We start from the raw sequence: 57,671 nt of genomic DNA, 5'->3' as shown, positions 1-57,671 counted from the left end.
GGCCAGCAGCCGCCACTTGCAACATTCCATCGTTCTGCGCACAGAACGATCTACATCGGAACGCACTGTCATCGGCTAGATCCGGTAGCCGTCCTTCACTGGCTTCGCTACTCAACGTAGCTGCGACACGGCTCGATAGCAGACCAACGCGCAACCCGCCGCTGTGATCGCATCCGGCGCTGCAGGCCCTCGACCCCGATCTGCTCGCCGCGGCGATCGGGGCCTGGCTCGCCACAAGGATTCCCGCACCGGCGGCCGGCACCAGACAAGCAATCGCCGTGGACGGCAAGACCCTGCGCGGCTCACGAACCCGTGGCCATACAGCCAGGCACGTCCTGGCCGCCGTCGACCAGCACACCGGCATCGCCTTGGCCAGCACCGACGTCGACACCAAGACCAGCGAGATCACCCGCTTTCACCGCCCTCCTCGATCACCTCGACGACCTGCGCGGAGTCGTGGTGACCGCCGACGCGCTGCACTGCCAACGCGACCACGCCGCCTACCTCGCCAGGCGCGGCGCACACTGATCTTGACCGTCAAAGGCAACCAGCCCAGCCTGCATCAGCAACTGGCCGGCCTGCCATGGCGGCTCGTTCCCGTCGCCGACCGCGCCACCGATCGCGGACACGGCCGCCGAGAGATCCGCACGCTGAAGATCCTGTCCGTCTCCACCGGCATCGACTTTCCCAACGCCGCCCAGGCGATCCAGATCCGACGCCGCCGACGCCGACTCGACGAACCCAGACGCTTCACCACCGAAACCGTTCACGCGATCACGGATCTCCTTGCCCACCAAGCGAAACCGTTCCACCTGGCCGACTGGATCCGCGGGCACTGGTCCATCGAGAACAAGGTCCATTGGGTCCGCGACGTCACCTACGACGAAGACCGGTCTCAGATCCGCACCGGCACCGGCCCGCAAGTCATGGCCGCCATCCGCAACGCCGCCATCGGCGCCTTCCGCCTCGCCGGCGCCACCGACATCGCCTCCGCCACCCGCCACCACGCCCGCGACGCCAACCGCCCACTGGCCCTACTCTGCATCACCTGAACGACTTGCCGGGGCCCTGCCCCCAGGCCCCCGGCAAGTCGTGACAGGCGCCCAGATTGATAATGATGCTCGAACCTGGCGAATTCTTCCGTCAGCTCCTGCCCCGACAATGAGGCTCCGGCCCTGATGGGAAAAGGTGCGATGAAACTCTGGTACGGGCCTCCGGCCCTTCGCCCCCTCGTCGGCATCTGTTTCCTGGTGTTGGGCGCGATGGGCATGCTCGTCCTGATGGCGTCGTTCGTCCTGGCACGGCAGACGCCGTATGACGGTGGCCGGACCGGGACCTTCACGCTCACCGAGTTCACGGGGTGTGACCGGTTCAAGCCACCGGAGCAGCGGTGCGGTTGGTACGGCGATTTCGTCAGCGATGACGGCGCCGTCGTCCGCAGGCGCCAGGAGCTGGTCGGAGGGCTGCCGAAGGGTGCGCAGGCCGGGGAGACCCTGCGCACCCGGGACATCGAACTTTCCGGGCTGATCTACCCGCTCGACCACGAGCCCGAGGGCTTCAGCCAGGCGATCAATTTCGGCACCGTCGTTACGGCGACGTTCGTCATCGGCTTGGCCCTGAGCCGGCCATGGCGGTTCAGAGCATGGCTTCGGTCGAGGTCCAGTCGACCTGCATGATCGTGACGAACTGGGTGACCACCACCACGCCTACAACGCCAACCGACTACTGACCTGCTCGGCATCACCGAACGACTTTGCCGGGGCCCTGGGTGCTGGAGTGGCCGGGTTCCGGTGGAAGTACTCACCACTGCCGCAGCGCGCATGGCCCAAACGGTGCTCGACCGGTATGGCGAAGCCGGCTACAAACAGGCGTGGAGGAACATGCCGTTCCCGAGCGCCGAACTGGCCATACTGCAAGGCGAACGCGCATAGCCGCCCCATCCTCATACTTGGGCGGCGCCAACTTCACCATGTTCGCGACAGAGCCGAGTTCGGGACCCACCCATGTGGATAGATTGCGGGCGAGCTCCGGTTGCGGCGGATCCGGACGCCAAATTCAGGTGGTCTTCGGTGCGGTACGCGACGATGATCGTCAGGTGGACGGGTCTAGTGAGCTGCCGCCGGTGTGGTTCAGCGCAACAGTACGGTTCGCCTCCTACACTGAGGACGCCGGCTACTTCATGCCCAGCGTGTCGGTCTACACGTTCCAGGCGATCGATCACGAGGCCGCGTTTGTCCGGGTGCTGGAGATCGGGCGGGCCGAGGAACGCACGTACGTCAACGCCGAGGACGTCCGCGTCCGCATCGCCATGACAGAGGTCGAGACGCTCAACATGCTCGGCGACGACCTGGACTGCACCGAGGTCTTCTGGTGGCCGGGCGAAGAGCAGGCCACGTCTCCCTACACCTGGGATCGCACCTTCACGCCGGAAACGTCGACGCTGTCCACCGCCTTGTAACAGCCGGTCCCGACATCCGCGCATCGGCAGATGCGTGCACCCGCAACGCTTCACCTATTGCACTAGCCCGGTCGCCGACCTCGTTGGCAGCCTCATGCTGAATCTCGGCGTCTTCCCCCGCTGACGCCGGCGTCCGCAACGGGGCCACGCCGGGGTCGGCAATTCGTGCCGCGCTGATCGCGTCGACGTGCGTGACCGCCTGTTCGAGCAGCATGGCCACTACCGTGTCGAACGGCGCGCCAGGCGGCTCTCAGCGTCCGGGGGTTACGCCCAGCCGATCCAGCCCGGCGCTCGGCAACGGTAGCCGCTACTACCCGCCTACTCGGTCGTTGGCCGTCATGGTCGGGTGTCGCCCTTCCGAAGTGCTGACACAACAGTGCTGGCTCTACGTACCTGGGGTTCCTATCCGGTATTCGATTGCGCGGATTGCTGCAACCGCTGCCGCGCCAATGTCCGGGTCAGTGATGTGCGGCTTGAGCAGCTCGGCGGTGCTCCGCGTGCCGATGTGGGCGAGGGCGCCAACGAGGTGCCGTCGGGCGTCGTGGGCAGGACCGTTGTCGAAGGTTGCGGTGATCCGGTCCGGGCTTTCGATGCACCACTCAAGCAGCTTCCGGCATTGGTCCGGCCAAGTAGTGAGCAGCCGCTCGTAGGACGAGGGCTGCATCAGCTCTCTTCTCCAAGTGCTGACGGACTGCAGGTGTGCGAGTACGTCAACGGCGGCCGCTGCGAGAGGGCCGCGCAGTTCTGTCCACAGCGCCGTCAACTCGACGGTGTAGTTGTTGCTGCCGACGATCGCGGCGAACAGCAGTTCGTCGACGATGCGCCACGCCCGCTTGGGGGACTGGTCATCGGTCGGGGGTGCCGCAGGAAGGCGATTGGCAAGTCTCGCCCACCCGTGCAGGGCAATGAGGTGTGCGCACACGACCTCCTGCCGGAAGGGATGGCTCCAGTCGAGGTAGAGGACCGCGTCGCGGAGCACCTCACGGGTGTCGTCGTCGGCATGGTCGAGGCGCTCGACGATCTCTGCCATGATCCAGTCGCGGTTACAAGGGAACGTGCTGCTGCGCGCGGCCAGAACATGCAGCCGCAGCGACTCCGTGTCCTCAAGGGCCGAGATGACCTCGCTGTATGGTCCGTGCAGCCGCTGGTCTTCGAAGTGCATACCGATCATGCCCTGGGCGGCCTGCCACGCCTGAGAGTCGGCCGGCGCGGCGAGGATCCCGGCGATCTGCGCCCGGATGGACTCCTCGGTATTCAACGGCTCGAGTGCGTCGTAGGCCGCCAGCGTCTCGAACAGCAGGCTGTTCAGCATGATGCTGTCTCGGCCGCACTCATCCAGTGCGGTTCGCATGCGCTGACGGGTGACCTCGTCCGCGCGGTACGCCGATTCTTCTGCGGCCGTCAACGCGGTAAGGCGCATGTGGTAACCGCCGACCTTCCACGCAGCGGAGAATACGTCAGGCAGCAACATCAGGTCGGCGGGATCTTCGGAATCGATCAGCAGCAGGGCTGCTGTGAGCCGACCCCACCGACGCTGGCCAGGCAACGTCCATAAGATACGTGTCGGCGACTGTCCGGCCAGCCGTCGTCGCCTGTTCCAGCCGCGCTCGCAGCCGTTGACAACCACTGACACGGCCAACCGGCGCCGTTCGCGGTCGTTGCCGTACTGAAGTCTGCCGTACGTCGCTTGGACGACGACGCTGACCGCCGACCTGTGTCCTTCAGCTCGCAGCCGACGCATCTCCTCGGCGCAGCGGCTATCGCTGCGATCGAGGAGAGTCCCGACTTCGCTGAGAAAGTAGCCGTCCGCAAGGCAGGCCCCCGCCGCCCCAAGCAGCGCCTGCTGCCGGATGCTTCGTGATACGTCGGCGGTCCAGTAGCTCGACCAGTCGACATCCGGCATACCGTCGTCCCGCACCAGCCGGGCTTCGTCGACGGCCGCGCAAGCATCTGTGAGAACTGCCGAGACTTCCGTGCTGATGGCCTGCGCGGTCGCGGTTCCGTACTCCCCGCGGACGGCGGCGCACAGCAGATCGACGTCAGCCATCTCAAGGAGAAGGTCACGTTTGCGGTGCGGATCGGGTTCGAGCGCGACGACGTGATCGTGCAGATCGAGGTTACGGGGATCGCGGAGCGCCTCGGCGAGGGCATGACTGTCGGCGGCGTCGAGCAGGAGGTGCTCCGCGGCGAGGAACCGGGCCAAGGTCTCATGACGGAACGCGACGTGGCCTTGCGTCGGGTTAAGCAACGGCGAACCCAGTACCGCGTCGATGACTGTTTCTTGGCCGCTTGCACCGGCGCCCCGGTGCAGCGTCACCCTGGCTTCCAGCAGGCTCAACGATCCCCGCATCTTCTGGCCCATCTCACAGGCGAGCCGACGCAACCCGGCACGAGTCTGCTCTGCCGGACACAGCCGGGAGATGTACGCATCGAACAGCTCAGCGGGGGTAGTGCCCGAGGACAGTGACTCCCCGCATTCGACTGCCATCGCCAGTTCCATAGGGGTCCGGAACGCTTCGGCGCCAACCAGTCCGCCCGGTCGGCCGTAGGCGGAGAGCAGCGCGCTTCGTGCGTTGTCGTCGGGCAGGAGAGCATTGAGGACGGCGATCTCCGCGTCGGGGCTTTCGACTGGTTCCGTCGAGGTGATGATGGTCGCCATTGGCCAGCGCAGCCGCAGTGCATTGAGACCCTCGATGAGCTCGCTTCGGTCAGCGGGTGCGCATTCGTTGAGGCCGTCGAGGATGACGACGGCCGCGCTGCCCGTATCGGCGACACGACGAAGCAGCGGTAGACACGCCTCCGTCGTGAACGGGGCGACTGCACGAGACAGCGCATGGCTGAATCGGCCGCGCTGGTACTCGCCGCACCGCACCCAGAGCGGAACACCGCCGGCCGCAGCAACCGCGACAGCGGCATGCCGAGCGGCATGTGACTTGCCGGCGCCGCTCGGCCCGACGAACACGACGGTTCGCTGAGCGGCCACCGCTCCCATCAGGAACTCGAGTGGGTTGGCAATGGCCACCTGCCCGCTGAGCGCTGGCAGCGGCACCAGCGGCGGCATGTTCTGACTGTGTGCTGCCACGAAGCGACGACAGTAGTCCTGCAACGCGGTGATGCTGGCCCGGCGCTCCACCTCCTCAGCGCTGTCGGAGGGTTCACCGACGAGCTGTAGGTATCGGGCGAATGCGGACCAGTGCTCATCGGACCATGCTGGGCGTGGTCCGTCATTGCACAGCAGTTCGAGGAGTTGTCCGTAACCGGCGATGGAGACGTATCGGTGCCTGCCTAGCTGGGAGCCGTCGGGGATGTCCGGGTACGTACAGATGACTGTGTGGATGCTGGAGTAGAACGTGCCGGCTGGACGCGGGACTTCGCCACGGCCGACAAGATCGTGCATGTCGTCGCTGATGCACTGTGTCGTTTGTTGCGCCTGCCGGTAGAAGTTCCGTTCGAGAGGCCGCTGCCGCCCATCGGGCAGTTGCTGCTCCCACAGACCGTTCACATCCGAGACAAGCGGCAACCGCGGATCGACCGTCTTCAGCTCGACGTGGACGAGTCGGTGCGCGGTGCTGACGAGAAAGTCCACCTGGCGCTGGTAGCTGCGTGTGATGAAGTTGGCGTAGATACGCGCCGGGCAACCGCGCCGTTCAAGGTCAACTCGCAGCCGCCGGAGGAACCGACGCTCGTTGTGATCATCGATACGATCCCCGAGGAAGACCTCGCACAGCTGCGCATTCATCTGCTGTCGACGCAACTTCTGGCGACAGCAGGCGCGCAACAGACAATGCCGAGATCTTTCATAGTGCGACGGTAGCGAGCCATGGCCACCGGCGGTAGCTCGCCCTCCCTCCGGATGCCACAGCCGTTCCGACGGCAGCTCTACTGTCTCTTCGTCGCCTGACCGCGCTACTTCGACAGTTCCGCGCCTGGCCGCTGGGCAAGGGCGGCTTGGATGGCGGCGTGCTTCGGAGGTGTTCAAGTCTGCACGTAGCACCCCTGCGTGAACAGGGATGCCTGCGCAGCAGGTCCGGCAGCCCGGTCACAGCTCCCAGGTGCTCATATTGAGGATCGGGCGTACCTCGACCCGCGTGTATGCGGCGTCCGGCGCCTTCGCAGCCCAGGCGACCGCCTCGTCGAGATCCGCGACGTCGATCAGGTAGAAGCCAGCCAGATGTTCTTGGACGTCGGTGTGCGGACCGTCGGAGGTGATCGTCCTGCCGTCGCGCACCGAGACCTGGGTGGCCAGGATAGGGTCGCCCAGTCCTTCGCTGGCCACCAGCACGCCGGCCTCGCGCATTTCCTCGGTCAGCCGCAGGTGACCGAAGCTGAGGTCGGCCCGCTGCTGATCGGTCAGCGTCTCCCAGACGGCGAGGGACTGCGGGTTCGACTGGATCAGGATCACGTACTTCATAGTCTTTCTCCTTCGCTCTTGTCCGGGATGTCGAAACTGGCAGAGCCGGCTTCGACATCCTCGGCTCAACCGGGCACCTCGTCTGTAGTTGCGAGTGAGACCGAGGCTGTGCCGCGTCGACCGACCCTGGCTGGTGACGAACGAGCAAGAGTCGGTGCCGGTTCGGGATAGGCGCCTCGTGCTGAGCCTCGACCGGCATACCCCCACGGACTGAGGTGATCAGGAGCGCTGGGTCCGCGGCCGCTGTTCGGAGGCGGGCCGCAGCCGAAGGAAGGCGACAGGCTGCGATGGGCTTAGCCGCTGCAAGCGAGGCTCACCGTCGGGGCTTTGGGTCTTGGTCGACTGCCGTCTTACCCGGAGCCTCGATCCACCGTCGCCGGATCTGGGACACTGGCGCGGGTAGCAGGATCTGCTTGGAGGTCGAGTCGAGTCCCCCAGTTGTGGCGACAATAGTGGTGAGTCTGATCGACCATCAAATTTCGCCCGTGGCGGCAAATGATGATTCGGCCGGGTTGCCGTGGTTCGATCGAAAGCGACGGTAGCGCAGAAGCCATGCATCGACCTCGGACAGTGGCTCGGTTCGTAGGGTGTACATTCGCCGCTGGGCCTCGGCCCGCACCTTGACCAGGCCGACCGTGCGCAGCACGCGAAGATGCCGCGAGATGGCCGGTTGAGTCAATCCGGCAAACGCTGCCGCGAAGTCGCCGGATGAACGTTCGCCGTGAGTCAGCAGGTCAAGCATGCGCCGACGCGTCGGATTGGCCAATGCGGCGAAAACGTCCACCTGGAAAGTCTAGGGTATAGGAGTACACCTATGCGTCCTTCGGATAGCTGCTTGCAGGCGTTCATAAAACTTGCTCGACGGTGGGAGTAGGTGGTTCGGCGCCAACTACTTCGACTCTTGTATGTTGTTGGCAAAGAGCCAATCGGCGATGCAGTGATCATGCGAGTGTGAACCCTGCGAACTGTGGCTCGGCAGGATTGTCGCGACTACAGGCCCGGTGTGGCGGTGTTTTCGCTGCTCGATGGGCCACTGGCCAGGTCGGCTGCCTCGGCGAGGCCGTGGAGCGCGGCTGCCAGGTCTCGGAGCCGTTCGGCGCGCAGTGTGTACATACGACGCTGGCCGCTGCGGTGCGACCGGACAACGTCCGCGCGCTCGAGGGTCTGTAGGTGTTTGGTCGTCTGCGGCTGGTGTGCTCCGCTGAGCTGGGCGAGGATCCCGACCGACTGAGGCCGCACGGCCAGCAGGCAGACTAGCCGCCATCGTGCCGGTTCAGCAAGCGCGGCGAGGAGTACGTCCATTCCACAAGTATGCAGCATTGTCAATGTAGATGGGGAACGTTGCTGATCATGCGGTCGTCGTCTCGCGCCGTCCGCCATCACTCGAATTCGGGCAGCGTGCTGGCCGCCCAGGCATCCACGGGCCCCGTCGGCATTCATTGGCGAGGGTCGGGGTAGTGATCGCGCGTGGCCGCGGCGATGGTGGATGCAGGATGCGCACCGCCGCTGCGGCAAATGAGCGTTCGCGGCGTTGGCCCTGGGTTCTGTCGATCCGCGCCATGCGGCGACGCCGAGCAGGTCTCGGTGCCGCAGCAACGCACTGGGCAGTGCAAAGGGCATGCATCAATTGTCGCGGCTCACCACATTCCCGGGCCGGCTGTGTCTGGGCCGCCTCCCCGCGATCGTGCCGAGGTCCTCGCCGTGCGGACCGGGCAATGTCGGACCGCACGCATGGAGACGTGGCAGGCGTCCGTCGCTGTCTAGGGTGCTGGCATGGCCGCGTCGCATCGGATGGGATGCGGTGGGTGGCCGGAGCCGCCCTCGGCAGCGATGAGAGGGGATTGCCATGTCCGTTTACGACGCCAACCCAGCTGCGCTCGAGCCGAGCGAGTTCGCCCAGATAGTGAAGCGCAGTTCGGCCGACGAACTGTACCGGCTTGTGACCGGCGAGCAGCGCCGCGAGGTTCTCGACGTGGTCTTCGTCCGCATGCCGGGCGTGTTCCGCGCCGACCGGGCAGGTTCGCTGAAGGCGGTGCTGCATTGGAAGGTCGGTGACCGCCCAGGTGGCGGTGCTGACACCTACGAGCTCGTCATTGCCGATCGTACCTGCACGCTGTCTCCCGCACCGGACCGTTCGGCGACCCTGGAACTGAGCATCGGTGCCGTCGACTTTCTGAAGATGGTGACGGGCAATGCGAATCCGATCGCACTGTTCATGCTCGGCAAGCTCAAGACGAAGGGCGACGTCGGGCTCACAGCCCGGATCCCGAATCTGTTCGACGTGCCGAGGGCGTGACTGCGACTGCATCGGCTTGCCGTTTCCAGTCGTATGGTCGGTGTGACCCCGGGACGTTGAGGTACTGGTTGAGGATCTGCCGTTCGGCGCGTCGGGTGCGGTGAGAACGGTTTGCTGCCGCGACGTCGTCAGACCGTCGCGGTAGCGGCGCGGCCGGACCGGTCAGATCCCGGACCGGTCCGGCAGGGAATCTGACCGTAGCAGCGCAGCAGGGCTGCCGCAGCCGCGATCCGGAACGCCCCGAACATCGCGGATGCAGATTGTGCGACGGTCGGCAGGCACGTGGAATGCCGGGCGCGCCAGTTCCTCACCTACTACGTATCTATCGCCCAGCCGAGCGTCATTTGTGTGCCGCTGACGGCAGCGCGCCGGAACGGTGGTCGACTGCCGAACGCCCGCCACCCGCATCGGGACTGTCAACCGACGATTCTCCGGCATGCCCGGCGCCGCCATCTGGGCCATCTGGGCCGACTGATCCGCTGTCCGACACGGGCGTATACGGCTACGCGAAATGGGTGCCGGCCTCGGCTCGACCCTTGTCGAAGGACCGTTTCTGGTCATGCGGGCAATGGCTGCGTCCCATGCCGCCGCGCCGTCTGCAGGCCCGTCAACTACCACGGGAACCTTTGTGACGATCCTTGCTCGCCGCTCAGCGGGCGATGGCCGCCGCCTGCACCGCGGCAGGCAAGACCTACCGGGCCGGGACGCGGGTGCGACGGACCCGGCGTGCCGATGGGCGTCCGCTGGGTGTCAGGCCGACGATCTACCGGTTGGCAGGCGGGCGCCGATGGACCGGGCAGCCGTGATGGCCGCCCATGAGGCCGCTGCTACTAGCGAGGTGTCCAGCGGGTCGAAGCGCCTGAAGTCGGCAATGACGGCATCGCCGACCTGGTACGCCGACTGCGCCGTCAGCAGCACGAGGCGACCCGGTGCCAGTTCATCATCGGGTACACCGGCCAGCACGGTGTCCACCCAGGACGCCGACAGGCCGGGAGGGGTGCCGTCCCATTCGGACAGTCGCGATTGTGCGATGTCTCGGATGCGCTCCGGGACGACGGATGCCGCGGCGCTCTCGATGGCCGCGCTGGCGCGGGCCAGCGCCTCTGCGATGCGGGTCGGCCCGGCCCACGCTATGTCCGGCGGCACGGACGTGCGTGGAAGCAGCTCCAGCGCTGTGCTCGGGGAGAGGGAATGCTGGGCGATGGAACTCATGACACGACCGGCCATCCACAGTGCGGTCCGCCGGGCCGGGCCGGGCAGCGGCGGCAGGGGCGAGCGCTGCAGGAAGACGCTGACCATGCGGTTGATGTAGTGGAAGACCACCGCCACGCCACCGAGTTCCGGCAATTGCGCTGCGGGGAATGGCACCGCGGCGTCGAGGACCGGACTGCGGGCCCATCGGACGATGCTGCGTAGTTGAGGGTCGCCGACGTCATCGATCCGGTCAGCGGCGATCGCTGCGGCGTCATGCCGGCCGTCCGGGCCGCTGAGGCCGCCGAGGCCGGTGAGGGTGGCGCCGTGGATGTCGACGCAGTACGGGCAGGCGTTGGCGGCGGAGACGGCGGCGGCGACGGCCTCCTTCGTCACGCGCGTAACGGTCCCGGAGGCGAGCAGGGTTTCGCGCAGCATGATCCAGGCAGCGGCGAGCACATCCGGGGCGGGGGAGTGCAGCGCAATCGGTGGGGCGAGCATTCCGAAGTCGCGTTCAACCTGCCGATAGACCTGTTTGACGAGGCCGGTCGCGTTCGTCGGGTCGGTCGGCGTTACGTATCGGACGTGGGCAAGCGCGGCGCGGCGGGTCGCGCGGGTCGTGAGCAACGCGGTCAAGGAAGCCTCGCAGAGGTGACGGGAGCCCGCCGTGAGACCTCCCGGCGGGCTCCGTTGGTTGGAAGGACTCAGAGAGGTCTGAAAGGTCAGAGGGGTCAGGGAGGGCTCGGGCGAGCGCAGACGAGGCTCAGGATCGGTCGAGCGCTGGACGCCGGGCAACGGACATGCCAGTCGGCGACGGCGCCCCGTATCTGACGGCAACGTCGCGATCCTGCAACGCCCGCACGATGCCGGGAACTGCGCGTTCGGCGAGCGCGGAGATGGTCAGGGCAGGGTTGACGGTGAGGGCGCCCGGCACCGCGGAGCCGTCCGTGACGAAGATACCGGGGTGGCCGCGCAGCTCGTGGGTGTCGTCGAGAGCGGACGTGGCCGGGTCGTCGCCGATGCGGCACGAGGCGAGCGGGTGGACCGTGTAGGCGCCGACGAGGTCGTTGGTCCATGGTGTCACTGTCGCCAGCCCGTCACGTTCCAGGATGTCCTTGACGTCGGCGTCGGAGAGGTCCCAGCCCCGGCGGGTGTTCTTCGTCGGCTTGTATGACAGCGGGCCGTGCCCGAGCATCTGTTGCGACATCCGGTGGGCGTTGCCGGTCTCCGGCGGTGCGCCGAACACGCCTTCGTTATCGTCCTCCGACATCGTGAAGACGGTCAGCCACGACCTCCACGTGCGCAGCATCTCCTTCTTCTCCACACCGAACCAGCTGGCCGCGTTCGGCTCCTTGACCTGCGCAAGGATCGTGCCGAGACCGGGCGGGAAGTACAGCTGTTCCAGCGAGTAACGCTCGTACTCCGGCAGGGTGCCGTCGAGCTTGTCCCAGCTGGCGACCGTCGGGCCGCGGCCGATCTGGTACGCCTCGTAAGGCACGCCGTCGCCGCGGTCCAGGCCGAGGACGTCGCGGATGCGGTCCTCGTCGAAGATCGCGGTGTTGAGCCGCTCACCGTTCCCCGAAAAGTACCGGCCGACAGCGTGGGGCATGGCGCCGAGCGCTGCCTCGGAGCGCTGCAGGATGACCGGCGTGGCGCCGGCGCCAGCGGCGATGATGACGATCTTCGCGTCGATCGCGCCCTCGCCGTGCAGGATGCGGTAGTCCTCGTCGTCGACGATGCGGTAGTGCACCCGGTACGAGCGGTCGAGGTGTCGGGTGATGCGCTGCACCTCGTGCAGCGGCCGGATCTGTGCACCGTGCGCGATCGCGCCGGGCAGGTAGTTGAGCAGGAGGGAGCGTTTCGCGTCGAACCGGCAGCCGGCCATCATCCAATTGCAATTGGTGCACATGTCAACGTCGACTGCTGATGGCGACGGATTTGCGGTGCGCCCGGCGTGCGCGCACGCGGCGGCGAACAGGCCACCGGCGTACGGCACTTGGTCCCAGCGCTGCGGGACGACCGGCAGGGCCTCGCTGACCACGTCGTACCACGGGTCGAGGGTGTCGCGGGTGATTCTGCCCGGCCACATGCGACGGCCGATGCTTCCACGGCGTTCAAAGACGAAGCGCGGAGCCCGCGGCATCGTGGCGAAGTACACCACGCTGCCGCCGCCTACGCAGTTCCCGCCGAGGACGCTCATGCCGTCACCGACGACGAAGTCGAACGCCCGTGTGTACGAGGAACCAAGCTTGAAGTCGTGTTCGAAATCCTGCGGTTCCAGCCAGGGGCCTCGTTCCAGGACGACCACCTTTGCACCGCCGGCGGCGAGGTGATACGCGGTGATCGCGCCGCCGAATCCGCTGCCGATCACCAGGACGTCGGTCGATTCCACGTACGTCATGCCGGGCTCCCGGTCGGGGTCGTATTGGGATGGACGGAGGCGAGCTGCCGGCCGTAGGAGAACCGTGGGAAGCGCCACAGTCCGTCGGCGTCGGCGGTCGCATAGCCGATCGCGTGCAGACCGGGGTGGCCCGCGGCGAGGGCGTCGGTGGTGTGTACGTGGGCTGCGCTGTCGTAGGCCATGTTGCTGAACAGGGCAAGTCCGATCCAGACCTGCTTCTCTGGGTGCCCAGGGTCGGTGAGTCGACGCACGAGCGCAGTGCGGTGCGCGAACTCCAGGGCGACGAACGGGGGAACGGCGTCGTCGAGGATGAGGTCGTGCTCGGCGGCGTATTCGCCGGCATGCACATTGAGCAGGACGGCGATGGTGTCCAGCTGGTCGGCGAGTCCGCCGGCGGACCATGTCAGCAGTTCCAGCGCGCCGGCGGCGACTGCGCCGCCTCCGGGTGCCGCGCCTGCGCACACTCGATCACCTGGGAAGCGTTGTTCCCCAGGGATGATGGTGTCCGCGTATGCCTCGATGACCATCGCCTGTTCCGGGTCAATATCCACGTCGGACACGCTGGTGGCAGGGGTATCGGATAGCACGGCTACTCCTGACGGGGGACGCGAAACGAACTAGCGCATCGTCTCTGCCGCGGCAGCGACTGTGCATCTCCAGCCGTGCTTCTGAAACACGCTTCTTCGAACGTGCGCAATTCGCGATAACGCGCTGTTCGGCGGTACCTGAGCGCTGACTCCGCCGTTAGTGTGGCGCAGCAGCGGGGTGGCTGCGGGTATTAAGGCCATCACCGCAATCAATGCCATCACCGCAGTCGACGGGAGGGGCTTGTGGTCGTCAGTCGAGTGGCTTCCTCGGTGGCACAGCGACAGGTCAGATACGTAACGCCGGTGTCGCTGGCAGACGCCTCGGGCACAGTCGCTGAAGTCTATGCACAGGTTGCGGACGAGATGCGGCTCGTCGTGCCGCCGGCGCAGCTGCACTCACCGTCCCCGGATGTCCTCGCCGCCTACTGGATGCTCACTCGCGAACCACTGGCCGGCACTGCGGTCGGCCGCGCGGAGAAGGAAGCGGTCGCCGCAGCGGTCGCGGTCGCCAACATCTGCCCCTACTGCGTGGAGATGCACACCGTCGGCATGTATGACCTGAGCGGCGAGCACGACGCGGAGGCAGTGGCCAGCGATCGGGTCGAAACCGTGACCGACCCGGCGCTGCGCGCTGTGATCGCCTGGGCTCGCACTGCCCACCAGCTCGACGACGTCGCACCGCAGCGGCCCGGGCTGACCGAGGCGGAGCGGGCCGAGATCGTCGGTGTCGTCGTCGCATTCCACTATGTGAGCCGTGTGGTGAACGTGTTCCTGTCCAGTTTCCTGCTGCCACCGGGTCTCGGCCCGAGGTCGCGGCGGCGGATGAAGCAAGGGATTAGCCGGCTGTTGCGCCCGACGCTGCGTACCCCCCGGGCAGGCGGCCGTTCCGTGGGCCTGCTCGCTGCGGCGCCGGCACCGGCCGACATGACGTGGTCCGCCGGCAACGACAACATCGCCGCGGCTGTCGCCCGGTCGTGCCGGACGTTCGAGGCTGCCGGGGCGCGGTCACTGCCGATTGGAGTCCGCCGGCTCGTCCTGGACCGGCTGGAGGCGTGGCGCGGCGAGGAGACCGGTCTGAGCACCGCCTGGTGCGAAGACCTGATCGCGGATCTGCCGACGCACGAGCGGGCCGCAGGACGGCTGGCGCTCCTGACGGCGGTGTCGTCGTATCAGGTCGACGAGGGCGTGATCGCCGAGTTTCGCCGGTTCGACCCTTCCGACGCCGGTCTTGTGGACGCGGTCGCCTGGTCGGCGTTCGCCGCGTCACGGCTGATCGGCAACAGGTTGGCGGCCGCGCGGACGTCCGCGCTGCCGGTGGTGGGCAACGTCGGAGCAATGAAGGAGTCCGAATGGCACAACTCGGGTTGGCGCAACCGCGACAGGGCGGCCTGAACGGCCGGTTCCACCGGATCGCGCTGAACGTGTTCATGGTGGTGGTCCTGGCCCACTGGGCCGAGCATCTGGCGCAGGCATACCAGATCTGGGTGCTGCACTGGCCGCTGCCGAAGTCGAGGGGTGTGCTGGGGCTGGCCTACCCGTGGCTGGTGAAAGGTGAATGGCTGCACTACGGCTACGCCCTGGTGATGCTGGTCGCGTTGTTCCTGCTGCGCGGCGCGTTCGCCGGACGAGCCCGGACCTGGTGGACCATTGCACTGGCCATCCAGTTCTGGCATCACATCGAGCACCTGCTGCTGTTCCTGCAGGCACAGACCGGACACTTCATGTTCGGCAAGGCAGTGCCCACCAGCGTGCTGCAGACGGTGTTCCCGCGGGTGGAGCTGCACCTGTTCTACAACACCATCGTCTTTCTGCCGATGGTCGTAGCGGTGATCCTGCACATGCGTCCAAACCGGGCCGAGGCCCGTGAAGCGCCCTGCACCTGTGCCCGGCCGCTGGCCTTGGCCGGCTCTGTATGAACATGACTGCGGCGACGAGCGGAGCCCGTCCCGGCGGGCCCCGGTCGGCGCTGCGGTTGGCGGGCATTTGGCTGTTCGCCGTGATCGCGGCGACGGTCGCTGCCTTCGCGCTCCTGTCAGATCCGGCGCCGGGACGAATGTCCTCGGTGGACCCTGCAGACGGTGCCACGCTCGATGCGGCACCCGCCGCCGTCACGGTGATCTTCACCGGCGACCTGGCGCCGTACGACTATCACCTGACCGTCGCGCGGGAAGACGGGGTGGCGGTGACCATGGGCGCCGTCCAGTTCGCCGGTGACCGGCTCGCCGTGCCGGTCGGACTGACGGAGGGCTCGTTCCTCGTCGCGTTCCACGTCCGGCTCCGTGACGGTGCCGAGCTGTCGGGGATGACCCGGTTCGGTGTCGGCGTCGCCGTGGCCCCGATCGGTCCGGCCGACGGTGGCCCGGCCGCGGGCGGGCATCAGCACGTCAGCGCCGACCCGATGAACCTGGCACTGCTCGTCGTCGACGCCGTCCTGCTGCTCTCGCTCGCCTGCGCGTTGCTGTGGCGTTCGAAACGGTGGCTTCTACGCCGGTGAGGCCGGAGGCGCCCGCTTCCGGCCCTGGACGATCCAAGGTTGAGGAGGCAAGGCCATGCCGACCACGCTCGGCTCACTGCGCCGTCTGGTGCTGACCCCATCATTCAAAGAGGTGTCCTTCGCGCACCGGGGCTTCCCGGTCGTGCCGACCGACGCGACCCGCCGACTTGAGGCGATTCCACAGGCAGTGCTCGTCGGCTTCGAATTCGGCGTCGATACCCGCACCTCAACGGAGCTCGTGGACCGGCTGGAGCTGGTGGAACCCGAGATGCGCGGCTTCGCCTACGAGGGCGCGACGATGGCGGTCACCGTCCTCGACGCGATGGCTGGCGGCCGAGGCCGCCGGGCACAGCAACTGCTGTCCGGGCCTGCGGTGCCGCACACGTTTCTGACGTACATCGGCATCGGGTTCGCCATGGCCCGGCTTCCGCGCCCGCTGTGGAGGCGGATCTTGCCGGATCTCACCGGCACGCCGTACTACCCGACGATGAGTTGGCTCGCAGTGGATGGCTACGGCTTCGACCGCGCCTACTTCCAGACCGAGCGTTGGGTGACCCGCCAGGAACGACTGGCACCGTATCCCTGGCAGGGCCGCGCCGACTATTTCCCGCGCGCCTGCGACCAGGGTATCGGGCGGGCGCTGTGGTTCATCCACGGTGGACAGGTGCCCGACGTCGTCGCTGCCGTCGGCCGGTTCGCCGTGGACCGGCAGGCCGACCTGTGGAGCGGCGTCGGGTTGGCGGCCACGTTCGCCGGCGGCAGCGACGCAGCCGGGCTCGCGGCATTGCGCCGCGATGCCGGGGAGAACTGGACCCACGTGGCGCAGGGCGCTGTCTTCGCGGCGAAGGCCCGGGTCTTCTCCGGCTTCGAACCCGAGCACACCGCGGTCGCGGTCGGGGCGCTGACCGATCTGACCGTCGCCCGGGCGGCGGCACTCGCCGACGACGTCGCCGTCGACGCAGCCAGTGCAGCAATCGGTGACGGATTCGGCGGCGCCGCCGAGGTCGACTACGAGGTGTGGCGGGCGAAGATCCGTGGCGCCGTCGGCACACGGACCAGATCCACGCGATAGTCATTGGCACTTACCGAGTGCCGATCCGACGTGCGGGCCGCAACTGTGGAGAAGACGTCGCGGACATCGCCCGATGACAATTTGTCGAACCTGTCTATCTGGGGGCCCCGAATGACGATCTTTCAGTCCCTTCGCCGGCGCATGCTCACACCGAATGTCAAAGAAACCAGAATGGACGTACGTGGCTTCCACGTGAAAAGCCCGGAGGCACGCGACCGGCTGGAGGCCGTCGGGCGGTACTTCCTCACCGGGTACGCGATCGCCGCCGAGGTCCCGTACCCGGCTGACGCCGACGGGCGGCTCGCTGACGTCCCGTACGCCTACCGCGGTTTCGCCTACGAAGGCGCCGCCATGGCGTTCGCGGTTCGTGACGGGCTGCCCGTCGGCGGTGGCCACCACGTCGAGGACTTCCTCGCCGGTCACGCCGACGCCCATCTCTACATGGCATACGTCGGGGTCGGCTGGGCGATGGCCCGGGTGCCCCGGTTCCGGTGGTCATCGCTGTACGCGAAGGATCCGCTGCTGCGCTGGCTCGTACTGGACGGCTACGGCTTTCACCAGGCGTACTTCAAGACTCGGCAGTACGTCGACGAGTGCTATCAGGATGACGCGTTTCCCTGGCCGGCCGACGGACCGTCCTGGTACGCCAACCGTGTCATCGACCAGGGCGTCGGGCGGGCCACGTGGTTCGTGTGCGGCACCGACCCGCGTCGCGTCGTGGCGGCGTTCGACCGGTTCGACGAGCGCCGGCGTGCCGATCTGTACGCCGGCGCCGGGCTGGCGGCCACCTACGCGGGCGGCTGCGACGAGGCGGAGCTGGCCTGGTTCAGGGACGCTGCCGGCGACTTTGCCGGGGACGTCGCGCAGGGTTCGGCGTTCGCGGCCGGCGCGCGGGTCCGGGCCCGGCTCGTGGTCGCTCACAACGAGGTCGCTACCCAGGTCCTCTGCGGCCAGTCGACGGCCGGTGCGGCCAAGGTGACCGACGAGGCACTCATCGGACTTCCCTTCGACGACGAGGTCCCCGCGTACGAGATCTGGCGGGTACGCATCAGAGAGGCGCTCACGGAGCGCACGAAAGGTGACCTGAAATGACCAACATCGCCGTGGTGGGCATGGCGTGTCGATACCCGGACGCCACCTCGCCCAGGGAGTTGTGGGAGAACGCGTTGGCCGGCCGCCGCGCGTTTCGGCAGTTGCCCGACGAACGCATGCGGCTTGAGGACTACTTCGACGCTGACCCCAAGGCCAAGGACCGTTTCTACGCCCGCCTGGCGGCGGTCATCGAAGGCTATGAGTTCGACCGGGTCGCGTACAAGATCGCCGGCAGCACGTACCGGTCGACCGACCTGACGCATTGGCTTGCCCTGGACGTCGCCGCCCTCGCGCTCGCCGACGCCGGTTTCCCGATGGCGGAAGGCCTTCCGCGAGAGCGCACAGCCGTCATCGTCGGCAACAGCCTCACCGGCGAATTCGCCCGCGCGAACCAGCTGCGGTTGCGGTGGCCGTATGTGAGCCGCATGGTCACCGCCGCGCTCAAGGCCCAGGACTGGGACGACGACCAGCTGCAGGGCTTCCTGGCGGAGTTCGAGGACGCCTACAAGCAGCCGTTCCCGGAGATCGACGAGGACACCCTTGCCGGCGCCCTGTCCAACACGATCGCCGGACGCATCTGCAACCACTTCGACCTCAGGGGTGGCGGCTACACCGTCGACGGTGCCTGTTCCTCCTCGCTGCTGTCCGTTGCGACTGCTTGCAAGGCACTCGTGGACGGTGAGGCCGACGTTGCGGTTGCCGGTGGTGTCGACCTGTCCATCGACCCGTTCGAGATCATCGGATTCGCTAAGACGGGTGCCCTCGCCACCGCTGAGATGCGCGTCTACGACCGCGGCTCCAACGGGTTCTGGCCCGGCGAAGGCTGCGGCATGGTCGTACTCATGCGCGAGCCGGAAGCGCGTACGGCCGGACACCGCATCTACGCCTCCATCGCCGGCTGGGGCATCTCCTCCGACGGCAAGGGCGGTATGACCCGGCCGGAGGCCGGCGGCTACCAGCTCGCACTGCGCCGCGCGTACGAGCGGGCCGGGTTCGGCATCGAGAGCGTGGCGCTGTTTGAGGGACACGGCACCGGCACAAAGGTCGGTGACACCACCGAGCTCACCGCACTGTCGGCGGCCCGCCGCGAGGCGGACCCCGGCTCGGCGCCCGCCGCGATCAGCTCGATCAAGGGCATGATCGGTCACACGAAGGCCGCTGCCGGCGTCGCGGGACTCATCAAGGCCGCCCTCGCTGCCTACCATCAGGTGCTGCCGCCGTCGATCGGCACCCGGGATCCGCACGAGGTTCTGGGCGGTGTCGCACCAGCGCTGCGAGTGCTGCGCAAGGCCGAGGCGTGGCCGCGGGACCTGCCGGTGCGCGTCGGAATCACCGCGATGGGCTTCGGCGGGATCAACACCCACATCGTGCTGGAAAACACGGCACCGCGCCGCCGCACATCGATGGACAGCCGTACCAGGGCCCTGGCCTCATCGCTGCAGGACGTCGAGCTGCTGCTGGCCGACGCCGGATCAGCGCAGGAGCTGCGAGAGAAACTCGACGAGCTGGTGCACTTCCTGCCCACACTCTCCTACGCCCAGTTGTCGGACCTGTCCGTCACGCTGCACAACGGGCTGCGCGACCTGCCCTACCGAGCCGCCGTCATCGTGTCCTCACCCGAGACCGCTGTCGAGCGCCTGAGCCGGCTGTGCAAGATCCTCGATGACGGCGGCACCAGTCACATCGCCGCGGACGGTCACAGCTTCCTCGGCCACGTCAGCGGGCCGGGCAAGATCGGGTTCCTGTTCCCCGGCCAGGGCTCCGGCCGGGGCGTTTCCGGCGGAGCAATGCGTCGCCGGTTCGCCGAGGCCGAGGAGGTATACGTCGACGCGGCGCTGCCGACCGCCGGTGACGTCGTCGCGACCGAGGTCGCCCAGCCGCGCATCGTGACCGGCTCGATGGCTGCGCTGCGGGTCATGTCCGCGCTGGGTATCGAGGCGAGCGTCGCAGTCGGGCACAGTCTCGGTGAACTCGCCGCGCTGCAGTGGGCCGGGGTCATGGACGAGGCCGCCCTGCTGCGCATCGCGGCACTGCGCGGACGCACCATGTTGCAGCACAGTGCCTCAGGAACGATGGCCGGGATCGCGGCAAGCCCCGAGCGCGTCGAAGCACTCGTCGCTGGGCTGCCCGTCGTCATCGCCGGCTACAACGGCCCGGCCCAGACCGTCGTCGCCGGACCAGTGGACGCGATCCAGACCGTCGGCGAGCGGGCGAATGCCGCCTCCGTGCAGTGGACCAGACTGCACGTCTCGCACGCGTTCCACTCCCCGCTGGTCGCCCCGGCCGCCGCCGCATTCGGTGCAGCCCTGGCAAAGGAGGAGTTCGCCGCCGTAGGACGGCGGGTCGTCTCGACCGTCACCGGCGATGTGCTGCCCTGCGACACCGACATCGCCGCGTTGCTGCACCGCCAGATCACCGACCCGGTGCTGTTCAACCAGGCCGTCGAGCTGGCCGCCAAAGAGGTCGACCTGTTCCTCGAGGTCGGTCCGGGCCGGGTGCTGTGCGACCTGGCGGCCTCGGTAGCCGACGTGCCGGCCGTGGCCGTGAACACCGACGACGAGTCGATCGCCGGTGTGCTGCGGGCCGTGGCCGCCGCATACATCGTCGGTGCAGCACCGGTGGACAGCGCGCTGTTCCACGGCCGGCTGATCCGCCCGGTGGCGATCGGTGCGAAGTTCTCGTTCTTCGCCAGCCCGTGCGAGCAGGCACCACAGGTCAGGGCGGTCCGCCGCAAGGACACCCTCGCGGCGGCGCCAGCGATGCAGACGATCGCACTGGCAGGACCGAGCGCCGATGCTGACGCCGCGGCGGCCGAGTCCACTGTCCAGCTGCTGCGACGGATCGCCGCCGAGCGGGCCGAGCTGCCGGTGGAACTCGTGCGCACCGACAACCGCCTCCTGGACGACCTGCATCTGAGCTCGATCACCGTAGGTCAGGTGCTCAACCAAGTGGCGCAGCAGATGGGCCTGCCGGTGGCGCAGCTGCCGACGAACCTCGCCACCGCAACCATCGAGGAGCTCGGCGACGCGCTCGACACGCTCGCCGCTACCGCTCAGGACGGTGCCACATCCGCGGTCACGCAGGTGGCCGGCGCAGCGCCGTGGGCCCGCGCGTTCTCGGTGGATCTTGACGCGGCCGCACTGTCGTCTCCCGGCACGAAGCAGGCAGACGGCCGCTGGGAGGTCTACGCCGACGCCGGGCACCCTCTCGCCGAGCCGCTACGCCGTGCGCTGGAGCGTGCCGGGGTCGGCGCAGGGCTCCTGGTCTGCCTGCCCGAGCGGTGCACCGAGGAACAGCTGCAGATCGCGCTGAACGGCGCCAAGGCCGCAGTGTCCGGCCGGGAACCCGGGCGATTCGTGCTCGTGCAGCATGGCCGCGGCGCGGCCGGTCTGGCCAAGACCGTCCGATTGGAGGCGCCACACCTCACGACCACTGTCGTTCACGTCCCGGCGATCGCTGCCGCCGTCGACTGGGTCGTCGCGGAGGTCGCTGCGACAACAGGCTTCACGGAGGCGTACTACGACGCAGACGGTGTCCGGCGGGTGCCGACGCTGCGAGCGATGCAGGTCGAACCGGCGATCACGCACATCCCACTGGAACGCACCGACGTGCTGCTGGTGACCGGCGGCGGCAAGGGCATCACCGCCGAATGCGCGCTGGCGATGGCCACCGACAGCGGGGCGTCGCTTGCCCTCCTAGGCCGCTCCGACCCCGCCCAGGACGCAGAGCTGGCAGCCAACCTGCGTCGCATGGCCGAGCATGGCGTCACCGTCAGCTACACACAGGCGGACGTCACCGACGCTGCGGCGGTCACATTGGCCGTCACCACTCTGACCAGGGAACTCGGCCCGATCACGGCCATACTGCACGGCGCCGGCCGCAACGAGCCCAGCTCCATCACCAACCTGGACATGGCGGCGTTCCGCAGCACGTTCGCCCCGAAGATCGACGGACTACGGGCGGTCCTGGACGCAGTTGACCCGTCCAGGTTGAAGCTCCTTGTGACGCTCGGCAGCATCATTGGCCGGGCAGGACTGCGCGGCGAGGCGCACTACGCAACTGCCAACGAATGGCTCGCCGACCTCACCGTACGGACCGGCCAGCAACTGCCGAACTGTCGCACACTGTGCATGGAATGGTCCGTGTGGTCCGGCGTCGGCATGGGCGAGCGCCTGTCAGTGGTCGAGTCACTGACGCGCGAGGGCGTCGTGCCGATCACCCCCGACCAGGGCATCGCAGTGCTGCGCCGGCTACTGGCAGACTCTGAGGCCCCGTCGGTCGTCGTCATCAGCGGCCGTACGCAGGGCATCGACACGGTTCGCTACGACAAGCCGGACCTGCCGCTGCTGCGCTTCGTGGAGCGGCCACTGGTCCGCTACCACGGCGTCGAGCTCGTCACTGAGGTCGAGCTGAGTGCGGGCACCGACCTGTACCTCGCCGACCACCTGCTCGACGGCAACCTGCTGTTCCCGGCGGTCTTCGGCATGGAGGCAATGGCCCAGGTTACGGCCGCCGTCACCGGTCACACCGGGGTGCCGGTCATCGAAGACGCCCGGTTTCTGCGGCCGATCGTGGTGCCGCCGGACGGCAGCACCGTCATCCGCGTCGCCGCGGTCGTCACCACCGACGACACCGTCGAAGTGGTCATCCGCAGTGCGGAGACACAGTTCGCAGCCGACCACTTTCGGGCGCGTCTGCGGCTCAACCGCGGCGAGGCGCCCGACGGTCCGCCAGTGCAGACCGCCGCCGGGCAGCCCGCGGTTGTGCTGGACCCGCTGGCCGAGCTCTACGACGGCGTGCTGTTCCAAGGCGGCCGGTTCCAGCGGCTGCGCGACTACCAGCGGCTCGCGGCCCGCGACGTCGACGCCCACGTGGTGGCCGACCCGGGTACACGGTGGTTCGCGGCATACCTGCCGGACCGGTTGCTGCTCGGCGACCCGGGCGTGCGTGACGCGCTCATGCACGGCAACCAGGTGTGTGTGCCGGACGCGACGCTGCTGCCGGCCGGGGTCGAACGCATCCACCCCGCGGGGGAGCGGCTCACGTCGATGACCGGGCTGCGGTACTGCGCGACGGAACGCAGCCGCGACGGAGACCTGTACATCTACGACATCGCCCTGCGCGCCAGCGACGGCACGGTCGTCGAACGTTGGGACGGACTGCACCTTCGCGCCGTGCGGAAGCTCGACGGCCGCGGACCGTGGGTCGCGCCGCTGCTGGGTCCCTACCTGGAGCGGAAGCTCGAGGACCTGGTCGGGATGCGGGTGTCGGTCGCGGTCGAACCCGACTGCCAAACAGTCGGCGGAAATGAGGTGACACAACGGCGGACCCGCACCGCGGTGGCCGCCAGCCGGGTCTTCGGCCGCCACGTCACCGTGCGGTACCGCCCCGACGGCAAGCCCGAGGTCGACGACCCGCGGACCGTCTCCGCGGCACACGGTGCAGGTCTGACCCTGTGCACCGCGGCGACCGGGGTGCTCGGCTGCGATGTCGAACCGGTCGTCGCCCGCACCGCGGAAGAATGGAAAGGGCTGCTCGGCGCACACGCCGACCTGGCGGTGCTCACCGGCAGTGTGACCGGTGAGGAGCAGGACACCACCGCGACACGTGTCTGGTCAGTGGTGGAGTCCATGCAAAAGGCGGGTCGCTCAACGCTGGGACCGGTAAGCCTGACATCGACAGACCACGCCGGCTGGGTCGTGTTCTCCACCGGAGACGGGTCCGTGGCGACCTTCGTCACCACCGTGCGCGGCATCACCGAACCCATCGTCTTCGCAGTGCTGACCGGAGGTTCGCAGTGATGGAGCCGTACTTCGAGTATCTGCACACCGTGGGCTTTGAAGAGACCAACCTCGTCGGCAACGTGTACTACGTCAACTATCTGCGCTGGCAGGGCCGCTGCCGGGAACTCTTCCTCAGGGACAAGGCACCCGAGGTGCTGGCCGACCTGCAGGACGACCTGAAGTTGTTCACGCTCAAGGTCGGATGCGAGTTCTTCGCCGAGATCACCGCATTCGACGACGTGGCGATCCGGATGCGGCTGGTGGAGCTGGCGCAGACCCAGATCGAGTTCAGTTTCGACTACGTACGTGTCGACCCGGCAGGCGGGGAACTACTCGTCGCCCGAGGCGGACAACGGGTGGCCTGCATGCGTGGGCCGAACACCAGGACGGTGCCGGCGCGCGTGCCGGAGGCACTTGCCCGGGCGCTCGGGCCGTACACGTCGACGGTCCGGGTCTAGCCGGCCCAGCCGGGACGAACAGGAGGTGGACGTGGACGTCCAGCCAGGGCCGCCGCTCAACGCGGTGACCAATCCGAAAATGTTGCGGCGTGCCCTCGGCGCGTTCGCGACCGGCGTCACCGTGGTGACCGTCGGCGGCGTCACCGCACACGGCATGACCGCCAACTCATTCACCGCGGTGTCGCTCGACCCGCCGCTGGTATCGATCTGCGTCGGGCGGCAGGCAGTCATGCATGCCTCCCTCGAGGAGGCCGGCGCGTTCGCGGTGTCGGTGCTCTCCTCGGAGCAGGAGGGTCCGGCGCGCTACTTCGCCGACCAGCGCAGGCCGTTGGGCTGGGAACAGTTCGAGGCCGTCGACTGGACCCCCGCGCCGAACACGGGTGCACCGCTGGTCGTCGGCGCCCTGGCGCATTTCGAGTGCGAGGTATGGCGCACCTACGACGGCGGCGACCACACCATCTTCATCGGCCGGATCCTGTCGATGGACCGTGCGGTCGACGACGAGGCCCTGCTGTTCCTGTACGGCAAGTTCCAACACCTACGTCAGGACGTATCGAGGTGACGACGTGACCGCACTCGAGCAGCCCGGGCTACTGGACCCACCCAGCAGCCCGCGGGCCACCGCCATCGGCATGCTGATGCGGATGGGCCGCGACCGGCTCGGCATGATGACCGACGCTGCGAACCGCTACGGCGACGCGTCCCGCCTCGCGGTCGGGCCGAAGACGCTGTACTTCTTCAACCATCCCGAGCACGCCAAGCACGTGCTGGCCGACAACGCCGGCAACTACCACAAGGGCATCGGCCTGGTCCATGCCCGCCGGGCGCTCGGCGATGGTCTGCTCACTAGCGAGGGCGACCTGTGGCGCAAGCAGCGCAAGGTCGTGCAGCCCGCCTTCCAGAGCCGGCGGATAGCGTTGCAGGCCGGCGTCGTTGCGCAGGAGGCGGCCGGGCTCGTCAAACGGCTGCGCGGACAGATCGGCGCCGGTCCGGTCAACGTCCTGGACGAGATGACGACGCTGACCCTCGGCGTTCTCGGCCGTACGTTGCTGGACACCGACCTCGGCCGGCACACCTCGATCGGTGACTCGTTCGCCGCGGTGCAAGACCAGGCGATGTTCGAACTTGCATCGCTCAGCGCGGTGCCGACCTGGATCCCACTACCCCGACAACTGCGATTCCGCCGGGCACGCCGGGACCTGGGCCGCATCGTCGACCAGCTCGTCGCCGGACGCCGAAGCCAGACCAGCGACCGTGACGACGTGCTGTCGCGTCTGATCGTCTCCGCCGACGCCGAGCCGGATCCCGCCGTCGGCCGGCAGCGGCTGCGCGACGAACTGGTCACGTTGCTGCTCGCCGGGCACGAAACGACCGCCAGCACACTCAGCTGGGCCCTCTACCTCATCGACCAACACCCGCATGTACGGCAGCGGCTGCACGACGAGGCGGTCGAGGTCCTCGGCGACCGGCTGCCCGTCTTCGAGGACCTGCACCAGCTGCGGTACACCTCGATGGTCCTGGAGGAGGTGATGCGCCTGTATCCGCCGGTGTGGATCCTGCCGCGCAAGGCGCAGGCCGCGGACGAGGTCGGAGGCTACCGGGTGCCGGCCGGTGCGGACGTGCTCGTATGCCCGTACACACTGCACCGGCACCCAGCATTCTGGCCGGAACCGGAGCGTTTCGACCCGAGCCGCTTCGACCCGGACCGCTCCGCCGGTGCGGCGGAGCGGCCCCGGTACGCGTACATCCCGTTCGGTGCCGGACCCCGGTTCTGTGTCGGCAACCATCTCGGCATGATGGAAGCAGCGTTCGTCATCGCACTGGTGATGCGGGACCTGCGGATGGACAAGGTGCCCGGCTACCGGGTGGTCGCTGAGCCCATGCTGTCGCTACGCATCCGCGGCGGCCTGCCGATGACGGTGTCACCGGCCGGTTAACCCGCGAGGTCCACCAAAGACGAGGTTCCCGCCGGAGTGGCTGCACCGGCGGGAACTCTTGTGTGTTCGGGTGCGCCCAAGTGCGTCTCGGGTACGCCTCGAGTGCCCTTTCAGGCGCCCCGGCAGCAACGCTCGAGGACGAAATGACGGACGCTGCAGAGCACATCCTGAGAAGACATCGCCCCGGCGCTCCGCAACGATAGCGATGGATCGATGAACACGGCCGACCTCACGGCGGTTCTCGACCAGCCCGCGGGATTCCCGCCGGTCAATCAGGCAGGTGCCCGGCCGCCAGCCGCGGGCGACACGGCTGTCGACCTCAAGGGAGAACTGTGCCATCGCATCCTGTCGGAGTCCTGCGCCGGCTCATTCCAGGCGCCTTCGTTCTAGTGCTCGTCGCCGCGCTGTATGTAGCGGCCCAACTGCCCGAGGCATCAGCTGCCACCCGCAGCGCCCTCGCCAACCGGTTCGCGTTCAGCGAGCTGCAGATCGCACTGCCACCGGGCCTTCCGCAGCACACTGTGCGGCAGGTCAACCCGAAGTACGAGCACATCCGTGCCTGGATCTCCTCTGTCGGTGCGTCGATCGCCGTCAACGACATCAACGGCGACGGACGTCCCAACGACCTGTGTCTGGTGGACACCCGCAGCGACTCGGCGATCGTCACGCCTGCGCCGCAGGGCGGGGCGAGCTACTCGCCGTTCGTGCTCAATCCATCTCCGCTGCCGACGAGCGCCACGATGGCGCCGATGGGCTGCGCACCCGGAGACTTCAACGCTGACGGCTGGACCGACCTGCTCGTCTACTACTGGGGCCGGACCCCGGTCGTGTACATGCACAAATCCGGTGCGACCGCGATGGAAATGGCAGCCTTCCGGCCGACGGAACTCGTGGCGCAGTCGAACACTGTCGAAGGTGGTTACGGCGGAGCACTGTGGAACACCAATGCGGTGTCGATCGCCGACTTCGACGGCGACGGCCACGTGGACATCGGAGTATTCAACTACTTCCCCGACACGCAGGTGCTCGACCCACAGGGCGACCCGAACGTGCAGATGAACCACTCGATGTCGCGGGCTGAGAACGCCGGCGGCGCGCACGTCCTGCGCTGGACCGCCGCCAGCAGCGGCACCGAACCCAGCGTCAGCTACGTGGAACAGAAGGCGCTTCCACCGTCCACGGCAACCGGATGGACCCTCGGTGCGGCCTCTGCCGACCTCAACGGTGATCTGCTGCCGGAGCTCTACCTCGCCAATGACTTCGGACGGGACCGCTTCTTTCACAACGTCTCCACCCCCGGTCAGATCAAGTTCGCCCTCGCGGAGGGCGAACGCGGCGCGTTCACACCGAAGTCGCTCGTCGTCGGGCACGACTCCTTCAAGGGCATGGGGATCGAATTTAATGACCTGTCCGGCGACGGACAGTTCGACATGTTCATCAGCAACATCACCACCAGCTGGGGCCTAGAGGAGAGCAACCTCTACTACCAGAACATCGCGGCGAACCCGTCGAAGGCAGCCACGATGCTCAAAGACGGACGAGCGCCCTTCGAGAACAAGGCCGCCGCAGCCAACATCGCCTGGGTCGGTTGGGGGTGGGACGCCAAGGCAGCCGACTTCGACAACAGCGGCCAGCTGTCGCTCGTGCAGTCCGCCGGGTTCGTCAAGGGCACCATCAACCGCTGGTCCTGGCTGCAGGAACTGGCGATGACCAACGACCTACTGCTGCAGGAACCGCAGATGTGGCCCAACGCGAAACCCGGCGACGACATCGCCGGCTCGCAACCGTTCGCCTTCTGGGTCAAGGAACGCAACGGCCGCTATGCCAACGTCAGCGCCGAACTCGGCATGACCTCGGACATCCCGAGCCGCGGCGTCGCGATCGCCGACGCCGACGGTGACGGCGCCCAGGACTTCGCCATTGCCCGGCAGTGGGGCGCTCCGTCCTACTACCGCAACACGAAGGCCGGCACCGGAGATTACATCAGCATCGGCCTGTACCGCCCGGCGGCCAATGCCGTCACCGCATCCGGCGGCCTGCCAGGCGCACCGGCCTACAACGCCCAGGTACGCGTCACCACCGCCGACGGCCACACGCAGGTGCAGCAGCTCGACGGCGGCGGCGGACATTCCGGCAAGCGCGGCTTCGACCAGCACTTCGGGCTCGGCGCCAACGGCGGCAAGCCAGTGTCGGTCGAGGTGTGCTGGCTCGACAACGTCGGCGCCATGCACAAGCAGACACTGCAGCTGACCCCCGGTCGGCACAACCTCATGTTGAACACGCAAGCCGAGGAGGTGCAGCCGTCATGACCGACGTGCAGCCCCGCATCAATGTTCCGACCAAGACGCCGGCCTCGACGGTGCCGCCAGCGGCAGCCGTGACGCCGGCCGTCGCGGCCGCACCAGCGGCGCCGCTGCGCGTGGACGGTCGTGACCCGCGCTATCTCGCCCTGCGCAACTTCGCCATCTCGATGAGCATCTTCAACATCCTGGGCTACACCGTGCTCGGCTTCGAGCAGCCGTGGACATGGCCGATCTTCTCCCTCGCCATCGGCTATTCGACGGAGCTCGTCGTGGAGTGGATCGCGGCGAAAGCCGAACGGCGCGCCCCCGGCTACTCCGGGCACGGCGGCTGGGGCCTGTACACATTCCTGCTGCCGGCGCACATCACCGCACTTGCCGCGAACATGCTGCTGTACGCCAACGACGTGTACTGGCCGATCGCGTTCGCCGTCGTCGTGGCCGTCGGGCAGAAGGTGCTGCTGCGGGCCCCGATCAAAGGCCGGTTGCGGCACTTCATGAACCCGTCGAACTTCGGCATCACAGTGACGTTGCTGCTGTTCGGCTGGGTCAACGTGGCACCGCCGTACCACTTCACCGAGCACGTACCCGACGTGATCCGCATCGTGGTGCCCACCGTCATCCTGACCGCCGGCACGATCCTCAACGCGTTGCTGACCAAACGGGTCGCATTGATCGTCGGCTGGGTCGGCGCCTTCGTGATCCAGGCACTGATCCGACACTACGTGTGGGACGTGGCGCTATGGGCGGCGCTCGGCCCGATGACCGGCGTCGCGTTCATCCTCTTCACCAACTACATGATCACCGACCCGGGCACCACACCGACGTCGGGCAAGGCGCAGTTCATGTTCGGCTCCAGTGTCGCGTTCGTCTACGGCGCGCTGCTGCTGGCGAACGTGGTCTACACGCTGTTCTTCGCGGTCACCATCGTCTGCGCCGCCCGCGGCCTGTACTGGTGGGCCAAATGGCTACGGCAGCGCCGGACGGCCCCACTCACCACCTGAGGCAGCACCGTGCCGGCACCGGGACGACGACGTCCCGGTGCCGGCGGGCATTACGTCACCCGACCTGTCGTCCCAGCGGAGGCACCATGCGCGCTACCGACCTACGAACCGCAGCGGCGGTCCCACCCCTCACCTCGCGACCGGCCCGCAACGGCCGGGTCGTCCTGTTCAGCCTCCTGTCCGGCGTCGTCCTCGCCGTGCTGTGGTCCTACGAACTGGTCGATTCCGTCATCGGCGACACCGTTGCCAACGGCCTGCTCGGCCACGACGCGAAGCAGACCGCCATCACCGGCACGACCGCCGGTCTGGTGTTCGCGTTCGTGTCCGGCTTGGCCGGCACATTCACCGCCTGCAACATCGCGATGGCCGCCTCGGTCGGACCGCTGTCGCAAGCCGGTGCCGGGCAGCGCGGCGGAGCGCTGCGGCGGCTGCTGCGCCCCCTTGGCTGGCTTGCATTGGGCATGGTCGTGGTGTCCGCAACCTACGGCTTCATCGGCGTTCTGCTCGGTGACCGGTTGCCACAGCTGTCCACCGACAAGGTCGGCGACGTCCCGGTCAGGCTCCTACAGTCCTCGGTGGTCTTCGGCGTCATCGGCCTCACCTTGGTCTATCTCGGGCTGGCCGCACTCGGAGTGCTGCCCGACCTGTTCCGTGACCGGCCCGCCACCCGAGTCGTCGTCCTTGGAGGCCTGGTGGGCGGCTTCCTCATCGGCCGTCCGTACCCGCTGTTTAACAAGCTCTTCCACTACGCTGCGGACACCGACAACCCGCTGTACGGCGCGTTCGCGTTCGTCCTGCAGTCGCTGGGCAACATCGTGTTCGTCGCGGCGGTCTTCGCAGTCGTCGTGCTGCTCACCAGAGGCCGGTTCCTGTCTTGGCTCAGTGCGAACCCGAGACGGACCGCAATGGTGACGGGCAGCCTGCTCATCGCTCTCGGCGTATTCAACATCGTCTACTGGGACGTGCGCCTGCCGGCGATGTTCGGCATCGGATGGTTCCCGACCATGTGGTACAACAGCTGACCTTTCGTTCCGTCGTGCCTCGGGGCCGCCGACGCGGCCCCGAATACGTCTCCTGGGATGGTGCCGATGACTGCCGTGCCGCAGGAACGCTGGAAGCATGCCCGGGCCGCCGTGCTCGACACCGGCCGGCGCTTCGACTCGCTCGTCAGATCCACTCCCGATCCCGCGGCGATGGCAACCGCGGAGTGGTCCATCGCGGACTCTGCTGCCCATGTGCTGTCCATCGCCACACTGTGCCTGCTACTGCTCGACCCCGACGCGCCGCCACCGCCGGTGCCGGGGCTGCGTGAGCTGCTGTCAGCTACGAACGTCGACACCGTCGCCGACACCAATTCCTACGTCATGCGGCACCTCCCCGAACGCGACATCGAAGTCGTCAGGCATGACCTGCAGACATCGATCGAGCGGATCCTGCTCGTCACCCGCACCGCCAACCCGGCCTCGACGGTCACCTGGCTCGGTGACGCGCAGGTTACCGTCGCCGGGGTGCTGGCGCACCTCGTCAACGAGATGCTGGTGCACGGTTGGGACATGGCGCGCGCGGCCCGCCTGCCATGGCCGATGCCCGACGCCGACGCGGCGCTGTTCTTCGACCTGTTCCTCGTCGACATGATCCGCAACGACTACGGCGCGCTGCTCAACGCCGACGTCCGGATGCCGAAACACCGCATCGCGGTAAGGTTTCGTTCCGCGCACACCACGACAGCGATCCTGGAACTGCATCAGGGCCGGGTCGAGGTCGCACCGCCGGGCGGCCCATACGACGCCAGCCTGACGTTTCGCCCCGCCCGCTTCAATCTGATGCTCTTCGGCCGCATCAGCGCTCTGCGGGCCGCGGCCAGCCGGGACGTCGTCGTCGGCGGTCCCCGCCCATGGCGGCTGCGCGCGTTCCTGCGGGTCGTGCACATGCCCAATAACGCCCGCCCCTGAACGCCGGCGCCCGCCCAGTACCGCACAGCGGGAGGCGTCACGGCGACCGTACCCGCCGAACAATGGGTGGAGATCCGCTCGTCGACCGAGGTGCAGCGCTCCTCCCGCCGGGCCGATTCGTCGCTGTCGGCAACGACGGGAGGAGCACGTCATGGCGGTTCCCGCCCCCCTTGCACCACAGCAGCTGCTGGCGTTCCTGGTCGGGATCACCGTACTGCTGCTGAGTGCCCGGCTGCTCGGTGCGATCGCCGGGCAGTGCCGGATGCCATCCGTGGTCGGCGAACTCACCGCAGGCGTGCTCATCGGTCCGTCGGTGCTCGGCCACCTGGCGCCTGACCTCACGAGGCGGCTGCTGACTGGTTCGGCTGAACAAATCCACCTTGTCGACGCTGTAGGCCAGCTCGGCGTCCTGCTGCTGGTCGGCGTCACCGGCACGCACCTGGACCTCGGCATGCTCCGCCGCAAACAGGCCACGGCACTCAGCGTGAGCCTCGGTGGCCTGCTGATTCCCCTGGCCGCCGGCATCGCCCTCGGGTACGTGCTGCCCCTGCCCGACGTGCCGGGCGGGCCCGCCAACCGGATGGTGTTCGCACTGTTCCTTGGCGTCGCGATGTGTGTGTCGGCGATCCCGGTCATCGCCAAGACGTTGACCGACATGCGACTGCTGCACCGCAACATCGGGCAGCTCACGCTCGCCGCGGCGTTCATCGACGACGCCCTCGGCTGGCTGATGCTGTCAGTCGTCGCAGCCGCAGCGACGATCGGGGTCAGCGCCGGCACGGTGACGCTGTCGGTGCTGTACCTCATCGGCTTTCTCGCCTTCGCGGCCACCGTCGGCCGGCTGTTGGTGCGCAAGGTGATGGCGGTCGCCGCTGGGCGCCCCAGCGACGCCTCAGCGGTCGCGACGGCGGTCATCGTCATCATGCTCGGCGCGGTGGCCACACAATCGCTGGGCATGGAGCCGGTGTTCGGCGCTTTCGTCGCCGGCATCCTGGTCGCCAGTTCCCGGGCCGCACAGCCGAAACTGGCCGGGCTTCGCACAGTTGTCTTCGCGGTGCTCGCCCCATTGTTCATGGCGACCGCCGGGCTGCGTATGGACCTTACGGCGCTGGCCCGCCCGCAGGTGGTACTGACCGCGGCTGTGGTCCTCCTGGTCGCGGTGGTGGGAAAGTTCTCCGGCGCGTACCTCGGCGCGCGACTGCGACGGCTGAGCCGTTGGGAAGCCCTTGCCCTCGGCGCGGGAATGAATGCCCGCGGGGTCATCGAGGTGATCGTGGCCCTGACTGGGCTGCGCCTCAAGGTGCTCGACGTCGCCGGATACACAGTGATCGTATTGGTGGCGATCGCCACCTCGATGATCACGCCGCCATTGCTACGCCTGGCTATGCGGCGCATCGCCGACACTGACGAGGAACGGCTCCGGGAGATCGACCATGACACATGGCACGGCCTGACGCCGGGACGGTTGAAGCAGTCCACTGTGGATCGCGATGACCAGCCGCGTCCGTGAATCCCTCCGCTGACACCGGTCGCCCGGCTGACAGACGCGCATCGCGAGGCGACCGCCTGGCGGACGCGGGGCAACCAGCGCCGACGCAGCCGCACCCGGGCACAGACGGAGACGACACCGTCGCCGAAGGGCCGCAGGCTTGATGCGTTGACCCGACCCGCTCCACCCGTTGACCGGAGGTTGCACCGTGACCGAACAAGACGTGATCGCCGACCTCGTCGCCGACGCCGAGGACGTCGACCGTATGCTCGCCGGCCTGACCGACTCGCAGTGGACGCTGCCAACACCCGCCGAGGGCTGGACCGTTGCCCATCAGGCCGGCCATCTCGCGTTCGTTTTTCGCATCGCCGGCCTGGCCGCAAGCAGCCCGGAGGCGTTCAACGCACTGACCCAGCGCATCGGTAGCGGCTTCGGTGCCTTCGACCGGGCCGTCAACGCCGCACTGGAGGAATACCTCGCCCTGCCGCGCGAAGCACTGCTCACCCGATGGCGGGCCGAACGCGACGCCGGCGTTGCAGCGCTTGCCGCAGTTCCCGACGCGACGCTTGTGCCGTGGCTCGTCCGACCGATCCCGCCCGCCGTGTTGTGCGCGGCTGGCATGACCGAGCTGTTCGCCCACGGTCAGGACATCGCCGACGCACTCGGCGTCGAACGGCAACGCACCGACCGCATCAAGCGGATCGTTGGGTTCGTCGTGCACACGTGGGAGTTCGGATACCAGGCCAACAACCTCACGCCGCCGGCTGAACAGTTCCGCTTCGAGGTCATAGCGCCGTCGGGTGCAGTGTGGAAGTACGGCCCGGCCGATGCCACCCAGGCGGTCATCGGCTCCGCCGTCGACCTGTGTCTGCTCGCGACCCGGCGCCGCCATCACAGCGACCTCGGTCTGGTTGGTTTCGGCGCCGACGCAAGTACGTGGCTCGAGCTAGCACAGGCTTATCGTGGCCCGGCCGGCAAAGGCCGAGCACCCGGTCAGTTTGCCACGTCCAAGCTGCCCGCCTGACGGCCCCACTGCCCTCACCCGGCGGTATCCACGGGCCGCGCCGTCCTGGAATGTCGACCCGGCCGGGTGGTGCCAGTCAACTGCGGTGACAGCACGAATGGAGATGGCGGATCGCCGGCCGGCACGACGTGCCGGCCGGCGACCTCGCACCCGTGCGAGGCAGTTCCGCCGCTGCCCCGCAACGCGCCGGCCGAATGACCACCGCGACGGACGAGGAGGGCTCGTGTCTAATGCGATGCGCATATCGGAACTCAGTGCCCAGAGCGGTGTTCCGGTCCCGACGATCAAGTTCTACGTTCGGGAGCAGCTGCTGCCGCCGGGCACACTCAAGGCGTCCAACCAGGCGGTCTACAGCACCGCACATCTGGTCCGGCTCCGGCTGATCCGGGTCCTGACCGGCATAGGTCATCTCAGCATCGCCGCGGTGCGAGAGGTGCTACAGGCAATGGACGACCCGGGCGTTCCGACGATCGAGATCTACCGAATCTTCGGTCGCGCTCGCGGTGCGAAGCCGTCCACGATCGAACAGCCGGCGCCCGCCGCTGCGCGTGCCCGGGTCGACGCCCTGCTGGAGCGTTGCGGCTGGCAAGTTGAAGCAGCTGGCCCGCAACGGGAGTTACTCGCCCACGCTGTTGCGTTACTGGACGGCGCCGACCTGGACGCGTTGGCCGGCACGGCCGAACAGTTCGTCGCCGGACTGCTCGAGCTCCTTTCCGCCGGCACTGTCCAGTCGGCGGCCCAGCCGGTCAGCCAGGCAACCATGATGGCACGCCTGGTGACCGCCGACGCGGCGTTCGATGTCTTGCGACGCCTCGCCGTGGAACACCGACTCATGATCAGCGCGTCAAAGGCCGGCTCCGCAGTTCTGTAGCAGATACCCGGCGGGTCGCGCGGCGTCACTCTCGGCGGGTCTCGGGCGGGGCCGGACGCTCCAGCGCATCAGCGATCACATGTAGGCTCAGGACCGTCGACGGGCGTGCCAGTTGAGCATGGCTGACCACAGGAGGCGCGATGCGTTGGACCGTCGGTAGCGCTCACACGCTGTATCAGGACCAGTGGGTCCACCTGCAGACTGCCACCGTCGATGTGCCCGATGGGCCGCGGTTCGATCATCGGATCGTCCGCACCGCCAACGGCGCCTATGCGCTCGTCGTTCACGACGGCCGGGTGCTGCTGTTGTGGCGGCACCGCTTCATCTGCGACACGTGGGGCTGGGAAGTGCCCGGCGGTGCGATCGAGCGCGGCGAGCGATCAGACCGGGCGGCCGCACGTGAGCTGCTCGAAGAGACCGGCTGGCGGCCGGCGGGGGCACTCGAGCCGCTGGTCGACTTCTTTCCGATGGGTGGCCTGATCAGTGCGCACCATCATGTCTTCGTCGGGCACGGGGCGGTTCACGTTGGTGCGCCCACCGACCGGTTCGAGTCCGAGCGAGTCGTCTGGGTCCCGCTCGCCGATGTGCGCCGCATCATCGGTGCCGGCGAGATCGTTGACGGCACTACGCTGCTGGCGTTGCTGGCACTGCTCGAACGCGTCGGGTGATGCCGTGCGTGGTCGCCCGGCGCCGTGAACGCGGCGTGCTGCACGCACCGGATCTTTGCGGCACGGCTCGATCCGGCGAACGGGTCGTGGGCGGCCGCCCCCGAATGATCGGAGGCGGCCGGTCGATCGGGTCAACTCGGGTCAGTCGCGCACGCGGTCGATGATCAGGCGCACAGCTCCGCTTTCAGTGGTGCGAACGTCGGTGGCGGGCCGCCAGCCGGACGAGGGCAGGCCGCCGTCGAACAGGGTCGCGCCACCGCCAACGATCTCCGGGCACAGCAGGATGCTGAGCCGGTCCAGCTCGTCTGCGGCAAGCAGGCTGCGGATCACGCTGCTGCTTGCCAGAACGACGATGTCGCCACCGTCCTGCTGCCGGAGGTCCTTGACCACGGTGGCCGGGTCGGCGTTGACAATGGTCGTGTTCTGCCAGTCGGTGTCGGTGACGGTACTGGAGAAGACGACCTTGTCCGCGGTGTTGAGCCAGCGGCTGAAGGCGCGGTCGCGCGGGTCGGCGTCCTCGTTCTCGGCGACCCCCGGCCAGTACGAACCGAAGCCCTGGTAGTTCTTGCGGCCAAGCAACACGGTGGTGCTCGAGGCAGTGAGCTCGGCGAGATGTTCATGAGCGCCGTCAGTGATGGCATGGGGGACGATCCACCCCATGTCGTAGTCGCCACCGGGTCCGTTGGACCGTCCGTCGACTGACAGTGTGATGTTCCCGACGACGATGCGACCCTTGGACTTGCCAGTCCGCTTGGTCGCGGCAGCGGCTCGCGTCGTCTTGGTCGCCTTCGTGGCTTTGGCGGGCGCTGCTTTGGCAGCCTTCCCCGGGGCTGCCTTGGCAGCGGCCTTGGCCGGAGTTGCCTTGGCGGCCCTGGCCGGCGCTGCTTTGGCGGCGCTTGTGGCCTTGGCCGGAGTTGCCTTGGCAGGAGTGTCCCTGGCTGCGGGTGTCGCAGCCGCCGTGGGCATGGTCTCTGCTGCCTGCCTGGCGCGTGGCGTTGGGGGCATGAATACCTCCTGGTCAGCGGTCTCGGGGGCTCGGGCGAGCGGTCATTTGTGACGACCTGCGCGGTGCCGACGACGCTTGGCGCCGGAATTCGGCACAATTGAAGACGCAATTGCCTGGTGCCGATCCTAGGTTGTTGCGTGAGTGCAGTCGACGGCCCTGTGTGTCGTAGGGGACATTTCGTCATAGGCGGACCGCGTCGGATCGGTCCGCAGTTTCACTGATCGCGGTGCCGTGCTCATCATCGCATCCGCCGCGAGTCTCGTGCCGACTCCGGGATCGTCGGCGCGTCGTGTCCCGTGACTGCGGCGGCCCTGGACGACGTCGATGGCGGTCAGTGTCTGAACGCTGGCTTCGCGAGGTGGCGGCCTCCGGACCACGCTGGTCTCCATGCAATGAAGATGCCCGTCAGTCGGCTCCTGGCGCGTTGACCTGCAATCGGAGACAGTCAATGAGGGCAGCCACGTTCGAATGCCCTGCGGCACGGCCTAGAGCGGGAGCCCCCTCCGGCCCGGAGCTGGAGCCGCGACGCGCGGGCGTTCCGCAGCAGGACGCAGAGCGCACAGGGAGAGAAGACTCAGACTCCCCGCCGGCGGCAGGCTGAAGTCCGAAATGCATGGCCGAGTCGAATGTTCGTCATCCTTCTACCACGCTCGGTAACTGCGTCGAATCCGACCGGAACGCCGAGAAAACGGAGAAAGGATGATCGATTGTTGTGGTTCTGTGAGTCGCTGCCATGCGTCTCGCGAGCATATCCGGCAGCCGTCATGACCCGGGCAGATCGGACCGGACGGGGCCATGTGTCGTTGGTTCGGCGTGCCGATCCGGCCCCGCCCGCTGCGGAGTCCGCTGATTCGGTCAGTGGTCCACCGACGGCGCCGCAAGAGGAGGACATACACCGATGAAAGCGCTGGTGCTATCGGGCGGAACCGGCACCCGGATGCGTCCGCTCAGCTATTCCATTCCCAAGCAGCTGGTACCCGTCGGCGGTGAGCCGGTCCTGGCCCACGTCCTGGCCAGGATCCGAGACCTCGGGGTCCGCGACGTTGCGATCGTGGTAGGGGAGCACGGCAGGCAGATCCGCCAGGCCATCGGCGACGGGTCAGCGTGGCACATGCAGGTCACCTACTTCCAGCAGGACCGTCCACGCGGGCTCGGCCACGCTGTCCAGGTCGCACGCGGCTTTCTCGGCGACGACGACTTCGTGATGTATCTCGGTGACAACGTGCTCACCGGCGACCTCACCAGCATTGCCGCAGCGTTCCAGCGCACCGGCGCGGCCGCGCATCTGGTCGTACGCCAGGTCGTCGACCCCCGGCCGTTCGGTGTGGCTGACGTCGCTGCCGACGGGCGGGTCCGCGGACTGGTCGAGAAGCCGCTGGTGCCTGCCAGCGACCTCGCCGTCGTCGGCGTGTACTTCCTCACCCGAGCTGTGCACGAGGCGATTGAGGCGATCCCCTCGAGCAGCCGCGGAGAGCTTGAGCTCACCGACGCCCTGCAGTGGCTGGTCGACTCAGGCGCAGACGTGCGCGCCAGCGAACTGCAGGGCTACTGGCAGGACATCGGACACATCGCCGACCTGCTGGCATGCAACAGGTATCTGCTCGGACGTCAGCGCGGTCAGGCGTCGGGCTACGTCGACCCGAGCAGCACCGTCGATCCACAGGCGATTATCGCGGCAGGTGCGAAGGTGCTGCGTTCGCACGTGTACGGGGCGACGTTCATCGGTCCGAATACCGTGGTGGAGGACAGTACCATCGGGCCGTACACCACGATTGGCGCCGGCTGCCTGGTGCGTTCGGCCAGGATCGACGGCTCCATCGTCATGGACGATGTGAGGATCGTCGATCCAGGTCACCTCGACGGCGCGGTCATCGGCCGCCGTGCGTTTATCGGACGTGCCGATCAGGGCTCGGCCCATCGGCTGATTGTCGGCGCCGACGCACGCGTGGAAATCGCCTGACGTCAGCGTCAAATCAGCTCAACAGTGGCCTGCAAGCATCGCTTCGCGTCCGGCATGTATGAAGTTGTTCGGCCCTGGGAACGCTGGGAGGATGCCATCTAGAAACCTCTGAAAGGCAAATCGTGTCAACGTCGAGATGTCGTCAGGAGTGGGTTTCGCAATGACCGACAATGCATTCTGTGTCTCACAGGCCGGACTTGATGTCTGTGGGCTCATCCGAAGCGCAGTAGGGAGCTGACATACATGGGTAGCCATGTCGGAAAACGCGCCGTGGTGCTTGGCGGAAGCGTCACGGGAATGTTCGCCGTCAGCCCGCTCGCCGAAGCGTACGACGAAGTGGTGATCGTCGACCGCGACGAGCTCATCGGCGTCCGTGAGCCCCGGCGCGGCTCACCCCAGGCCCGCCACATCAACGGACTGCTGGCCCGCGGGGCGCGTGCCATGGAGGACCTGTTCCCGGAGATCACCGCGCAGATGGTCGCCGCCGGCTGCCCCCTGACGGACCTCGCCGGGACCGTTCGCTGGTACTTCAACGGCAAGCCACTGCGCCAGACTCGGGCCGGGCTAACGAATGTCGCCGCCCGGCGCCCGGTCATGGAACTCCACCTGCGAGAGCGGTTGGAGGCGATGGACAACGTCCGTTTCATGGAGCGGCACGACATCACGGGCCTGCTCACCACGCCGGACAGCACGCAGGTCCTGGGTGTGAAGCTACGACGGCAGGAGAAGGACAGCATCGAGGAGCATCTCGAGGCCGACCTCGTCGTCGACGCCTCCGGTCGCGGTTCGCGCTCCCCGCTGTGGCTGGAGCAGATGGGGTACGGTCGGGTCGCCGAAGAAGGCACGAAGATGGGTCTCGGCTATGCCACCCGGCACTACCGTCTGCGGTTCGACCCGTTTGGCAAGGACCACTCGATCATCTGTGTCGCGTCGCCGCAGTCGCCGCGTGGCGCCATCTTCACCAAGACCGACAGCGGCACCGTCGAACTCACTACGTACGGCATCCTCGGTGACCACCCGCCGATCGACCCGGAGGGGTTCAACAGCTTCGTCAAGTCCCTGGCAGCACCGGAGATTTACGAGGCGATCATCGACGCCGAACCGCTAAACGATCCGGTCCTCTTCCGGTTCCCGACGACCATGCGCCGACGGTTCGAGCTACTGCCGCGCCTCCCCGAGGGTCTGATCATCATGGGTGACGCGGTCTGCACCCCCAACCCGGTCTTCGCTCAAGCGCAGACATTGTCGGCGCTGCAGGCGTTGGCGTTGCGCGATCAGCTGCGCGCCGGAATGGCGCCGGACCCGAAGAAGTTCGCCGCCGCGGTGGGACGCATCATCGACCCGGCGTGGGAGATGACGGAGGGCATCAATCTCAGCTACCCGGGTGTCGAGGGTCGGCGCACCCCCATGCTGCTGATGATGCATCGCTACATGAGGGCGCTGCAGGCGGCCGCCACCCGTGACGCCAGTCTCACCGAGGTGTTCATGCGGACTGCCTCGCTCGTGGACCCGCCCACGGCGCTGATGCGTCCGAGCGTGATCTGGAAGGTGCTGCGCGACGCGCAGCAGCACGCGACCAAAACAGCCTGATTCGGCGCCGAGTTCATTCGTCCAGAGACCTGCAACCGCAGGCGTCGTCGTAGAGTCCGTGCCCGCAGGCGCAGTCACCAGCGTCCTGCGGGCTACCGGCGCACGCTGCGTCCGCAGCGATCCACGCCCACCCCGCAGGGTGTCCGCCATAGCGATCACGACGCTGAGTGCGGTGCCGGGCGCGTCTGCACCCCGAAGCGACCCGAGCGCCGTCCCGCGCAGCAGGCCGCCAGGAGGTCACGTCACTGCGGCAGCAGCCCACCGGTGCAGTGGCCGACATCGTCACCGGCCGGAAGCCGATGATCGACGTAGCAAAGCCAAACGGCCCGGCATCGCGGCGACAGGCCACGCCCGCCGACGTGGACTGGGCGGTGAAGGACACCCGCTCCCACGCCTCCGGCGCCCACCCGGATCCTGATGACCCTCATCGGAGTGTCCGTCGTCGACGCCGGCGCACGGTCCGTCGCGTCAGCTACCGGCCCGCGGTCCTACCAGGACGATCACCCTGTTCGGCGGCCTCGCCGAGGTCGACACGTGATCGACGCCCTTCAACCGGATCGGCGACGGCGGTGAAACCACTACCCGTGCTGCCCCGCAGCGCCGATCTCGCCGCCCGAAGCCCAACACATCTCGCACCATCTGTGCGATGTCGCCGGCGCCGTCAGGCCGGCACCGTCCGGTTCACCCGGCGCCGCCTGCGTCTGCGGCGAAAGGGCCAGCATTCCGCCGCCGCTTCCGCAGTCCTGTCCGCAGAGCACTCCGCATCGATCCGCGACATGGCCCGGCGACATCGATCGGCAACGTCGGCTGCGCCGGGGTCGCCGATCAGCTCCCAGCGCCTGAAGGGCGGCACGCGTGCAAGGCCGCTTGCCGTAGCCGGCCTTCGGGCGCCGGGTCCGTTGGCAATCATGCGCTGCCGTGGGACGCTGCGTGCGTGCCAGCGCGGCAGCGGAAAGGCCCGGGGACACACGTAAGGCCGCCGCCGTATCGTCCGGCGGCGGCCTTACGGTCCACCAACTCGAGGAATTAGCGCCCCGCCTCAGGACGCGACTGGAGCCGTCGGGGTGAACGCCACGGGCAGGCTGTGCAGCCGGTGCACGAGGAAGCTGGGCTTCCAGGTCAGATCCCGGTCCGGGACGGCCAGGGCGATGTCCGGCAACCGCCGCAGCAGCGTGGCGAAGAAGACCTCGCCCTCCAGCCGGGCCAATGGCGCACCGAGGCAGAAGTGGACTCCGTGGCTGAAGCTCAGGTGCCGGTCGTGCTGCCGACGAATGTCGAACAACTCCGGGTCCTGGAACTGCCCGGCATCATAGTTGGCGGCCGTCAGCGACACTGCGACGTGCTCGCCGGGCTGGATCTCAACGTCACCGATGGTCAGCTTCTCAGTGGCAAAGTGATACATCACGGTCATGACCGGCGCGTCGATACGCAGGATCTCCTCGATCGCGCCACCGAGCAGGCTCGGGTCGGCCCGCAACAGGTCGATCGCCTCCGGGTTGCGAAGCAGCGCCAGCGTGCCGTTGGAGATCATGTTGACGGCCGTCTCAACGGACCCGATCAGCATGAGGAAGATGTTGGAGCGCAGCTCGACGTCCGTCAGATTCTGGTTCTGTTCCTGCGACGCGAGCATGGCGGAGATCATGTCGTCACCGGGGCGAGCGCGGCGTTCGGCGATGACCGCGGTCAGGTACTCGTCGAACCAACGACTGGCTTTACCCATGCCGTCGTCGCCGACCGACACGGTCAACCCGGTAATCACGCCGCAGTGCGCCACGAACTCATCGCGGTCCTCCCGCTGAATGTCGAACCAGTCGCAGATCACGGCGTTCGGCAGCGGCAGGGCCAGCGACTCCAGCACGTCGGCCTGACCGAGCGGAGCGATCGCGTCGAACAGCCTGTCCGTGATCGCCTGAACCTGGGGACGCAGGCGCTCCATATGCCGCGGCGTGAACGCCTGCGACACCACCTGCTTCATCCGGGTGTGGTCCGGGCGGTCGTTGAACACCATGGAATGCGGGAAGAACCCGTCGTTGTAGATACCCTGCAGAAACGGGTTCAACTCAGGCGCCGCCGCGCTGCCGCGGCGAGCCAACCGGTGGTCTGCCAGCGCCTTGCGTCCTTCGCTGTAACCGGTGACGAGCCAGGCCGGCATGCCGTCCGGCAGGGTGACCCGGTGGATCGGCCGAGTCTTGCCGAGCCTGGACAACAGCACGCGTGGATCGTCGAAGTCGGCTGCCTCGAGGGCCACCACGCCGGTGTCTTGTGTCATTGCACATCCTTCGTACTCGATGACTCACTCGAATCCGTTGACGTCGGACTCGCCCGACGCACCCGCGCGTACGGCGCTGGCCTCGATTCTTCGAGGTCCAGGGCGTAACGGCGTCTTCCTGTGTGCGGCATGGCGGCCGACCCGTGATCCGTGCGCACGCCGAGAGATGCACGCGGTGACGCGGTCCATGAAGGTGAGGCAGACGCGTCGCTTCCTGCCCGCTGGCGTCGGACGTCGCCCTGCGCAGGCACACACTGATGGAGGCACCGATGAGCACATTCCGGCGGGATGAAGCGCTGAGCAACTACATCGTGCAGTCGTGCACACCGCCCGATCCGGTCGTGGCGAGTCTCGTCAAGGAAACCGCCGGCGTGGGCGAGCTCTTCGAAATGATGACGCCGGTCGAGCAGGCGGGGCTGCTGACGCTGCTGGCTCGGATCATGTCCGCGAAACTGGTCATCGACGTCGGGACCTTCACGGGCCTGTCGGCGCTGTCGTTCGCCCGGGGCCTGGCACCAGGAGGTCAGGTGATCACATGTGACGTCACAGAGGAGTGGCTCGACACCGCGATCGAGCACTGGAAGCGCGACGGCGTCGATGACCGGATCGTGTTCCGGCTCGGACCTGCCTGGAAGACCCTGGCGAGCCTGGCCGGCACCGGGCGGGCCGACATCATCTTCATCGACGCGGACAAGATGAGCTACCCACGCTACTACCAGGCGGCAGTGCCACTGTTGCGCTCCGGCGGCCTGCTCATCCTGGACAACGTCCTGCTCAAGGGCGCGGTGATGCACCCCGAAGAGGTGCACGACGAGATGCCCCGAATGGCTGCCCAGACGATGCGCAGCGTCAACGCGATGCTCGCTGCCGACCGCCGGCTCGACACGGTCATGCTGCCGATCGCCGACGGCGTCACCCTCGCACGGAAGAAGTGACACGCCTGTGTCCGTCACCAGCCGCCTCAGCACGGGGAGAACCCGATGACCGTTCCCGATCAGCAGCCGTCGACGCGACCGATGACCGGCGCGGAGTACACGCAGAGCCTCCGTGACGAGCGCGAGATCTACCTGTACGGCGAGCGTGTCAAAGACGTGACCGAGCACAGTGCCTTCCGCAACGCTATCGCCATGACGGCCCGGCTCTATGACGCCCTGCACGCCCCGAGCACCCGCGACATCCTGACGGCGCCCACGGACTGCGGCACAGCGGGATACACCCACAGGTTCTTCACCACCCCGCACACCGTCGAGGACATGATCGCGGACCAGCGGGCGATCGCGACCTGGGCCCGGATGACATACGGGTGGATGGGCCGCAGCCCCGACTACAAGGCATCGTTTCTGGGCACGCTCGGAGCCAACGCCGAGTTCTACGAGCCGTTCGCCGACAACGCCCGGCGCTGGTACCGGGAGTCGCAGCAGAAGGTGCTGTTCTGGAACCACGCGCTTGTGCACCCGCCCGTGGACCGCAGCCGTCCAGCCGACCAGGTGGGCGATGTCTTCGTGCATGTGGAGAAGGAGACCGACACCGGCCTGATCGTCAGCGGAGCGAAGATGGTGGCGACGGGCTCGGCGCTGACGCACTACAACTTCATCGCCCACTACGGCCTGCCGATCAAGCAGCGCGAGTTCGCGCTCATGGCCACCATCCCGATGAACGCCCCGGGCCTGAAGCTGATCTGCCGGCCGTCCTACTCGGCCGCGACGGCGTCCAGCAGCCCGTTCGACTACCCGCTGTCCACGAGGCTGGACGAGAACGACTGCATCCTTGTACTGGACAAGGTGCTCATCCCATGGGAAAACGTCTTCGTCTACGGCGACATCGGCAAGGTGCAGGTCTTCACCGGCGAGTCCGGTTTCATCGAACGGTCGACGTTTCACGGGTGCACACGCCTGGCGGTGAAGCTGGAGTTCATCGCCGGCCTGCTCGTGAAAGCCCTGGACATCACCGGCACCAGCTCGTTCCGTGGCGTGCAGACCCGGCTGGGGGAGGTCCTGGCCTGGCGCAACCTATTCTGGGGCCTGTCCGACGCGGCGGCGCGCAACCCGGTCGCCTGGCGCAACGGAGCGTTGCTGCCGAACCCTGACTACGGCCAGGCATACCGGTGGTTCATGCAGATCGGCTATCCCCGGATCAAGGAAATCGTGCTGCAAGACGTGGCGGGTGCCCTGATCTACGTCAACTCCAGCGCTGCCGACTTCGCGAACCCGACGATCCGCAAGTATCTCGACAAGTACGTACGGGGCTCGAATGGTACCGACGCGGTGGAGCGCGTCAAGGTGATGAAACTGCTGTGGGACGCGATCGGCACCGAATTCGGGGGCCGGCACGAGCTCTACGAGCGCAACTACGCCGGCAACCACGAAGGTACCCGCACCGAACTGCTGTTCGGTCAGGCGGCGAGCGGTCAGCTGGACGGCTATCGGGCCTTCGTCGACACGTGCCTCAACGAGTACAACCTCGAGGGGTGGACGGTCCCAGACCTGGCCCAGCACCAGGAATTTTGACCGCTGCGGCCGCTACAGCAACAGGGGGTGTCTCGACCGAGACACCCCCTGTTGCGCAGGTTCAGCCGTGCTACCCGGCACCGCCGACGCGCGCGCTGGTCAGCTCGACCAGGCGGCTGCCGACGTCGATGATCGGCACGGTGCATGCTTGTTCGGCGAACGGCAGGACCGCTGTGAAGTGCGTGCAGGCAAAGACGATCCCGTCAACGCCGAGCTGCTCCGCTAGTCGGAGCGTTTGCGGCATCGACGAATCCGTGAAGGCACGCTCGGGATCCCGCGACTCGATCATCCGGACTAGTGCCGGGTCGGCGACGCCGACGACCCGCCGGTTCCGGCGGTCACTCATGAGCGTCCGTTCAAATCCGACGATGGCCTGCCCGTTGCCGGCGACGACCATGACGTTGTCCAGGTCGGCCGCCGCTGTGCGGTAGATGTCCAACGGCGACAGGACGTCGACGACGGACATCCACCCGACCGTGCTGAGATCGACGACCGCGGACAGGGAGTTGCAGAACAGCATGACAGTCGACGTGCCGTCGGCCGCCACCACGTCGAGCTGGTCACGGAACGCGCTGTTGAGCCTGCCGGCGTCCAGGTACTGCAGGGCGTCCTGTTCATCGGGGGAGGAGGCCAGCGGGTACGGCTGGCTGGTCACTCCGACGGCCCGCAGGAGTCCGCAGCCGAGCTTCGCGTCGTATGGGGTCCCGGAAACGACTGCCACCGTCGCCGGCGTGTGAAGGGCGGCAGCCTCTCCGTATGCACTTCCAGGGCCGGGCGGTGGGTCATGGCGTGCGGCCGACTGAGTGGTCAACGGGCCGGGCCGTCCGTGTACGGCTTGCGTGCCGCGACGATGGCGTAGCCCATCGCTTTCGGGTCGCCGCCGAACATGTCCCGGTAACCCTGCTTGAGACCAGCGACGACCTCGGAGCCGAATGCCTCGGTCAGTTCGTCATGGATCTCGTTCGCTCGGTCGAGGTAGCGCAGGCCGAGACCGTAGACCCGTGGACCGCACTGGGTGTACTCCTCCACATTGAAGCCTACGGACTCCAAGGCGTCCACCCATCCGCTCGTGCTCAGCAGCTGGCTGGACTGGAACTGCTCCGGCATCTGCGCGATCGGTTCACCGTTCGGTCCGACGGCGCGGGTGCACTCCGAAAGGGCCAGTCGGCCGCCAGGACGCAGAACCCGGCGCAGCTCCCGCAGGACGCGGGGCAGGTCCGCCGCGTGCGTGAGCGATTCGATCGCCATGACGGCGTCGAAGGTGCCGTCGGCGAACGGCATCGAAGTGTAGTCGCCGTACTGGAACCGCACCTGACCGACCAGGCCGAGTTCGTGCGCCCGCCGCTCGGCAACCCCGGCTTCGACGCGGCTCACAGTGATGCCGGTGACGCGGGCGCCGGTTTCGCGGGCGACCATCACTGCCGGCGCCCCCACGCCGCATCCGGCGTCCAGCAGGTGCTCGCCGCGGCGCAGACCGAGACTCTCGACGACCTTGCGGGTCAACCGTTCACCCGCTGCCACGGCCGAGGTGTCGTCCTCGGGTCCGTACCAGTAGGCCAGGTGTTCCTGCCCGTCGTTGAAGAGTTCAGCGATGCTCGTCATGCCGTCGTACAGTTCACCGATTTGCTGTGCCGTCGCTTGATCGTTCATGACGTCCTCGCCCTCATGATGTCAGCGTGGTGTGTGGGTATTCCACGCTGATATTTCATGGGCTTCGGCACGGAGGCATCTTGCGGAATGCGGGTATTGCATCGGCGCTGACCGCAATGCGGAAGATGCCGCGGTCGTATTGCGCAGGCGACACTGTTATCGGGCTCAAAACATGCAGGTGCCGGAAATGCTGTTCCCCTGAGCCCCATGGACGCCGCCGGGGCTACGAGGCATGCCCCTCGTGGTCTCGGCAGGCAGATGCCTGTGCGACACCGGTCGGTACCGCACAGGCATCGGTGGTGCTGCTGCTCAGCTGGAGAACATCTGGGTGGCGTTGATGAAGCTGCCGGAGATGCTCTTGGACCGGTCGGAAGCCAGGAACACGGCGAGGTTCGCGATGTCGGCCAGCGAGGGAGACTTCTTGGTCATCCGAAGGCTGTCGAGGTGCGCGAGAATGCCGTTCAGCGCGTCTGCGTCGAGCTGCATCTGGCTGTTCACGGAGTTGATCGCCTCGAGCGTCATGGTCTCGGGGATACCTGCGCCCCAGATGCCCACCACTCGAACACCGGTGCTGCCGATCTCACTGGCCAGGTTGCGGATGTAGGTGTCGATCGCGGCGTCCGCGGGGCCCGTGCTGCCCATCATCGGGCTGCCGTGGGCCGAACCGCTGTTGAACGCCAGGATCACACCGGAGCCCTGCTGGCTCATGTGCCGCGCGGCGGCCTTGGTGGTGATGAAGGTCGACGTGATGCCGACGTTGATCGCCCGGGTGAAGTCGGCCGTTGTCATGTGCGCCAGTGGCACGCCCTGCACGTCGCCCCGCTTGATCAGGTTGAGCGAAATGTCGATGCCGCCGTCTGCGGCAACTGTCGCGGCGTGCTCGTCGACGGCGTCCTCGTCGAGGGCGTCGACGACGGCCGTCTCGGCGCGCCCGCCTTGCTCGGCGATCTCCTTGGCCAGTTTGTCGAGCTTGTCCTGGGTACGGCCGGTCAAGAAGACACGGGCGCCCTCGCTGGCGAACGCCTTCGCGATGCCACTGCCGACCGCGCCGCCGGCGCCGTAGATGATGGCGTTCTTGTTGTCGAGAAGCATGAGTTTCCTCCGCGGTAAGGCCCGTGCGGGCCCCTCAGTGCGTGTGTCGGTCAACTGTTGAGACGACGGGCCACTGGAAAACTCATCGGTGGGTCATCCATTCGTGGTGCGCGGCCGCGAACCGAAGCACACGCAGGTACCCTGCCACTACAGAAAGTGGCAGGGTACCTGCGTGTGACTGATCAGGGCGTGGTTTGCAGCGCGCGGTCCGCCGCCTTCGCGTAATATTCGCCGATCGCGAAGAAGGCCTCCTTAGGCTCCCAACGGTACGCCGAGGCCCAGTCGTTGAAATCCGTGCGGATCGTCTTAGTCAACGCCCAGCTGGCGATGTCGAGGTCATATCGGGCATCTTCGGAGTGCGGGTGCGTCGGGTGGATGAACTCGGCGATGCCGACGCTGTGGATTCCGAGGTCCTCGAACATGGCAAGCATCCGGCGGTGGAAGTCCGCCTGTGCCTGCTCGTTGCGGACGTATCCGTCGAAGATGACCGCCGGCTGGCGGGTCCGGTCGGCCACGTCGAAGGCCATCAGACCCCGGTCGGCGGCACCCACGTACGCCGGGCTGCCGTATTCGGAAATGACGACCGGTTTACCCCAGCGGTGATACGCGCTGAGTTCCTTGGCGTAACCCGCGAGGTTTTCGTGCACGGAGTAGTAGTAGGTAAGGCCGACGTAGTCGACAATGCTCCAGTTCACGTCCTCGAATGGACCGGCCGAATAGATGAGACCGCCACCGAAATTCTGGCGCGCGACGTCGGCCGCACGTTTGAGGAAGATATTGAGTCGCTTTCGTGCCTCGATCGGGTCATGCGAACCGGTCGGGGAGAAGAAATGATGGTCACCCTGACCCGCGTAAAGATTGCCCATGCGCACGTGGTACTGATCGCCTGGCACGATCCCCGGCGTCTGCACGGTGTGTACGCAGCCGATGCTGTAGTGGATGTCGGCGCCCTGGCGGCGGAACGACTCGGCCAGCCGCGCACCCTCGGCCAGATGATCGAGGGTCTCCGTCTGCGGCCTGTCCACCAGCCGGGGCTGCAACCAGATGTGCAGCCCCAACTCGGCAGCCTCGGCCACGGTCTCGCGCATGCGGTCGAAGTCGGTGCCGAAGATGGTGATGGAGTTGCTGTGCATCCCCTCCTTGATGGCGCGGACCTCGTCCTTCATCCGGTCGGTGCTCCAGACCGCCCGCGAGATGGGACCTTGACCCGTCGCGAAGTTACAACCCGTGTCGTACGACACACCCCGATACACGAAACCGGGGTGGCGGGGCAGACGCCTGCGGTTCACGTCGTCGATGTCTGGCACTTCGTGTCCTTCCTCGTTCGCTGCTGCCGCGGGTCAGCGACCGTCGTCCTGGGCGGCCCGCTGCATTTCCACCGCCTGATAGAGCGCTGTGATGTTGGCGCCGCCGAACGTGTGCGCGCCCAACCGCTCGATGATCTCGAGGAACACCGTGTTGCGCGGGTGCACCGACTTGGCGAAGATCTGGAACAGCTGACCGTCGTGGTCCTGGTCAACCAGCACGTTGAGCGCCTGTAGCTGCTCACGGGTGTGTCGGGCCAACGTCAGCCGGTCGGCCAGCATCGTGTAGTACGTGGCCGGCGTGGACAGAAACCCCATCCCGGCGTCGCGCAGCGCGGCGACCGTTTCGACGATGTCGTCGGTCGCCAACGCGATGTGCTGGACTCCGGGGCCGCCGTGGGCCTTCAAGAACTGGTCGATCTGACCCGGATCCTTCGACGCGTCCGGCTCGATCAGCGTCAGGGTCACCGCACCGGAGCTACTCTGCACGGCTTTGGTCTGGATGGCCTGTCCGCCGACCGAGATACGCTCGGCGAACACCATCGAGAAGCCGAGGGCTTGCTCGTAGAACGCTACGGTCGGGTCGAGCTGACCGGCCTCCACACAAACCGCAAAGTGGTCGGTGGTGCACAGGCCCGGTACCGGCGGGTCGCTGACGTCGGCATGCACGCCGGTACTCCCGCCGTAGTCGACGAAGGTGTGCGTGACGTCGCCGACGCCCATGATGGTCGCAGTGCGCACGCCCGCCCGGGTCGTCGGCGCGGCCACTGGTGCGGCGCCGCGACCGACGGCCTCGTCGAAGGCGGACGTGGCGTCCCAGACCCGCAGCGCGATGTCGGCGACCCCGTCGCCGTGCTGGGCCAGGTACGCAGCGCCAGGATGGTCGTCAGCCAACGGCTGGGCAAGCACCAGACGGATCTGTCCACGGCCCAGCGTCACCGACCGCACCTGCGAGTGCAGCTGATCGGTCCACGGGCCGGCAACGACCTGCAGGCCAACGCACCGAGTGAACCAGTCGACGCTCGCCCTGACATCCTCGACGTAGAGCATGACGTGGTCGAGGCCCATGTTCGCAAAGACCCGGTCGCCCGGTGCGGCAATATTCGCCACGATGACGCCTCCAGCATTCGGTGGTAGTCCGGCGCGGCGCCGGGTCGGGGGTGTCCGTGCGCCGCGCCGGCGGAACGCCGCATTCTGCGGGTGCGCGAGGAGATGCCCGCCGTCGTCCCGCACTCAGCGTCGGGCTGTCTGCGACGGCATGCATCCTCTGGATTGCGCACGACACCGCACAGGCATCGGTGTTCGTCCCGCATTTCCAGAGATGCAGGTCGACGCGCCGGATTGCCAGGCTGCCCTCATGACCAAATTCGACAGAAAGACCTTCCTCATCACGGGAGGGGGCAGCGGCATGGGCCTCGCGACTGCGGCGACATTGCTCAGCGACGGCGCCAATGTGGTGCTCGCCGGCCGCAGCCAGACGCGACTGCAGACGGCAGCCAAGGAACTCGACGCCGGCGACCGCGTCCTGACCGTCCCGACCGACGTGGCGAACATCGCCGATCTGGACGCCCTGGTCTCCGCCATCGGACAGCGTTTCGAGCATCTCGACGGCGTGTTCGCCAATGCCGGTGTCGCGAACTTCGCCCGGGCCGCCCAGGTCACTGAGGACGACTTCGACGCACTCGTCGGTGTGAACTTCAAGGGCGTCTACTTCACCGTCAGCAAGGCACTGCCGCTCCTGGTCGACGGCGGGTCCGTGGTGCTCAACGGCTCCTGGCTCGCCCACCGTGGCATGGCGTTTACCTCGCTGTACGCGGCGACGAAGGCCGCGGTGGTGAACCTGGCCCGCACCCTCGCTGCCGACCTCGCCGACCGAGGGATCCGCGTCAACGCCATCAGCCCCGGCTTCGTCGTCACCGAAATGTTCGAGGCAATCAGCAACACCGAGGAGGCCCGCGAAGGATGCCGCAAGCAGGTCGTCCTGGGCAGGCTCGGGCAGCCGCGGGACGTCGCTGGTGCGGTCGCGTTCCTGTTGTCCGACCAGGCCTCGTACATCACCGGCCAGGAAATCGTGGTCGATGGTGGCCTGACGACCTCAATCCCAATGTGAGAACCGATGACACCGTTGCGAACATGCCGTATGTGCCAGGGGTCCGTGAGGCAGGTCCTCGACCTCGGACGTCAACCGTCAGCCAACGCCTTCCTCCCGCCGGCAGCCGTCGCCGATGAGGTCTACTTCCACCTCGCCGCGGGCGTGTGTGAGTCGTGCACGCTGCTCCAGCTGATGGACGAGACACCCCAGGGCCTTCGCTACCGCGACAGCTACCGCTACGAGGCGTCCGGCTCGAAGGGCGCGCAGGAGCATTTCGAGCGGGTCGCTGACCGTCTCCTCGCCACCGAGCTCACCGGCGCCGATCCCTTCATCGTCGAGATCGGCTGCAACGACGGAGTCATGCTGGACTCAATCGCCCGCGCCGGTGTGCGGCACCTCGGGATCGAGCCGGCGAAGGGGGTCGCGGACCTGGCTGAGGCCAGGGGCGTGACGATCATCAACGAGTTCTTCGGGCACAGTTCAGCGGTGGACATCCGCCAGTTGCACGGCGCCGCCGACGTCATCTACGGCGCCAACACCATCTGCAGCATCGCCGACATCACCGGACTGATGCGGGGCGTGGACACGTTGCTGTCGGCCGATGGGATCTTCGTGTTCGAGGAGCCGTACGCCGACACGGTGGTGCGTGGGCGGGCGTTTGACCAGATCTACGACGAACACGTCTTCTACTTCTCGGTACGTTCTGTAGAGGCGATGGCCGAGCGGTTCGGGTTCGAGCTCGTGGACGTGGAGCACGTCGCGCAACACGGCGGCGAGCTGCGCTACACACTCGCCCGCGCCGGCGTCCGCACACCGTCGGCCGCGGTGCTGAAGCAGTGGCATGCGGAGATGGAGGTGGATCTAACCGATCCCGCAACACTGCAGCAGTGGTCGGCCGCGGTGCATGACACCCGCGACAACCTCGTCGCGTTGCTGCGCAGCCTCCGCGCCGACGGCCGCCGCGTCGCCGGATACGGCGCACCGGCCAAAGCGACCACGGTCACGAACTTCTGCGGCATCGGGCCGGATCTGCTGCCGTTCGTGTGTGACTCCACACCCGGCAAACAGGGCCGGCTGATGCCCGGCTCGCACATTCCGATCGTGTCGCCGGGCGCCTTCCGGGACGACTATCCGGAGTTCGTGGTGCTGTTCGCGTGGAATCACGCAGACGAGATCATCGCCAAGGAACAGGCGTTCCGCGAGCTCGGCAACAAGTGGATCGTCTACGTTCCCGAGGTACGGATCATCTGATCACCCGTTTCAACGCAGACGGTCCGTCTGTCGTCACGGAGTCCATGACGACAGACGGACCATCAGCATGTGCGGCGCCCACAGCGTCGTCATCAGTCAGCTCGGGCAGTGGCGGTCAGGCCGGACACGTGATCGTCGGAAAGGACCGTCGGCAGTGCGAAGGCCGCGAAGAGCTTGGACTCGAACGCGGTGATCTCGGCGATCCTTCCGTCCTCCAGGCGCAGGACGTTGAGCACCTGGGCGCGGAACGTGTCATCACCGGGTGCCCGCAGATACTGCGCCACGGCGAGCTGGCAGTTGGCCCGGGTCGGCACGCACCGCCACTCGCCGACGTATGCAGGCGAGCGCGGGTCCAACGACAGGAGCATCCCGGAAATGAAGGCGTCGCGGCCGACGAACCACAGCGGGTGCGGCGGCATGGTGACCCGGACGTCCTCGGCGACCAGTTCCGTCATGGCTTCAGCGATTGCGTCGGCGTCGGACCACTCCATAGCCGTCATGTACCGCTGCAGCAGCCGGCGTTCCGCCGCGGTGGGGTCGTCGGTGGGCCGCCACTCGTCGCGGCGGGAGGGCAGGTGTTCCTTCAAGGTCAGGCGTGCCCGCTGCAGGGCGCTGTTGACCGAGGGCACGGTCGAGTCCAGCACCGAGGCCACGTCACCGGACGGATACCCGAGCACATCCCGCAAGATCAGCACTGCTCGTTGCTTGGGCGGCAGGTGCTGGATCGCGACGAGGAAGGCCAGCTCGATGGTCTCCTTGGCGACCACCGCGGCGTCCGGCTCGACGGTGCTGGGCGCGGTCAGATTCAGCAGGCGGTCCGGATAGGGCTGCAGCCAGCTGAGATCCGTCGGGACGCGGTCGGCGTCGACTGAGCGCGTGCCCTCGTCGATCGATCGGATCTGCGGCCGGCGGGCATGCTGTGCCAGGAAGTCCAGGCAGGCATTGGTGGCGATGCGGTAGAGCCAGCTCCGTACGCTCGAGCGCCCCTCGTAGGTGTCCCGCTTCCTCCACGCCCGGAGGAACGTCTCCTGCACCAGGTCTTCGGAATCGTCGAACGATCCCAGCATGCGATAGCAGTGCACCTGAAGCTCGTAGCGGTGGTTCTCCGCTAGCTGAGCAAACATCGTCTCGTCAAGGTTCAGCACAACACCACTCGTTCTCAGTGACGATGATGACGTTCACCAACAACCATATTTGTTGGACGTGTGTATCGGGCATCCTGTCTGCGTCACCGTAGCATGACGCGCCGGAGCCGGACCTGAACCCTCATTCCCGTCTGCAAATCTCATGATCAGGTGTCGGCCGTCGTGGTGATTTGATCTGATGGCGGTCTTCGCAGTCCTCCAGAAGTCACCTGTCGAACGACACTGCTATCGCGTGTTCGACATTCAGGACCGCCGTTGCCGGCGTCGACGACCGGACGCGCCGCCGGGACCTGCAACGGAACTATGGGCGACCCGCGCAATTGGCCTGCAAGGCAGTGACGCTCGCCGCGGGTCGGGCAGGCCGAGCCGCTCCCGCCCAGCGTTTGCACCGGTGTTGTCGAAGCCAGGCGCCTGGGCCCGCCGGAATGCGACTGAGGTTCGACCATCTTGGTCTGATGCCCGTCGGCTCGTTGACAATCGGTCCGCAAACAACGAGGCACCCGCCGCGTGCGCGGCGGGTGCCTCAATGCCGGGTTGCCCGTCAGGCTGTGACAGACGGGCTGTGCGGCGGCTGGGGCGGGGGGATCGCCGAGGCCGCCTCCGCAGGCTCGGTCATCGGGGGCGCCGACGAGCCGGTCGGCGGCACGTGGCGCAGTCCGAAGTAGGAGACGGCGGCCATCACGAGGTACAGGGCGATCGCGCAGAAGGCCACGACGTGCAGGCCGTTGGTAAACGATTCCTTGGCCGAGCGGAGCAGGTCGGTCCCCGCCGCTCCTGGCACCTCGCCGGCCGCGTAGACGGCGCCGGCGATGCCGCTGCGAGCGGCGTCGGCCTGGGCTGCATCGACACCGTCCGGAACCGTGAGATCCGTCCGGTAGACCGTTGACGCGACGACGCCCAGGATGGCCACGCCCAGCGCCGCGCCGAGTTCACCGGCGGTTGACGAAACGGCGCCTGCCGAGCCGGCCTTTTCCGGCGGGGCGGACGACATGACCAGGAAGCTGTTCATCATGCCGACCGGGCTGCCGCCGACGTAGACGAGCACCAGCCCGCCGATCAGCGCCCACATGCCTCCGGCCACGTCAACGCTGCTCAGGATCAGCAGGCCGATGATGGCAACCGCGGAGCCGGTGACCAGGATGTAGGCCGGACGGATCTTCTGGGCCATCGCAAGAGCGACGTTGCCCAGCACGACCATCGCAATCGACGGGATGATCAGCCAGAGCGCGACCTTGAACGGGGAGATGTCCCGGACCAACTGCATGAACAGCGAGGCTGTCAGGCCGACACCGCCCATGACGATGGCGATGAGCAGACCGAGGCTCACGCCGGAGCTCAGCGAGCGGATGCGGAACAGGCTCAGGTCGAGCAGCGGGCGGGCGGCGGTGCGCTGGCGCCAGATGAACGCGGCGCCGAGGACGAGACCGGCGATGATCGTCAGGATCGCCACGCCGTTCCACCCGTTACGGCCGGCCTCCTTCACGCCGTAGATGAACAGCGTGATTCCGGCCAGTGACAGCAGGACGCTGAACAGGTCCAGTCGCCCGCCGTTCGGGTTGCGGAACTCCGGAAGCAAGGACGGACCGAGGAGCAGCAACAGGGCCATCACCGGCACAGCGATGAGGAAGACCGAACCCCACCAGAACGAGCCGAGCAGGAGCCCGCCGATGATCGGCCCGCCGATGAGCCCGAGCATCACCGAAGAACCCCATGCGCCCATTGCGGCGCCCATCTCCTTCGGGTTCGGGAACATCACCGCGATCAGTGCGAGTACCGACGGCATGATCGTGGCACCGGCGATGCCGATCAATGCCCGGGAAAGGATCAGGATCTCGGTGGACGGCGCGAAGGCTGCCAGCACTGACGCGACGATGAACAGCGCGGCGCCACCGAGCAGAACCTTCCGACGGCCGATCCGGTCGCCGAGGTTGCCCATCGTGATCAGGAAGCCGGCAATAAAGAAGCCGTAGACGTCGGCGATCCACAACTGCTCAGTGCTGCTGGCACCCAGATCCTCGGCGATACGGGGGAGGGCCAGGATCGTGATGTTGATGTCGACGGTCGCCAGCATCGTGGGCAGGCACAGCACCACCAGCCCAAGCCATTGCCGCCCGGTAGCCTTCGGGGGCGCGTCCGGTGTGGTCATTGTCGTCCTCGTCTCCTCGTTCTGTGTGGTCGCCTCGTCGCACGCGGCCTGGTATTGAGACGACGGCGACGCCGAAAACTCATCACACCCACGCGCTGCGCATCTCGCCGTCGGGTTCCCCGCCCGGTCAGGCGGGTGGGTCGATGCCCTGGACGCGAGCGTGGCAACGGACTCCCGTGCTCGCACCTTCTGCGCTGCCCTGTGCCGCAATACGCGCCGGTCGGTCGACGCACTGCGCGCTCGTGGACGCTGCTCAAGAGCACCCAGTGAGGTGCATGCCACTCGATCGGCGGGCCACGATGCACAGGATCGCCGGATGTCGGACCTCTCCATGACCCGCGCTCGGCCGCGCTGCGGCGTGGGCCCACCGGCGTCGACATACCCGCTACCAGGGGTCCTCGCCCCGGAGGGAGATTCGATGCGCGTCTTGTTCACCATCTACCCGAATTCACTTGCCCACCTCTACGGGGCTGTCCCGCTGGCCTGGGCCCTGCAGAGTGCGGGCCACGAGGTGCGGATCGCCGCACATCACAGCTCGGCCGAGCAGATCATGACCACTGGGCTGTGCCCGGTCGCCCTGGGCGATCCCGACGGACCGCCGATCCGGCTCACCGACGACGGCGACCCGCCGCGGGATTCGTTCGAGGTCGAGCACTACGCGCGGGTGATGGGGCTTACCGGCAAGGAGCGCGAGCGGTGGATCACCTTCTACCAGTACCTCACCGTGCCGCTGTCGGACTACGTGCGCGTCGACCGTCAGGAAGCCTCCGACCTCGTCGACTTCGCCCGCTCCTGGCGTCCGGACCTGGTCCTGTGGGATGTCACCACGCCCTACGCCGCAGTCGCGGCCCGGGCCTGTGGTGCTGCGCACGCGCGGCTGGCCAACGGTGAGGACGTCCTGTCGTTCTCACTGCTCAAGCTGGCCGAGTACACCAAGGAGCTCGAGGCGGCCGGACTGGACCCCGACCCGTTGGCCACCATGGTGCGCCCGCTCGCGGAGCGCTACGGCATGGAGGTCGACGACGAAATGCGCTATGGCCAGTGGACTGTCAACGCGATGCCGGAGGGCCTGAGCCTGCCGAGCCCGCTGACGCGCGTCCACATGCGCCACATCCCGTACGCCGGTGCGGAGGTCTTCCCGACGTGGCTCTACGAAAAGCCGGAGCGGCCGCGTGTGGCCATGTCGTTGGGCGAGTCCACGCGACGGTTCATCGTTGGTGACTGGGACCGCACCCCAACGATCATGAGGGCGCTCGACGGGTTGGATGTCGAGGTCATCGCGACGCTGAACGACGTCCAGCTCGACGGGGTCGAGAAGGTTCCCGACAACGTGCGGACCATCGACTGGGTGAACCTGACGCACCTGATGCCGACCTGTTCGGCGCTGATCCATCATGGTGGCATCGGCACCTTCTCCGCGGCCGCGATGGCCGGCGTGCCGCAGTTGGTGTGTGACATCGCCGACGAGTCGCTGCTGCTCAAGCTCGTCGAGCAGGAGCCGGGCACGCTCACCCCGGGCAGCTACCACCAGGGCATCGAGCTGGGCGTTCGGGAGGAGACCGTCTCGGCGCCAGCCGTGCAGTGGGAGCTGCCGGCCAAGAAGCTCGAGGCCGGCCCCGTCTCCGACTACGTCATCTCCAAGCACGCCGGCGCGCGGCTGGACCACCGGGCGTTGTCCGTTGACGAGATGCGCGAACTGATCTGGCGGGTCGCGACCGAGGACTCCTACCGGCAGGGAGCGGCGACCGTGTACGAGCAGTGGCGGGCCACACCCAGCCCGAGCGACATCGTGCCGGTGTTGGAGCGCATGACCGCCGACTACCGTCGCGGCGGCAACCTGGCTCTTCGCGGCGCACGGTCCCTGGCGGCGTCGCTGGACCGCCACCGCAAGGAGATCGACGATGTGCTGTCCGTGCTGAACAGCCGGTAGCGTTCGGGTCGGCGTCGGTGACCGCCTCGGTGAGGTAGGCGCCGGCGCCGATTGCTGCGTCGGCCAGCCCCCAGCCCGCCGCGGCGCGGTCACGAAACAGGACGCGTCCGGGGCGGACGCGTCCTGTTGCTCATGCATCAGCGGCAGATGAGGTCCTTGACTCGTCCGGTGACGACGATGTTGCCGTCTGGGGTGAGGTGGACGAGGTCTCCGGTGCGGTACCAGCCGTCTGGTGTGTAGC

The 57,671-nt window shown here is 67.4% G+C and carries 44 protein-coding genes; 28 read left to right on the top strand and 16 right to left on the bottom strand.

From position 1 onward, the window contains the following. Positions 1-179: 179 nt before the first annotated feature. The 3 genes from AB0K00_RS47395 to AB0K00_RS47385 all read left to right on the top strand — a co-directional run bounded on the left by AB0K00_RS47395 (position 180) and on the right by AB0K00_RS47385 (position 2,458). Positions 180-1,052, top strand: a complete 873-nt coding sequence (locus AB0K00_RS47395; protein ID WP_363536299.1) for an ISAs1 family transposase — start codon at positions 180-182, stop codon at positions 1,050-1,052. A 141-nt stretch (positions 1,053-1,193) separates the two neighbouring features. Continuing rightward, positions 1,194-1,676 carry a hypothetical protein gene (locus AB0K00_RS47390; RefSeq protein ID WP_363536252.1) on the top strand — a complete coding sequence of 161 codons (483 nt, stop codon included), beginning with the start codon at positions 1,194-1,196 and terminating at the stop codon, positions 1,674-1,676. 419 nt (positions 1,677-2,095) lie between these two features. Further along, positions 2,096-2,458 (top strand): DUF4288 domain-containing protein, encoded by a 363-nt coding sequence (locus AB0K00_RS47385; protein ID WP_363536249.1) that lies wholly within the window; start codon positions 2,096-2,098, stop codon positions 2,456-2,458. Positions 2,459-2,843: 385 nt separating this feature from the next. Here the strand turns inward: AB0K00_RS47385 and AB0K00_RS47380 are convergent, their stop codons facing one another. The 4 genes from AB0K00_RS47380 to AB0K00_RS47365 all read right to left on the bottom strand — a co-directional run bounded on the left by AB0K00_RS47380 (position 2,844) and on the right by AB0K00_RS47365 (position 8,171). After that, positions 2,844-6,197 carry an NERD domain-containing protein gene (locus tag AB0K00_RS47380; protein ID WP_363536246.1) on the bottom strand — a complete coding sequence of 1,118 codons (3,354 nt, stop codon included), beginning with the start codon at positions 6,195-6,197 and terminating at the stop codon, positions 2,844-2,846. Between the two features lie 300 nt (positions 6,198-6,497). Further along, a complete protein-coding gene (locus tag AB0K00_RS47375) occupies positions 6,498-6,869 on the bottom strand; it encodes a YciI family protein (protein ID WP_363536243.1) in 372 nt (123 codons plus the stop codon). A 472-nt stretch (positions 6,870-7,341) separates the two neighbouring features. After that, a complete protein-coding gene (locus AB0K00_RS47370; RefSeq protein ID WP_363536240.1) occupies positions 7,342-7,653 on the bottom strand; it encodes a metalloregulator ArsR/SmtB family transcription factor in 312 nt (103 codons plus the stop codon). A gap of 206 nt (positions 7,654-7,859) precedes the next feature. Continuing rightward, entirely contained in the window at positions 7,860-8,171 is a 312-nt protein-coding gene (locus AB0K00_RS47365) for a metalloregulator ArsR/SmtB family transcription factor (protein ID WP_363536237.1), read from the bottom strand. 544 nt (positions 8,172-8,715) lie between these two features. Here AB0K00_RS47365 and AB0K00_RS47360 point away from each other — a divergent pair. After that, positions 8,716-9,165, top strand: a complete 450-nt coding sequence (locus tag AB0K00_RS47360; RefSeq protein WP_363536234.1) for an SCP2 sterol-binding domain-containing protein — start codon at positions 8,716-8,718, stop codon at positions 9,163-9,165. Positions 9,166-9,915: 750 nt separating this feature from the next. Here the strand turns inward: AB0K00_RS47360 and AB0K00_RS47355 are convergent. The 3 genes from AB0K00_RS47355 to AB0K00_RS47345 form a co-directional block, all read right to left on the bottom strand. Next, positions 9,916-10,992, bottom strand: coding sequence for a carboxymuconolactone decarboxylase family protein (locus AB0K00_RS47355; protein ID WP_363536232.1), 1,077 nt, complete (start codon positions 10,990-10,992; stop codon positions 9,916-9,918). 127 nt (positions 10,993-11,119) lie between these two features. Further along, positions 11,120-12,757 (bottom strand): GMC family oxidoreductase, encoded by a 1,638-nt coding sequence (locus AB0K00_RS47350; protein ID WP_363536229.1) that lies wholly within the window; start codon positions 12,755-12,757, stop codon positions 11,120-11,122. Further along, positions 12,754-13,284: a DUF5987 family protein gene (locus AB0K00_RS47345; protein WP_363536296.1), complete on the bottom strand. Its 531-nt coding sequence runs from the start codon at positions 13,282-13,284 to the stop codon at positions 12,754-12,756. Before AB0K00_RS47345 ends, AB0K00_RS47350 begins: the two co-directional genes overlap by 4 nt. 423 nt (positions 13,285-13,707) lie before the next feature. Between AB0K00_RS47345 and AB0K00_RS47340 the strand changes: the two genes are divergently transcribed. From AB0K00_RS47340 to AB0K00_RS47260, 17 genes are all read left to right on the top strand, one after another. Continuing rightward, entirely contained in the window at positions 13,708-14,736 is a 1,029-nt protein-coding gene (locus tag AB0K00_RS47340; RefSeq protein WP_363536226.1) for a carboxymuconolactone decarboxylase family protein, read from the top strand. Then, positions 14,694-15,260 (top strand): hypothetical protein, encoded by a 567-nt coding sequence (locus AB0K00_RS47335; RefSeq protein ID WP_363536223.1) that lies wholly within the window; start codon positions 14,694-14,696, stop codon positions 15,258-15,260. Before AB0K00_RS47340 ends, AB0K00_RS47335 begins: the two co-directional genes overlap by 43 nt. Positions 15,261-15,406: 146 nt before the next feature. Beyond that, on the top strand, positions 15,407-15,838 hold the full coding sequence (locus AB0K00_RS47330) for a copper resistance protein CopC (protein ID WP_363536220.1): 432 nt from the start codon (positions 15,407-15,409) through the stop codon (positions 15,836-15,838). Positions 15,839-15,893: 55 nt separating this feature from the next. Then, positions 15,894-16,910, top strand: a complete 1,017-nt coding sequence (locus AB0K00_RS47325) for a DUF1702 family protein (RefSeq protein WP_363536217.1) — start codon at positions 15,894-15,896, stop codon at positions 16,908-16,910. Positions 16,911-17,021: 111 nt separating this feature from the next. Next, entirely contained in the window at positions 17,022-18,002 is a 981-nt protein-coding gene (locus AB0K00_RS47320; protein ID WP_363536214.1) for a DUF1702 family protein, read from the top strand. After that, positions 17,999-23,803 (top strand): type I polyketide synthase, encoded by a 5,805-nt coding sequence (locus tag AB0K00_RS47315; RefSeq protein WP_363536211.1) that lies wholly within the window; start codon positions 17,999-18,001, stop codon positions 23,801-23,803. The genes AB0K00_RS47320 and AB0K00_RS47315 overlap by 4 nt, the downstream gene beginning before the upstream one ends. Beyond that, entirely contained in the window at positions 23,803-24,243 is a 441-nt protein-coding gene (locus AB0K00_RS47310; RefSeq protein ID WP_363536208.1) for an acyl-CoA thioesterase, read from the top strand. Before AB0K00_RS47315 ends, AB0K00_RS47310 begins: the two co-directional genes overlap by 1 nt. A 79-nt stretch (positions 24,244-24,322) precedes the next feature. Further along, positions 24,323-24,805 (top strand): flavin reductase family protein, encoded by a 483-nt coding sequence (locus AB0K00_RS47305; RefSeq protein WP_363536293.1) that lies wholly within the window; start codon positions 24,323-24,325, stop codon positions 24,803-24,805. 31 nt (positions 24,806-24,836) lie between these two features. Then, positions 24,837-26,180: a cytochrome P450 gene (locus tag AB0K00_RS47300; RefSeq protein WP_363536290.1), complete on the top strand. Its 1,344-nt coding sequence runs from the start codon at positions 24,837-24,839 to the stop codon at positions 26,178-26,180. A 332-nt stretch (positions 26,181-26,512) separates the two neighbouring features. Continuing rightward, the gene (locus AB0K00_RS47295; protein WP_363536205.1) at positions 26,513-28,489 is read left to right on the top strand and encodes a CRTAC1 family protein; all 1,977 of its coding nucleotides are present in this window, start codon (positions 26,513-26,515) and stop codon (positions 28,487-28,489) included. Then, a complete protein-coding gene (locus AB0K00_RS47290) occupies positions 28,486-29,484 on the top strand; it encodes an enediyne biosynthesis protein (protein WP_363536202.1) in 999 nt (332 codons plus the stop codon). Before AB0K00_RS47295 ends, AB0K00_RS47290 begins: the two co-directional genes overlap by 4 nt. A gap of 86 nt (positions 29,485-29,570) precedes the next feature. Continuing rightward, positions 29,571-30,506 carry a hypothetical protein gene (locus AB0K00_RS47285; protein ID WP_363536200.1) on the top strand — a complete coding sequence of 312 codons (936 nt, stop codon included), beginning with the start codon at positions 29,571-29,573 and terminating at the stop codon, positions 30,504-30,506. Positions 30,507-30,572: 66 nt separating this feature from the next. After that, positions 30,573-31,436: a maleylpyruvate isomerase N-terminal domain-containing protein gene (locus AB0K00_RS47280; RefSeq protein ID WP_363536197.1), complete on the top strand. Its 864-nt coding sequence runs from the start codon at positions 30,573-30,575 to the stop codon at positions 31,434-31,436. Positions 31,437-31,587: 151 nt separating this feature from the next. Next, positions 31,588-32,946 carry a cation:proton antiporter gene (locus tag AB0K00_RS47275; RefSeq protein WP_363536194.1) on the top strand — a complete coding sequence of 453 codons (1,359 nt, stop codon included), beginning with the start codon at positions 31,588-31,590 and terminating at the stop codon, positions 32,944-32,946. Between the two features lie 187 nt (positions 32,947-33,133). Further along, entirely contained in the window at positions 33,134-33,949 is an 816-nt protein-coding gene (locus AB0K00_RS47270; protein ID WP_363536191.1) for a TIGR03084 family metal-binding protein, read from the top strand. 223 nt (positions 33,950-34,172) lie between these two features. Beyond that, positions 34,173-34,820, top strand: a complete 648-nt coding sequence (locus AB0K00_RS47265; RefSeq protein WP_363536188.1) for a MerR family transcriptional regulator — start codon at positions 34,173-34,175, stop codon at positions 34,818-34,820. A gap of 140 nt (positions 34,821-34,960) precedes the next feature. Next, positions 34,961-35,488, top strand: a complete 528-nt coding sequence (locus AB0K00_RS47260; RefSeq protein ID WP_363536185.1) for an NUDIX hydrolase — start codon at positions 34,961-34,963, stop codon at positions 35,486-35,488. Between the two features lie 141 nt (positions 35,489-35,629). Here AB0K00_RS47260 and AB0K00_RS47255 read toward each other — a convergent pair whose 3' ends face one another. Beyond that, on the bottom strand, positions 35,630-36,454 hold the full coding sequence (locus AB0K00_RS47255; RefSeq protein ID WP_363536182.1) for a dihydrofolate reductase family protein: 825 nt from the start codon (positions 36,452-36,454) through the stop codon (positions 35,630-35,632). A 938-nt stretch (positions 36,455-37,392) separates the two neighbouring features. On the opposite strand from AB0K00_RS47255, the gene AB0K00_RS47250 reads away from it, so the two are divergent. Beyond that, complete coding sequence (locus tag AB0K00_RS47250) at positions 37,393-38,454, top strand: glucose-1-phosphate thymidylyltransferase (protein ID WP_363536179.1); 1,062 nt, start codon at positions 37,393-37,395, stop codon at positions 38,452-38,454. Positions 38,455-38,697: 243 nt separating this feature from the next. Then, positions 38,698-40,044: an FAD-binding monooxygenase gene (locus AB0K00_RS47245; RefSeq protein WP_363536176.1), complete on the top strand. Its 1,347-nt coding sequence runs from the start codon at positions 38,698-38,700 to the stop codon at positions 40,042-40,044. A gap of 1,039 nt (positions 40,045-41,083) precedes the next feature. On the opposite strand, the gene AB0K00_RS47240 is transcribed toward AB0K00_RS47245, so the two are convergent. Continuing rightward, positions 41,084-42,313: a cytochrome P450 gene (locus tag AB0K00_RS47240; protein WP_363536173.1), complete on the bottom strand. Its 1,230-nt coding sequence runs from the start codon at positions 42,311-42,313 to the stop codon at positions 41,084-41,086. A 269-nt stretch (positions 42,314-42,582) separates the two neighbouring features. Here AB0K00_RS47240 and AB0K00_RS47235 point away from each other — a divergent pair, with 269 nt between their 5' ends. Together AB0K00_RS47235 and AB0K00_RS47230 are read left to right on the top strand one after the other, a co-directional pair. Next, positions 42,583-43,248 (top strand): class I SAM-dependent methyltransferase, encoded by a 666-nt coding sequence (locus AB0K00_RS47235; protein WP_363536170.1) that lies wholly within the window; start codon positions 42,583-42,585, stop codon positions 43,246-43,248. Positions 43,249-43,293: 45 nt separating this feature from the next. Then, complete coding sequence (locus AB0K00_RS47230) at positions 43,294-44,820, top strand: 4-hydroxyphenylacetate 3-hydroxylase N-terminal domain-containing protein (protein WP_363536167.1); 1,527 nt, start codon at positions 43,294-43,296, stop codon at positions 44,818-44,820. A gap of 70 nt (positions 44,821-44,890) precedes the next feature. Here AB0K00_RS47230 and AB0K00_RS47225 read toward each other — a convergent pair whose 3' ends face one another. The 5 genes from AB0K00_RS47225 to hppD form a co-directional block, all read right to left on the bottom strand. Beyond that, the gene (locus AB0K00_RS47225) at positions 44,891-45,541 is read right to left on the bottom strand and encodes an aspartate/glutamate racemase family protein (protein WP_363536165.1); all 651 of its coding nucleotides are present in this window, start codon (positions 45,539-45,541) and stop codon (positions 44,891-44,893) included. Positions 45,542-45,627: 86 nt separating this feature from the next. After that, complete coding sequence (locus tag AB0K00_RS47220) at positions 45,628-46,470, bottom strand: methyltransferase domain-containing protein (RefSeq protein WP_363536162.1); 843 nt, start codon at positions 46,468-46,470, stop codon at positions 45,628-45,630. Positions 46,471-46,779: 309 nt separating this feature from the next. Further along, complete coding sequence (locus AB0K00_RS47215) at positions 46,780-47,562, bottom strand: SDR family oxidoreductase (RefSeq protein ID WP_363536159.1); 783 nt, start codon at positions 47,560-47,562, stop codon at positions 46,780-46,782. Positions 47,563-47,744: 182 nt separating this feature from the next. Then, positions 47,745-48,869, bottom strand: a complete 1,125-nt coding sequence (locus AB0K00_RS47210; RefSeq protein ID WP_363536156.1) for an abortive infection protein — start codon at positions 48,867-48,869, stop codon at positions 47,745-47,747. 33 nt (positions 48,870-48,902) lie between these two features. Next, positions 48,903-49,976, bottom strand: a complete 1,074-nt coding sequence (gene hppD, locus AB0K00_RS47205; RefSeq protein ID WP_363536153.1) for a 4-hydroxyphenylpyruvate dioxygenase — start codon at positions 49,974-49,976, stop codon at positions 48,903-48,905. Positions 49,977-50,187: 211 nt separating this feature from the next. On the opposite strand from hppD, the gene AB0K00_RS47200 reads away from it, so the two are divergent. Both AB0K00_RS47200 and AB0K00_RS47195 read left to right on the top strand, forming a co-directional pair. Further along, positions 50,188-50,976 (top strand): glucose 1-dehydrogenase, encoded by a 789-nt coding sequence (locus AB0K00_RS47200; protein ID WP_363536150.1) that lies wholly within the window; start codon positions 50,188-50,190, stop codon positions 50,974-50,976. Positions 50,977-50,982: 6 nt separating this feature from the next. After that, positions 50,983-52,209: a class I SAM-dependent methyltransferase gene (locus AB0K00_RS47195; RefSeq protein WP_363536147.1), complete on the top strand. Its 1,227-nt coding sequence runs from the start codon at positions 50,983-50,985 to the stop codon at positions 52,207-52,209. 92 nt (positions 52,210-52,301) lie between these two features. On the opposite strand, the gene AB0K00_RS47190 is transcribed toward AB0K00_RS47195, so the two are convergent. Together AB0K00_RS47190 and AB0K00_RS47185 are read right to left on the bottom strand one after the other, a co-directional pair. After that, entirely contained in the window at positions 52,302-53,354 is a 1,053-nt protein-coding gene (locus tag AB0K00_RS47190; RefSeq protein WP_363536144.1) for a sigma-70 family RNA polymerase sigma factor, read from the bottom strand. A gap of 541 nt (positions 53,355-53,895) precedes the next feature. Beyond that, the gene (locus AB0K00_RS47185; RefSeq protein ID WP_363536141.1) at positions 53,896-55,500 is read right to left on the bottom strand and encodes an MFS transporter; all 1,605 of its coding nucleotides are present in this window, start codon (positions 55,498-55,500) and stop codon (positions 53,896-53,898) included. A gap of 160 nt (positions 55,501-55,660) precedes the next feature. Here AB0K00_RS47185 and AB0K00_RS47180 point away from each other — a divergent pair, with 160 nt between their 5' ends. Beyond that, positions 55,661-57,430 (top strand): nucleotide disphospho-sugar-binding domain-containing protein, encoded by a 1,770-nt coding sequence (locus tag AB0K00_RS47180; RefSeq protein WP_363536138.1) that lies wholly within the window; start codon positions 55,661-55,663, stop codon positions 57,428-57,430. Positions 57,431-57,671 lie beyond the last annotated feature (241 nt).

The organism is Dactylosporangium sp. NPDC049525, assembly GCF_040676755.1.
Classification (GTDB): Bacteria; Actinomycetota; Actinomycetes; order Mycobacteriales; family Micromonosporaceae; genus Dactylosporangium.
This window is presented reverse-complemented; position numbering and strand designations above follow the sequence as displayed.

Coding starts and splice junctions, on each gene's coding strand:
- AB0K00_RS47275 (WP_363536194.1), top strand. CDS start 31,588: ATGGCGGTTCCCGCCCCCCTTGCACCACAGCAGCTGCTGGCGTTCCTG.
- AB0K00_RS47245 (WP_363536176.1), top strand. CDS start 38,698: ATGGGTAGCCATGTCGGAAAACGCGCCGTGGTGCTTGGCGGAAGCGTC.
- AB0K00_RS47255 (WP_363536182.1), bottom strand. CDS start 36,454: ATGCCCACGGCGGCTGCGACACCCGCAGCCAGGGACACTCCTGCCAAG.
- AB0K00_RS47340 (WP_363536226.1), top strand. CDS start 13,708: ATGCGGCTCGTCGTGCCGCCGGCGCAGCTGCACTCACCGTCCCCGGAT.
- AB0K00_RS47375 (WP_363536243.1), bottom strand. CDS start 6,869: ATGAAGTACGTGATCCTGATCCAGTCGAACCCGCAGTCCCTCGCCGTC.
- AB0K00_RS47390 (WP_363536252.1), top strand. CDS start 1,194: ATGAAACTCTGGTACGGGCCTCCGGCCCTTCGCCCCCTCGTCGGCATC.
- AB0K00_RS47335 (WP_363536223.1), top strand. CDS start 14,694: ATGGCACAACTCGGGTTGGCGCAACCGCGACAGGGCGGCCTGAACGGC.
- AB0K00_RS47250 (WP_363536179.1), top strand. CDS start 37,393: ATGAAAGCGCTGGTGCTATCGGGCGGAACCGGCACCCGGATGCGTCCG.
- AB0K00_RS47365 (WP_363536237.1), bottom strand. CDS start 8,171: ATGGACGTACTCCTCGCCGCGCTTGCTGAACCGGCACGATGGCGGCTA.
- AB0K00_RS47315 (WP_363536211.1), top strand. CDS start 17,999: ATGACCAACATCGCCGTGGTGGGCATGGCGTGTCGATACCCGGACGCC.
- AB0K00_RS47240 (WP_363536173.1), bottom strand. CDS start 42,313: ATGACACAAGACACCGGCGTGGTGGCCCTCGAGGCAGCCGACTTCGAC.
- AB0K00_RS47230 (WP_363536167.1), top strand. CDS start 43,294: ATGACCGTTCCCGATCAGCAGCCGTCGACGCGACCGATGACCGGCGCG.
- AB0K00_RS47320 (WP_363536214.1), top strand. CDS start 17,022: ATGACGATCTTTCAGTCCCTTCGCCGGCGCATGCTCACACCGAATGTC.
- AB0K00_RS47200 (WP_363536150.1), top strand. CDS start 50,188: ATGCAGGTCGACGCGCCGGATTGCCAGGCTGCCCTCATGACCAAATTC.
- AB0K00_RS47325 (WP_363536217.1), top strand. CDS start 15,894: ATGCCGACCACGCTCGGCTCACTGCGCCGTCTGGTGCTGACCCCATCA.
- AB0K00_RS47360 (WP_363536234.1), top strand. CDS start 8,716: ATGTCCGTTTACGACGCCAACCCAGCTGCGCTCGAGCCGAGCGAGTTC.
- AB0K00_RS47195 (WP_363536147.1), top strand. CDS start 50,983: ATGACACCGTTGCGAACATGCCGTATGTGCCAGGGGTCCGTGAGGCAG.
- AB0K00_RS47185 (WP_363536141.1), bottom strand. CDS start 55,500: ATGACCACACCGGACGCGCCCCCGAAGGCTACCGGGCGGCAATGGCTT.
- AB0K00_RS47280 (WP_363536197.1), top strand. CDS start 30,573: ATGACTGCCGTGCCGCAGGAACGCTGGAAGCATGCCCGGGCCGCCGTG.
- AB0K00_RS47305 (WP_363536293.1), top strand. CDS start 24,323: ATGTTGCGGCGTGCCCTCGGCGCGTTCGCGACCGGCGTCACCGTGGTG.
- AB0K00_RS47260 (WP_363536185.1), top strand. CDS start 34,961: ATGCGTTGGACCGTCGGTAGCGCTCACACGCTGTATCAGGACCAGTGG.
- AB0K00_RS47380 (WP_363536246.1), bottom strand. CDS start 6,197: ATGAATGCGCAGCTGTGCGAGGTCTTCCTCGGGGATCGTATCGATGAT.
- AB0K00_RS47285 (WP_363536200.1), top strand. CDS start 29,571: ATGCGCGCTACCGACCTACGAACCGCAGCGGCGGTCCCACCCCTCACC.
- AB0K00_RS47310 (WP_363536208.1), top strand. CDS start 23,803: ATGGAGCCGTACTTCGAGTATCTGCACACCGTGGGCTTTGAAGAGACC.
- AB0K00_RS47235 (WP_363536170.1), top strand. CDS start 42,583: ATGAGCACATTCCGGCGGGATGAAGCGCTGAGCAACTACATCGTGCAG.
- AB0K00_RS47220 (WP_363536162.1), bottom strand. CDS start 46,470: ATGAACGATCAAGCGACGGCACAGCAAATCGGTGAACTGTACGACGGC.
- AB0K00_RS47350 (WP_363536229.1), bottom strand. CDS start 12,757: ATGACGTACGTGGAATCGACCGACGTCCTGGTGATCGGCAGCGGATTC.
- AB0K00_RS47345 (WP_363536296.1), bottom strand. CDS start 13,284: ATGGTCATCGAGGCATACGCGGACACCATCATCCCTGGGGAACAACGC.
- AB0K00_RS47290 (WP_363536202.1), top strand. CDS start 28,486: ATGACCGACGTGCAGCCCCGCATCAATGTTCCGACCAAGACGCCGGCC.
- AB0K00_RS47215 (WP_363536159.1), bottom strand. CDS start 47,562: ATGCTTCTCGACAACAAGAACGCCATCATCTACGGCGCCGGCGGCGCG.